The organism is Janthinobacterium psychrotolerans (assembly GCF_001677885.1).
Classification (GTDB): Bacteria; Pseudomonadota; Gammaproteobacteria; order Burkholderiales; family Burkholderiaceae_D; genus Janthinobacterium; species Janthinobacterium psychrotolerans.
The window spans coordinates 1-56988 of record NZ_LOCQ01000053.1 but is presented as its reverse complement, the minus strand read 5'-3'; the positions used below and the strand labels follow the sequence as shown (position 1 = coordinate 56988).

Annotated in this window: 52 protein-coding genes, 1 tRNA gene and 2 pseudogenes (1 of these 55 only partly in view); 33 read left to right on the top strand and 22 right to left on the bottom strand. The window is 62.9% G+C overall.

The window, feature by feature from the left end; genetic code table 11:
- The 10 genes from ASR47_RS10960 to ASR47_RS10915 form a co-directional block, all read left to right on the top strand.
- Positions 1-39, top strand: partial view of a Crp/Fnr family transcriptional regulator gene (locus ASR47_RS10960; protein ID WP_065307813.1) — the 3' end only. The gene continues 660 nt to the left of window position 1, outside the view; 39 of the gene's 699 nt are visible here — the last part of the coding sequence; its start codon lies off the left edge, out of view; it ends in the stop codon at positions 37-39.
- Complete coding sequence (locus ASR47_RS10955) at positions 26-2110, top strand: DUF4132 domain-containing protein (protein WP_082988866.1); 2085 nt, start codon at positions 26-28, stop codon at positions 2108-2110. Before ASR47_RS10960 ends, ASR47_RS10955 begins: the two co-directional genes overlap by 14 nt.
- Position 2111: 1 nt before the next feature.
- Positions 2112-3362: a glycosyltransferase gene (locus tag ASR47_RS10950; RefSeq protein WP_065307812.1), complete on the top strand. Its 1251-nt coding sequence runs from the start codon at positions 2112-2114 to the stop codon at positions 3360-3362.
- A 63-nt stretch (positions 3363-3425) separates the two neighbouring features.
- Entirely contained in the window at positions 3426-5255 is a 1830-nt protein-coding gene (locus tag ASR47_RS10945) for an aminopeptidase P family protein (protein ID WP_065307811.1), read from the top strand.
- Entirely contained in the window at positions 5255-5503 is a 249-nt protein-coding gene (locus tag ASR47_RS10940) for a hypothetical protein (protein WP_065307810.1), read from the top strand. Before ASR47_RS10945 ends, ASR47_RS10940 begins: the two co-directional genes overlap by 1 nt.
- A 3-nt stretch (positions 5504-5506) precedes the next feature.
- Entirely contained in the window at positions 5507-6247 is a 741-nt protein-coding gene (locus ASR47_RS10935; RefSeq protein WP_065307809.1) for an MgtC/SapB family protein, read from the top strand.
- A 15-nt stretch (positions 6248-6262) separates the two neighbouring features.
- A complete protein-coding gene (locus ASR47_RS10930) occupies positions 6263-6850 on the top strand; it encodes a DUF924 family protein (RefSeq protein ID WP_065307808.1) in 588 nt (195 codons plus the stop codon).
- A gap of 6 nt (positions 6851-6856) precedes the next feature.
- The gene (locus ASR47_RS10925; protein WP_065307807.1) at positions 6857-7690 is read left to right on the top strand and encodes a Rossmann-like and DUF2520 domain-containing protein; all 834 of its coding nucleotides are present in this window, start codon (positions 6857-6859) and stop codon (positions 7688-7690) included.
- A gap of 329 nt (positions 7691-8019) precedes the next feature.
- Entirely contained in the window at positions 8020-8382 is a 363-nt protein-coding gene (locus tag ASR47_RS10920) for a hypothetical protein (protein ID WP_065307806.1), read from the top strand.
- 202 nt (positions 8383-8584) lie between these two features.
- The gene (locus ASR47_RS10915) at positions 8585-9166 is read left to right on the top strand and encodes an outer membrane beta-barrel protein (RefSeq protein WP_245714326.1); all 582 of its coding nucleotides are present in this window, start codon (positions 8585-8587) and stop codon (positions 9164-9166) included.
- Between the two features lie 76 nt (positions 9167-9242).
- Here ASR47_RS10915 and ettA read toward each other — a convergent pair whose 3' ends face one another.
- Together ettA and rarD are read right to left on the bottom strand one after the other, a co-directional pair.
- Complete coding sequence (gene ettA, locus ASR47_RS10910; RefSeq protein WP_065307805.1) at positions 9243-10913, bottom strand: energy-dependent translational throttle protein EttA; 1671 nt, start codon at positions 10911-10913, stop codon at positions 9243-9245.
- A 75-nt stretch (positions 10914-10988) separates the two neighbouring features.
- Positions 10989-11873 (bottom strand): EamA family transporter RarD, encoded by an 885-nt coding sequence (gene rarD / locus ASR47_RS10905; protein ID WP_065307804.1) that lies wholly within the window; start codon positions 11871-11873, stop codon positions 10989-10991.
- Between the two features lie 239 nt (positions 11874-12112).
- Here rarD and ASR47_RS10900 point away from each other — a divergent pair, with 239 nt between their 5' ends.
- Positions 12113-14002 carry a potassium transporter Kup gene (locus tag ASR47_RS10900; RefSeq protein WP_065307803.1) on the top strand — a complete coding sequence of 630 codons (1890 nt, stop codon included), beginning with the start codon at positions 12113-12115 and terminating at the stop codon, positions 14000-14002.
- A gap of 164 nt (positions 14003-14166) precedes the next feature.
- Entirely contained in the window at positions 14167-14628 is a 462-nt protein-coding gene (locus tag ASR47_RS10895; RefSeq protein WP_065307802.1) for an FKBP-type peptidyl-prolyl cis-trans isomerase, read from the top strand.
- A 68-nt stretch (positions 14629-14696) separates the two neighbouring features.
- Here the strand turns inward: ASR47_RS10895 and ASR47_RS10890 are convergent, their stop codons facing one another.
- The 3 genes from ASR47_RS10890 to ASR47_RS10880 all read right to left on the bottom strand — a co-directional run bounded on the left by ASR47_RS10890 (position 14697) and on the right by ASR47_RS10880 (position 16380).
- On the bottom strand, positions 14697-15368 hold the full coding sequence (locus ASR47_RS10890; protein ID WP_065307801.1) for a Dph6-related ATP pyrophosphatase: 672 nt from the start codon (positions 15366-15368) through the stop codon (positions 14697-14699).
- Entirely contained in the window at positions 15365-15838 is a 474-nt protein-coding gene (locus ASR47_RS10885) for a GNAT family N-acetyltransferase (RefSeq protein WP_065307800.1), read from the bottom strand. The genes ASR47_RS10890 and ASR47_RS10885 overlap by 4 nt, the downstream gene beginning before the upstream one ends.
- Before the next feature lie 116 nt (positions 15839-15954).
- Positions 15955-16380 (bottom strand): organic hydroperoxide resistance protein, encoded by a 426-nt coding sequence (locus tag ASR47_RS10880; RefSeq protein ID WP_065307799.1) that lies wholly within the window; start codon positions 16378-16380, stop codon positions 15955-15957.
- A gap of 276 nt (positions 16381-16656) precedes the next feature.
- Between ASR47_RS10880 and ASR47_RS10875 the strand changes: the two genes are divergently transcribed.
- Together ASR47_RS10875 and ASR47_RS10870 are read left to right on the top strand one after the other, a co-directional pair.
- Positions 16657-17913: a sensor histidine kinase gene (locus ASR47_RS10875; RefSeq protein ID WP_065307798.1), complete on the top strand. Its 1257-nt coding sequence runs from the start codon at positions 16657-16659 to the stop codon at positions 17911-17913.
- A complete protein-coding gene (locus tag ASR47_RS10870) occupies positions 17906-18685 on the top strand; it encodes a LytR/AlgR family response regulator transcription factor (RefSeq protein ID WP_065307797.1) in 780 nt (259 codons plus the stop codon). The genes ASR47_RS10875 and ASR47_RS10870 overlap by 8 nt, the downstream gene beginning before the upstream one ends.
- Before the next feature lie 106 nt (positions 18686-18791).
- Here ASR47_RS10870 and ASR47_RS10865 read toward each other — a convergent pair whose 3' ends face one another.
- The 7 genes from ASR47_RS10865 to ASR47_RS10835 all read right to left on the bottom strand — a co-directional run bounded on the left by ASR47_RS10865 (position 18792) and on the right by ASR47_RS10835 (position 26278).
- Positions 18792-19835, bottom strand: a complete 1044-nt coding sequence (locus ASR47_RS10865; RefSeq protein ID WP_065307796.1) for a histone deacetylase family protein — start codon at positions 19833-19835, stop codon at positions 18792-18794.
- A 26-nt stretch (positions 19836-19861) separates the two neighbouring features.
- Positions 19862-21445, bottom strand: coding sequence for a glutamate--cysteine ligase (gene gshA, locus ASR47_RS10860; protein WP_065307795.1), 1584 nt, complete (start codon positions 21443-21445; stop codon positions 19862-19864).
- Between the two features lie 218 nt (positions 21446-21663).
- A complete protein-coding gene (prmC, locus tag ASR47_RS10855; protein WP_065307794.1) occupies positions 21664-22494 on the bottom strand; it encodes a peptide chain release factor N(5)-glutamine methyltransferase in 831 nt (276 codons plus the stop codon).
- An 11-nt stretch (positions 22495-22505) separates the two neighbouring features.
- Positions 22506-22976 carry a disulfide bond formation protein B gene (locus ASR47_RS10850; protein WP_065307793.1) on the bottom strand — a complete coding sequence of 157 codons (471 nt, stop codon included), beginning with the start codon at positions 22974-22976 and terminating at the stop codon, positions 22506-22508.
- Positions 22977-23067: 91 nt separating this feature from the next.
- Positions 23068-24144, bottom strand: coding sequence for a peptide chain release factor 1 (gene prfA / locus ASR47_RS10845; protein WP_065307792.1), 1077 nt, complete (start codon positions 24142-24144; stop codon positions 23068-23070).
- An 81-nt stretch (positions 24145-24225) separates the two neighbouring features.
- Complete coding sequence (gene hemA / locus ASR47_RS10840) at positions 24226-25500, bottom strand: glutamyl-tRNA reductase (RefSeq protein ID WP_065307791.1); 1275 nt, start codon at positions 25498-25500, stop codon at positions 24226-24228.
- Between the two features lie 73 nt (positions 25501-25573).
- The gene (locus ASR47_RS10835) at positions 25574-26278 is read right to left on the bottom strand and encodes a response regulator transcription factor (RefSeq protein ID WP_065307790.1); all 705 of its coding nucleotides are present in this window, start codon (positions 26276-26278) and stop codon (positions 25574-25576) included.
- 166 nt (positions 26279-26444) lie between these two features.
- On the opposite strand from ASR47_RS10835, the gene ASR47_RS10830 reads away from it, so the two are divergent.
- Positions 26445-26948: a hypothetical protein gene (locus ASR47_RS10830; RefSeq protein WP_065307789.1), complete on the top strand. Its 504-nt coding sequence runs from the start codon at positions 26445-26447 to the stop codon at positions 26946-26948.
- A gap of 8 nt (positions 26949-26956) precedes the next feature.
- Here ASR47_RS10830 and minE read toward each other — a convergent pair whose 3' ends face one another.
- The 4 genes and pseudogenes from minE to ASR47_RS26460 form a co-directional block, all read right to left on the bottom strand.
- Positions 26957-27208: a cell division topological specificity factor MinE gene (minE, locus tag ASR47_RS10825; RefSeq protein WP_065307788.1), complete on the bottom strand. Its 252-nt coding sequence runs from the start codon at positions 27206-27208 to the stop codon at positions 26957-26959.
- Position 27209: 1 nt separating this feature from the next.
- Complete coding sequence (gene minD, locus ASR47_RS10820) at positions 27210-28025, bottom strand: septum site-determining protein MinD (RefSeq protein ID WP_065307787.1); 816 nt, start codon at positions 28023-28025, stop codon at positions 27210-27212.
- A gap of 38 nt (positions 28026-28063) precedes the next feature.
- A complete protein-coding gene (gene minC / locus ASR47_RS10815; protein WP_065307786.1) occupies positions 28064-28801 on the bottom strand; it encodes a septum site-determining protein MinC in 738 nt (245 codons plus the stop codon).
- A 227-nt stretch (positions 28802-29028) separates the two neighbouring features.
- Positions 29029-29491 (bottom strand): annotated as a pseudogene (locus tag ASR47_RS26460) (hypothetical protein); the annotation flags it as partial.
- A 150-nt stretch (positions 29492-29641) separates the two neighbouring features.
- Here ASR47_RS26460 and ASR47_RS10805 point away from each other — a divergent pair.
- From ASR47_RS10805 to phbB, 4 genes are all read left to right on the top strand, one after another.
- Entirely contained in the window at positions 29642-30550 is a 909-nt protein-coding gene (locus tag ASR47_RS10805) for a LysR family transcriptional regulator (protein WP_065307784.1), read from the top strand.
- A gap of 126 nt (positions 30551-30676) precedes the next feature.
- Positions 30677-31150, top strand: a complete 474-nt coding sequence (gene phaP, locus ASR47_RS10800; protein ID WP_065307783.1) for a TIGR01841 family phasin — start codon at positions 30677-30679, stop codon at positions 31148-31150.
- A 194-nt stretch (positions 31151-31344) separates the two neighbouring features.
- Positions 31345-32523: an acetyl-CoA C-acetyltransferase gene (locus tag ASR47_RS10795; protein ID WP_065307782.1), complete on the top strand. Its 1179-nt coding sequence runs from the start codon at positions 31345-31347 to the stop codon at positions 32521-32523.
- 84 nt (positions 32524-32607) lie between these two features.
- Positions 32608-33348, top strand: coding sequence for an acetoacetyl-CoA reductase (gene phbB / locus ASR47_RS10790; RefSeq protein ID WP_065307949.1), 741 nt, complete (start codon positions 32608-32610; stop codon positions 33346-33348).
- Positions 33349-33486: 138 nt separating this feature from the next.
- On the opposite strand, the gene ASR47_RS10785 is transcribed toward phbB, so the two are convergent.
- A complete protein-coding gene (locus ASR47_RS10785; protein WP_245714325.1) occupies positions 33487-34110 on the bottom strand; it encodes a LysE family translocator in 624 nt (207 codons plus the stop codon).
- Between the two features lie 153 nt (positions 34111-34263).
- Here ASR47_RS10785 and ASR47_RS10780 point away from each other — a divergent pair, with 153 nt between their 5' ends.
- The 4 genes from ASR47_RS10780 to ASR47_RS10765 all read left to right on the top strand — a co-directional run bounded on the left by ASR47_RS10780 (position 34264) and on the right by ASR47_RS10765 (position 36780).
- On the top strand, positions 34264-34746 hold the full coding sequence (locus tag ASR47_RS10780; protein ID WP_065307781.1) for an Lrp/AsnC family transcriptional regulator: 483 nt from the start codon (positions 34264-34266) through the stop codon (positions 34744-34746).
- A gap of 27 nt (positions 34747-34773) precedes the next feature.
- Positions 34774-35730, top strand: a complete 957-nt coding sequence (gene pip / locus ASR47_RS10775) for a prolyl aminopeptidase (RefSeq protein ID WP_065307947.1) — start codon at positions 34774-34776, stop codon at positions 35728-35730.
- A gap of 103 nt (positions 35731-35833) precedes the next feature.
- A complete protein-coding gene (locus ASR47_RS10770; protein WP_065307780.1) occupies positions 35834-36274 on the top strand; it encodes a DUF2721 domain-containing protein in 441 nt (146 codons plus the stop codon).
- A gap of 50 nt (positions 36275-36324) precedes the next feature.
- Positions 36325-36780 carry a hypothetical protein gene (locus ASR47_RS10765; protein WP_065307779.1) on the top strand — a complete coding sequence of 152 codons (456 nt, stop codon included), beginning with the start codon at positions 36325-36327 and terminating at the stop codon, positions 36778-36780.
- Here the strand turns inward: ASR47_RS10765 and ASR47_RS10760 are convergent, their stop codons facing one another.
- Positions 36781-37377, bottom strand: coding sequence for an SRPBCC family protein (locus tag ASR47_RS10760; RefSeq protein WP_245714324.1), 597 nt, complete (start codon positions 37375-37377; stop codon positions 36781-36783). It abuts the gene before it with no gap.
- Between the two features lie 174 nt (positions 37378-37551).
- On the opposite strand from ASR47_RS10760, the gene ASR47_RS10755 reads away from it, so the two are divergent.
- Positions 37552-39579: an NADPH-dependent 2,4-dienoyl-CoA reductase gene (locus tag ASR47_RS10755; RefSeq protein WP_065307778.1), complete on the top strand. Its 2028-nt coding sequence runs from the start codon at positions 37552-37554 to the stop codon at positions 39577-39579.
- Positions 39580-39604: 25 nt separating this feature from the next.
- On the opposite strand, the gene ASR47_RS10750 is transcribed toward ASR47_RS10755, so the two are convergent.
- The 3 genes from ASR47_RS10750 to ASR47_RS10740 form a co-directional block, all read right to left on the bottom strand.
- Positions 39605-41314: a cation:proton antiporter domain-containing protein gene (locus ASR47_RS10750; RefSeq protein ID WP_065307777.1), complete on the bottom strand. Its 1710-nt coding sequence runs from the start codon at positions 41312-41314 to the stop codon at positions 39605-39607.
- Between the two features lie 209 nt (positions 41315-41523).
- Entirely contained in the window at positions 41524-42645 is a 1122-nt protein-coding gene (locus ASR47_RS10745; RefSeq protein ID WP_065307776.1) for a beta-ketoacyl-ACP synthase III, read from the bottom strand.
- A 164-nt stretch (positions 42646-42809) separates the two neighbouring features.
- Positions 42810-44249: a S41 family peptidase gene (locus ASR47_RS10740; protein WP_065307775.1), complete on the bottom strand. Its 1440-nt coding sequence runs from the start codon at positions 44247-44249 to the stop codon at positions 42810-42812.
- Positions 44250-44566: 317 nt separating this feature from the next.
- Here ASR47_RS10740 and ASR47_RS10735 point away from each other — a divergent pair, with 317 nt between their 5' ends.
- From ASR47_RS10735 to ASR47_RS10720, 4 genes are all read left to right on the top strand, one after another.
- Positions 44567-45151: a hypothetical protein gene (locus ASR47_RS10735; protein ID WP_245714323.1), complete on the top strand. Its 585-nt coding sequence runs from the start codon at positions 44567-44569 to the stop codon at positions 45149-45151.
- A 134-nt stretch (positions 45152-45285) separates the two neighbouring features.
- Positions 45286-47310 (top strand): M13 family metallopeptidase, encoded by a 2025-nt coding sequence (locus tag ASR47_RS10730; RefSeq protein WP_065307773.1) that lies wholly within the window; start codon positions 45286-45288, stop codon positions 47308-47310.
- A 284-nt stretch (positions 47311-47594) separates the two neighbouring features.
- Positions 47595-49667, top strand: a complete 2073-nt coding sequence (locus tag ASR47_RS10725; protein WP_065307772.1) for a M13 family metallopeptidase — start codon at positions 47595-47597, stop codon at positions 49665-49667.
- A 219-nt stretch (positions 49668-49886) separates the two neighbouring features.
- Positions 49887-51791 carry a methyl-accepting chemotaxis protein gene (locus ASR47_RS10720; RefSeq protein ID WP_065307945.1) on the top strand — a complete coding sequence of 635 codons (1905 nt, stop codon included), beginning with the start codon at positions 49887-49889 and terminating at the stop codon, positions 51789-51791.
- A gap of 51 nt (positions 51792-51842) precedes the next feature.
- Here the strand turns inward: ASR47_RS10720 and ASR47_RS10715 are convergent, their stop codons facing one another.
- Positions 51843-52421, bottom strand: a complete 579-nt coding sequence (locus ASR47_RS10715; protein ID WP_065307771.1) for a c-type cytochrome — start codon at positions 52419-52421, stop codon at positions 51843-51845.
- A 199-nt stretch (positions 52422-52620) separates the two neighbouring features.
- Here ASR47_RS10715 and ASR47_RS10710 point away from each other — a divergent pair.
- The 5 genes and pseudogenes from ASR47_RS10710 to ASR47_RS10700 all read left to right on the top strand — a co-directional run bounded on the left by ASR47_RS10710 (position 52621) and on the right by ASR47_RS10700 (position 56476).
- Positions 52621-52696: transfer RNA gene (locus ASR47_RS10710), tRNA-Arg, on the top strand.
- Between the two features lie 163 nt (positions 52697-52859).
- Positions 52860-54131, top strand: coding sequence for a site-specific integrase (locus tag ASR47_RS10705; protein WP_065307770.1), 1272 nt, complete (start codon positions 52860-52862; stop codon positions 54129-54131).
- Positions 54132-54181: 50 nt separating this feature from the next.
- Positions 54182-54403: a helix-turn-helix transcriptional regulator gene (locus ASR47_RS26990; protein ID WP_150127759.1), complete on the top strand. Its 222-nt coding sequence runs from the start codon at positions 54182-54184 to the stop codon at positions 54401-54403.
- Between the two features lie 295 nt (positions 54404-54698).
- Positions 54699-54886 (top strand): annotated as a pseudogene (locus tag ASR47_RS28340) (IS66 family transposase); the annotation flags it as partial.
- 330 nt (positions 54887-55216) lie between these two features.
- Positions 55217-56476, top strand: a complete 1260-nt coding sequence (locus ASR47_RS10700; protein WP_065307769.1) for a DNA primase family protein — start codon at positions 55217-55219, stop codon at positions 56474-56476.
- Positions 56477-56988: the final 512 nt, after the last annotated feature.

The window sequence follows — 56988 nt, the reverse complement described above, 5'->3', positions numbered from 1 at the left end:
GACGGTTTGCGACGCTACGAGGCCGATGATGCCACTTGACTCCACCCGCGCCGCGGCGCTGCGCGCACGTCTTGAGGGCGCCCCGGTCGACCATGCGCGCTTTACGGGGCCGCCCGTCGATGTCACCGGCTGGACGCCGCAGGAGCTGGGCGTGGTCTGGGGCGCGCTGCACCGCGCCGCCGGCTTTGGCCATGGCGATCCCGAACGCCGGGCGCTGGCGATGACGCTGCTCGAACAGGTGGCCAGCCTGGACCTGGCGCCGGCCCTGGAAGGCGAGGTATTTCTCGACGCGCTAGCCGCGGCCCATGTGCGCGACTGGGACTATGCGGTCGGCTGCCTGGCCTGCCTGCATGGCGCCCCGCCCGCAGGCAGTGCGCCGCTGGCGCTGCGCATCCTGGGCGAGTCGAAGCACTGGCGCGAGCAGCACTTTGCCGCCTGGCTGCTGGCGCGCCTGGCCGGCGGCGACGCCCCGGCGCGATTCGCGCAGGAGATGGAGAAGGACCATGCGCAATCGCCGATGCCCTTGAGCTTGCAGGAACTGATGGTGCTGCCGCAACTGGCGCAGGCCTCCCTGCTGGCGCTGGCCGGCTCGCGCTACAGCGGCCACTGGAACCGCGACAGCATCGGCAAGCCTGACCCGGCCGAAGTGCTGGCCGATGACGCGCCGTATATCGAGTTTGCGCGCACCATACTGGAGTCGGCGGCGCGCCATATCGCGGCGATCCATGAAGGCAGCGTGCCGTATGCGGCCGACGCGGCGTTTTCCAGGCATGACTCGCCGGTGCTGGCGCGCGCCGCGCGGCTGGCGTCCTACCGCGACGAGGCCTGGTTCGGCCCGGTGATCGCCACCTTGCTGCCGTTGGTGTGCGTGGCGCCCGGCAAGGCCAACAGCGCGCCATCGCAGTCGCTGGCGATGGCGCTGGGCCATGCGGTGGAAACCATCCCCACGCCGGAAAGCCTGCTGGCCTTGCGCACGGCGCTGGAACAGGTGCGCCATGCGGGTATCCGGAAAAAACTGGAACGCAACCTGAAGCCGGCCGAACGGGCGCTGGCCGAGCGGCCCGATATCGCCTGGCGGGTCGGCATGCCGGGCCCGATGGGCAAGCGGCGCCAGGCCATGCTGGCGCGCCGCCTGGAAGCGGGCTACGCCAGCGATGTCTGGCTGCCGCTGGCGCAGTGGCGCGCGCTGCTCGGCGACGCCGATATCGACGCGGTGGCGCGCGCCTTGATCTGGCGCGGCAGCGATGGTGTCGATGGCGTCGCCTTCATGCTCGACGGGCAGGGCGCCATCGATGCGCGGGGCCAGCCGCTGGCCTTGCCTGAACAGGGCGGGATCGGCCTGTGGCATCCCTTGCATGGCGGCGCTGAAGAGCGCGCAGCCTGGCAGGCGCTGGTCACGCGGCGGCGCCTGCGCCAACCCGTGCGCCAGACCTACCGCGAAGTGTATCTGCCGCCCGACGATGGCAGTGAACCGTTTGCCGGCCATTGGCTGTCGGTGCGCACCTTGCTGGGCCTGGCGCGCCGCGAGGGCTGGCGCCTCGATGACGAGGAGGGACTGTCACGCCAGTTCGGCGCCTGGCGCGTGACCTTGCTGCTCGAGGGACGCATTTACCCCGGTGCCGAAGGTGCTTGCACCTCGGGCGCACTGGTGGCGCAGGAGCGGGTCGCCAGCCGCTGGCAGCCGGTGGCGCCGGGCCAGATGGCGCCGGTGGCGTATTCCGAAGCGTGCCGCGCGGTGGATTTGCTGGTGAGCGCCAGCGCATTTGCGCTGGTCGAGGAAGAAGCGTGCGCGCAGCGCCAACAGCGCCTGGCTTACCTGTCCAGCCTGGAAACGGGGCCGATGGTGGGCATGCGGCGCGCCGTGCTGGCGCAGGTGTTTGCGCAGCAGATCGGCGCGGGCCGCATGGCGCTCGAAGCGCGTCATCTGATGGTGGGCCGGCACGCGATTCACCTGGCCACCGGCAGGGTCACCCTGGACGGCGCCGCAGTGGCGGTGGACGTGCCGGGGCCGGCCAAAGCCGGCAAACTGGGCGCCGTGCCCTGGCTGCCGCACGACGAGGCGCTGCTGGAAAAAATCGCCGGCCTGGCCGGCCAGCTGCTCAAGGGCTGAGATGGCGCATATGCTGATCCTGGCGGCCGGCAGCGCCGGCGATGTCTATCCATTCATCGTCATCGGCCAGGCGCTGCGCGCGCGCGGCCATGCGGTCACGCTGGTGGCCACCGCCAATTTCCAGGAACGGGCCGAGCGCGCCGGCCTGCGCTTTGTCTCGGGCCTGAGCCAGCAGGAACTCGACGCCAGCGTGCAGGACCCCGAGCTGTGGCATCCGGTCAAGGGCTTTGCCACCATCTGGAAGCATATGGCGCGCCATTTGCCCGCCGCCTATGCGCAGCAGCTGGCGCTGGTGCAGGCAAGCACCGAGCGCACCATCATAGTCGCCAGCACGCTGGGCCTGACGGGGCGCCTGCTGCAGGAAGCCCACGGCCTGCCGTTGACCACCGTGCACCTGGCGCCATCGTGCTTCCTGACGGCCGGCGATACGTCCGTGCGGCGCGGCCTGAACTGGCCGCGCTCCTTGCCGCGCCCGGTGGTGCGCCTGATATTGAATCTGGTCGAGCGGCTGATGCTCGATCCTGTCGTGCGGCCCGCCATCAACGGCCTGCGCGCCAGCCTGGGCCTGGCGCCTGTGCGGCGCGTGATGAGCCGCTGGCTGCATTCGCCGCAGCAGGTGGTGTGCGCCTTTCCCGCCTGGTTTGCCGCGCCGCAGGCCGACTGGCCGCCGCATACGGTGTGCACCGGTTTTCCGCGCATGCCGGCCAGCGCAGGCCAGCTTGATCCGGCCCTGCAGCGCTTTATCGACGCGGGCGACGCGCCCATCGTGGTCACGCCCGGTTCGGCCATGGCCCATGGCGCGGGCTTTATCGGCCGCGCGCTGGAAGCCGCCGCTGCGTTGAATCTGCGCGTGGTGGTGGTCACGCCATATCGCGAACAACTGCCGGCTACCTTGCCAGCGACCGTGCACCATGCGGCGTACGCGCCGTTCGACCTGCTGGCGCCGCAGACGGCGGCGTTCGTGCACCACGGCGGCATCGGCACCAGCGCCACCGTGCTGGCGGCCGGCAAGCCGCAGCTGGTGGTGCCGTTTGCCTTCGACCAGCCCGACAACGCCGCGCGCCTGCGGCGCCTGGGCGTGTCGTTGACTGTGTTGCCCAAGGCGCCGCTGCGCGCCTGGAGCGCCGCCCTGGGCCGCCTGCTGGGCGACCCCGCCATCGCGGCGGCCTGCGCCACGGTGGCGGCCGCCATGGCCGCTGAAGTGCCTGCGGCCGAACAGATTGCCGACCTGATCGCGCGGCAGGCGGTGTGAGTACAGCATCGCCGGCAATCGGAGTATCATGAACGCTTCCCAGCACAGCACCTTTTCGCCGCCATGCAGACACCCGCAGCCAGCCACTCTCACAGCAACCCCGCCTCCCGTTTGACCCTGCTGCGCGCCGCCATGCGCGCGCAACAGATCGATGCGCTGGTCGTGCCTTCGGCCGATCCGCACCTGTCCGAATACCTGCCGGCCCACTGGCAGGGCCGTCAATGGCTGTCCGGTTTCACGGGCTCGGTTGGCACTTTGGTCGTCATGCAGGACTTTGCCGGCTTGTGGACCGACGGCCGCTACTGGGAACAGGCGGAAACAGAGCTGGCCGGCAGCGGCATCGTTCTGAAAAAAATCCCCTCCGGCGCCAGCGTGCTGTTTATCGACTGGCTGGGCAGCACCATGCAGGCCGGCCAGACGGTGGCCGTCGACGGCGCTGTGCTGGGCCTGGCCAATGCGCGCCTGCTGCGGCAGGCGCTGGCGGCGGACGTGACCCTGCGCACCGATATCGATCTGCTGGACGCCGTGTGGGCCGAGCGTCCAAGCATGCCGGCAGCGGCCATCTTCGAGCATGGCGCGCCCTATCCGGCCTTGCCGCGGGTGGAAAAACTGGCGGCCTTGCGCGCGTCCATGGCGGCGCATGGCGCGAGCCACCATGTGGTTTCCACGCTCGACGATATCGCCTGGCTGTTCAACCTGCGCGGCGCCGACGTCAGTTACAACCCCGTGTTCCTGGCCCATGCGCTGGTGGGGCCGCAGCGCGCCACCCTGTTTGTCGCCGACGGCAAGCTGCCCGCCGACCTGCGCGCGGCCCTGGAAGAGCAGGGCGTCGACGTGGCGCCGTATGCGCTGGCCGCAAGCGCGCTGGCCGCCTTGCCGGCCGGCGCCAGCTTGCTGCTCGATCCGCGCCGCGTCACTTACGGCACGCGCCAGGCGGTGGCCGATGGCGTGCGCGTGATCGAGGCGATCAACCCCACCACCCTGGCCAAGTCGCGCAAGACCGACAGCGAAGCGGCCCATGTGCGCGCGGCGATGGAGCAGGATGGCGCGGCGCTGTGCGAGTTTTTCAGCTGGCTCGACGCCACCCTGGCCGACCCGCAGCGCACGCCATTGACGGAGATCGGCGTCGATGAACGCCTGAGCGCCTGCCGCGCGCGCCGCGCCGGTTTTGTCAGCCCCAGCTTCGGCACCATCGCCGGCTTCAATGCCCACGGCGCCATCATGCATTACCACGCGCAGGCGGGCAGCGAAGCGACCATCGAGGGCGATGGCCTGCTGCTGATCGACTCTGGCGGCCAGTACCTGGGCGGCACCACCGATATCACGCGCGTGGTGCCGGTGGGCGCCATCACGGCGCAGCACAAGCGCGATTTCACGCTGGTGCTGCGCAGCATGATCGCGCTGTCGCGCGCGCAGTTCCCGCGCGGCGTGAAGTCGCCCATGCTGGACGCCATCGCGCGCGCGCCGCTGTGGGCCGAGGGCATCGATTTCGGCCACGGCACCGGCCACGGCGTGGGCTTTTTCCTGAATGTTCACGAAGGGCCGCAGTCGATCTCGCAATCGGCCATGCCCGAGCCGCAGACGGCGATGGAGGCCGGCATGATCACCTCGGTCGAGCCGGGCATTTACCGCCCGGGGCAGTGGGGCATCCGCATCGAAAACCTGGTGCTGAACGTGGCCGCGCCATCCTCGCAGTTCGGCGAATTTTTGACATTCGAGACCCTGACCCTGTGCCCGATCGATACGCGCTGCGTCGAACGCAGCCTGCTGCGCGACGACGAGGCGGCCTGGCTGAACGCCTATCACGCCACCGTGCGTGCGCGCCTGGCGCCGCACCTGGCCACCGATGCGCCTGCGCTGGCGTGGCTGGAACAGCGCACGGGAGCCATCTGATGCGATCGACACGCGCCACCTCCGCCATCGAGCGGCTCAAGGAACGCACCGGCAACCGCCTCTACACCATGGCGCGCACCGGCGACGAACTGTTTTTCCTGACCGAAGGTCCGGGTTTGCCGCCCTTGTGCGCGCCGCTGGAACTCGATGCCTTTGTCGCCTTTGTCAATGGCCTCGGGCCGCAAAAGGCGCGCCGGGTCAGCAAGCTCGATGTGGCGTTTGAAAAGCAGTTGACCAAGAAGCCGTAGGCGATGCCGACCATCGACTTCCTGCGCGCTTACTGGTCGCCGGCCGAGCTGGCGACCAATGGCGTGATCCTGCTGAACCTGCTTGGCGCGCTGGCGCTGGGCCTGCTGGTCGGCTACGAGCGCTCGTATCACGGGCGCGCGGCCGGCATGCGCACCTACGGCCTGGTCTGCATGGCCTCGGCCGCGCTGACGGTGCTGGGCGGCTATCCGGAATTCTGGTACGGCGGCCATGGCAGCATCGTCGGCAGCGACCCCACGCGCGTGATCCAGGGCATCGTCACCGGCGTGGGTTTTTTGGGCGCCGGCGTGATCATGCGCGAAGGCTTCAATATCAGCGGCCTGACGACGGCCGCCTCGATCTGGGCTTCTTCGGTGATCGGCATCATGGTGGGCATCGGTTTTTACCTGTCGGCCATGGGCCTGGCCTTCCTGTGCGCGATGGCGATGATTTTTCTGTCAAAATTGGAGAACTGGCTGCCCTCGCGCCATGCCGTGGCCATCACCATGCGCTTCAAGCGCGACTTCGTGCCACGCGAAGATGCGCTGCGGCGCATGGCCGCCAAGCGCGGCTACGACATCGCGGGCGGCTCGCTGACCATCGGCAGCACCGACGGCATGCAGGAATGGCGCTTTGTCGCCATCGCCCACGGCAAGAACACGGGCGCCAGCCTGTCCGCCATGTCGGCCGAGCTGGCCGCTTTCGACGGCATCGCCGGCTTCCAGCTGTCGCATGCCCGCAACTAAGACATAGGTAATCACATGATCATGGATGCTCAGGCAAAGGATGTACTCGATTTCTGGTTTCTCGCTCCCGACAACCCGGCCCACGGCCAGTCGCGCGCCGAATGGTTCAGCAAGGATGACGCCTTCGACGCGCAGATCCGCGAGCGCTTCGGCGCACTGATCGACACCGCCATCGATGGCGGCCTGCGCGACTGCGCCGCCACGCCGCGCGGCGCACTGGCGCAGATCTTGCTGCTCGACCAGTTCACGCGCAATGTATATCGCGGCACGCCGCGCGCGTTTGCCGGCGATGCGCAGGCTTTGGCGCTGGCCAGCGCGCTGGTGCAAAGTGGCCAGGACCAGGAACTGGAGCCGACCCTGCGCGCCTTCGTCTACATGCCGTTCGAACATGCCGAAGACCTGGCCATGCAGGCGAGGGCGGTGGAACTGTTCCAGCTGCTGACGCAGTCGCGCGACGGCTTCGAGAGCATGCTCGACTATGCCCAGCGCCACCAGGAAGTGATTGCCCGCTTCGGCCGCTTCCCCCACCGTAACGCCATCCTGGGCCGCGACTCCACCCCCGAGGAGGCCGCTTTCCTGCTCCAGCCGGGCTCCAGCTTTTAAGCCATCATGAATGTCACCTTGAACATTATCGGCGCCGGCCATGTGGGCCGGGTGCTGGGTCGCCTGTTCGCCGGCGTGGAAGGCATCGCGGTGCAGGACGTGCTGACGCGCTCGATAAGTACGGCGCGCGAGGCGGTCGGCTTTATCGGCGCGGGCACGCCCGTCGACAGCTACGCCGCCTTGCGCCGCGCCGACGTCACCATGCTGGCCGTCTCGGACGACCAGATCGTGCCGGCCTGCGCGGCGCTGGTGGCCGAGGGGGGGCAAAGCGGCGCCATCGTGTTTCACTGCAGCGGCGCGCTGGCGTCGAACCTGCTGCTGGTGGCAAGCCAGGCTGGCGCCTCGGTCGCCAGCGTGCATCCGATCCGCAGCTTTGCCGACCCCGGCCAGGTGGCCGGCAGTTTCGACGGCACGTATTGCGGCGTCGAAGGCGACGCGCTGGCGATGGCGTTTCTGACGCCGGCCTTGATCGCTATCGGCGCGCGCCCGGTGCCGATCGATCCGGCCGCCAAGACCCTGTATCACGCCGCCGCCGTGTTCGCCAGCAATTACCTGGTGACCGTGCTCGATGCATCCTTGCGCGCCTACCAGGCGGCCGGCATACCGGAAGCGGTGGCGCGCGAGCTGGCCGGCCCCTTGGTGACGGAAACGGTGGCCAATGTGCTGCGCCTGGGTGCGGCGCCGGCGTTAAGTGGTCCGATCGCGCGCGGCGACATGGCCACCGTGGCGCGCCAGCGGCAGGCGGTGGCGCACTGGGATGGCGCTACCGGCGCCTTGTACGAAGCGCTGGTGGCGCCGACGCTGGCGCTGGCGGCGCGCAAGCGCGCACTGCAGTCGTAGCTGGCTCAGGCCGTCTGTATGCGGTTGCGGCATGTTTCCTTGTGACCGTCACCGGCAATGGCGGCTCCGGCAGGCCGAAGTGGTGGCCGGCGACGGTCGCGCGCAAGGCGAAAGTATGCAGCAGCGCTTGTCTTGGTGCAATGTTAACAGCTGATCTGGCGCGTAACAGCAGGCGGTCAGCGACCAGATAACCACAACTTGCCAAATAAAGATGCCGAGTTGTCGACAAAGATGCCGATTGGAAATAACATTTCATGCTGGGAATCAAGCGCACCGCCCCAGTCATGGCGCCGCCTCAGGCGCGAGACAGCACGCGCAGGGAGTGTTCCATGTTATTTTTAAAGACGACTTCAAGCAGCAAGGCACCGGGCGTCTATGACGTCGATATCGCCGCCAAGCCACCCGGCAAGACTTTCGGCGTATTTCTCGCTACCAACCCCGAGCAGGCGCCGCAAGCCTTGCTGGACCAGTTGAAGGCGCTCGGTTTCGAGAATACCTACAGTTCCGCCTATCTGCACAAGGATGGCTGCAAGGTGCTGGACCTGCATTTCCAGAAAGACGGCACCGATATCTTCAAGGGCTGGAAAAGCGAGGAATGCACGCAGAACCTGGCCGCCATTACCGAGCTGTTCGCGCAGCATGGCATCGTGATCGCCCCCCGCATCATGACCATGGCCGAAGCCTATGCATAAAGGTTATTTCTCTTAAGTTTCGCTTAAGTTAGTCTATCTTTGCTCATTTCTACCTTATTTTCAGTTTGACTGCCTGGCTTACATCTCGTCACATTTCTTACGCAATGGAGACGGACGTGTGTTTTTCACAGTGATATCGTGACCACATCGCATTTCGCTGGAACTGCGAATCCAGGCAATTCAACTTATTTAAGAGAGAAACATGATGAAAAAGATCCTGTTTGCAATGATCGCTTCTGTCACCGCCATGTCCGCCATGAGCGCCGCCCATGCGGAAGGCCCGTATGTGGGCGTCGGTGTCACCGCCAACCGGTATGACTTCAAGGTGCCTGGCGCCACCAGCGCCGACAACCACAGCGGCGCCAAGGCCGGCGGCAAGTTTTTTGCCGGTTACGACCTGAACCAGACCTGGGCGGTGGAAGGCGGTTATGCCGACTTCGGCAGCAAGGACTACAGCTACGTCAATGGCGCCGGTGGCAGCGGCCAGGTGAAAAGCGATTCGCACGGCTATTACCTGGCTGGCAAGGCCACCATGCCCGTGACGGACAAAGTCGGCGTGTTCGGCAAGCTGGGTGTCGCCCGCGTTGACAACAGCCTGAGCGGCTCGGGCCTGTCGACCGGCATCCGCGGCGAGAACAAGACCGGCGTCTATGCCTCGCTGGGCGCCCAGTATGCGGTCAACGAGAAAGTCTCGCTGACGGCGGAAGTGGAACACTTCGGCAAGAGCGCCGAGCAGGGCCACAAGGCCACCGGTCTGGCCTTGGGCGCCCGCTACAACTTCTAAGTTGCCAGCTGCGTGCTGAAAAAAAAGGCAGTCACCGCGAGGTGACTGCCTTTTTGCATTGCTGAGTATAAAAAACTTACACGGTCAGCGGCTTGTAGCGGATGCGTTTCGGCTTGGCGCCTTCTTCGCCGAGGCGTTTTTTCTTGTCGGCTTCATATTCCTGGTAGTTGCCATCAAAGAATTTGACTTGCGAGTCGCCTTCGAAGGCCAGGATATGGGTGGCGATACGGTCGAGGAACCAGCGATCGTGGGAAATGACCATCACGCTGCCGGCAAATTCCAGCAGCGCGTCTTCCAGCGCGCGCAGGGTTTCCACGTCCAGATCGTTCGACGGTTCATCGAGCAGCAGGACGTTGCCGCCCATCAGCAGCGTTTTCGCCAGGTGCAGGCGGCCGCGTTCACCGCCGGACAAGTTGCCAACGATTTTTTGCTGGTCGCCACCTTTGAAGTTGAAGCGGCCCAGATAGGCGCGCGACGGCATTTCGAAGCGGCCGACGGTCAGCATGTCGGCGCCGCCGCACACGTCCTGGAACACGGTCTTGTTGTCCGACAGCGAGTCGCCGCGATTCTGGTCGACAATCGACACACGCGCCGTCTGGCCGATGGCCACTTCGCCGCTGTCCGGCTGTTCCGTGCCGGTGATCATCTTGAACAGGGTCGACTTACCGGCGCCGTTGGGGCCGATGATGCCGACGATGGCACCGGCCGGAATCGTGAAGCTCAGGTCGTCGATCAGCAGGCGGTCGCCGAAGGCTTTCGACACGTTCTTGAATTCGATCACTTCATTGCCCAGGCGTTCGGCCACGGGAATGAAGATCTCCTGGGTTTCGTTGCGCTTCTGGTATTCGTGCTCTGACAGCTCGTTGAAGCGGGCCAGGCGGGCTTTGGACTTGGCCTGGCGCGCTTTCGGGTTCTGGCGCGACCATTCAAGTTCCTTCTGCAGCGCTTTCTGGCGAGCGGACTCCGTTGCCTCTTCCTGCTTCAGGCGCGCCTGCTTCTGCTCCAGCCAGGTCGAGTAATTGCCTTTCCATGGAATGCCGTGGCCGCGGTCCAGCTCCAGGATCCACTCGGCCGCGTTGTCGAGGAAGTAGCGATCGTGGGTAATCGCCACCACGGTGCCCGGGAAGCGCAGCAGGAATTGTTCCAGCCAGTCGACCGATTCCGCATCGAGGTGGTTGGTCGGCTCGTCGAGCAGCAGCATGTCGGGTTTCGACAGCAGCAGCTTGCACAGCGCCACGCGGCGCTTTTCACCGCCTGACAGCACGCCGATTTTCGCATCCCATGGCGGCAGACGCAGCGCGTCGGCGGCCATTTCCAGCTGCAGATTCAGGTTGCCGCCGTCGGAGGTCGAGATGATCGCTTCCAGGCGCGCCTGTTCATTGGCCAGGGCGTCGAAATCGGCGTCTTCCTCGGCATAGGCGGCGTACACGGCTTCGAGCTTGGCTTGCGCTTCGAACACTTCGCCCAGGCCCGACTCCACTTCCTGGCGCACGGTTTTTTCCGGATCGAGCTGCGGTTCCTGCGGCAGGTAGCCGATATTGAGGCCCGGCATCGGCACGGCTTCGCCCTGGATGTCGGTATCGATGCCGGCCATGATTTTGAGCAGGGTCGATTTACCGGAACCGTTCAGGCCCAGCACGCCGATCTTGGCGCCCGGGAAAAAGGACAGGGAAATATCTTTCAGGATCTGGCGCTTGGGCGGGACGATTTTGCCCACGCGATTCATGGTGTAGACGTAATTAGCCATTGGAAATCTCGGGTGTTATACAAAGACGAACAGGATACGGTAAACGCCTGCTTCCGGCCAGCGCTGGATCGTGCGTCAGGCTGACAGGCGGGCCCGGCGGGTCACCCACAGCCCTTCGCAGGCATACAGCGCCAGCGCGGCCCAGATCACCATGAAGCCCAGCATGCGTTCCTGGGTAAACGATTCATGGAAGACCCATACGCCGATCAGGAGCTGGCCGGTGGGGGCGATATATTGCAGCAGGCCCAGCACGGCCAGCGGCAGGCGCCGCGCACCGGCCGCGAACAGCAGCAGCGGGATGGCCGTGATCGGCCCCGAGGCCAGCAGCAGCGCGCGCGTGGCGCCGGACTCGGTATTGACGAAGCCGCTCTGGCCATGCCAGGTCAGCCACAGCATGTACGCCAGCGCCAGCGGAAACAGAATCATGGTTTCGAACGACAGGCCTTCCAGCGCGCCCAGCGCGGCCGTCTTGCGCAGCAGGCCGTAGCCGCCGAAGGTGGCGGCCAGCAGCAGCGCGATCCATGGCACTTGCCCGGCCTGCCAGGTCAGCCAGGCCACGCCGCAGGCGGCCAGCGCGATGGCCAGCCATTGCGCACGGCGCAGGCGCTCGTGCAGCAGCAGAAAGCCCAGCATGACGTTGAGCAAGGGGGTAATGAAGTAGCCGAGGCTGGCGTCGACCACATGGCCGTTGTTGACGGCCCAGATATAGATGAACCAGTTGGCCGACAGCAGGAACGCGCTGGCCACGAAACCGGCCACCACCTTCGGCTGGCTGGTCAGGGTGCGCAGCCAGCCCCACTGGCGGCGGATGGTCAGAACGATGCCGAGGAACAGCAGCGACCAGACCATGCGGTGCGCCAGGATTTCCTGCGGTGCGACTTCTTCCAGGGCATGGAAGTACAGTGGAAACAGGCCCCAGCACAAAAAAGCGAGGGAGGCGTACAACATGCCTGGATTCATGATGGGCTTCACAAAGAGAGTAGACAGTCTGTCATTATCGCTGAAATCAATATGGCCTGCCGGGCGGCACCGGGGCAGCGTAGAATGGCAACACATCAAGGGCCGCGACGCCGCGCACAAGTGCGCCGGGGCCAACAACAACGACCTTGGGGCAGCTGCGGAATCATGCAAAAATACTCTTGCTATTTGCTAATACCTATCATATTGTGCGATGCAACAAAACAAAAACGGGTGCAACCTTGACGTCGGAACATAAAAAAAGCGGCCTGGCCGGCATGACGCTGGCGGCCGTGGGCATCGTTTACGGCGATATCGGCACCAGTCCGCTGTACACCCTGAAAACCGTGTTCGACCCGGCCCACGGCCTGGCGCTGACCCACCACAACCTGCTGGGCATCGTCTCGTTGATCTTCTGGGGCCTGACCCTGATCGTCTCGCTCAAGTATGTGACCCTGGTGCTGCGCGCCGACAACCGCGGCGAGGGCGGCATCATGGCGCTGATGGCGCTGGTGCTGTCGTCGGTCAGCAAGCTGTCGCGCTGGCACTTTCCGCTGATGGTGATCGGCGTCTTCGGCGCCACCCTGTTCTATGGCGACAGCGTGATCACGCCAGCCATCTCCGTGCTGTCGGCGATCGAGGGCCTGGAAGTGGCCACGCCCGCCTTCAGCCCCTATGTGGTGCCGCTGACGATGGTGGTGCTGGTGGCCCTGTACTCGGTGCAGTCGCACGGCACGGCCGGCATCGGCCGCTATTTCGCGCCCATCATGGTGCTGTGGTTTGCCGCGCTGGCCATTATGGGCGTGCTCAACATCATCAAGTCGCCGCATATCCTGGCCGCCCTGAACCCGATGCATGCGGCCACCTTCCTGATGAATAACGGCTTCGTCGCGTTTGTCGCGCTCGGTGCGGTGGTGCTGGCGCTGACGGGCGCCGAGGCGCTGTACGCCGACATGGGCCACTTCGGCAAGCAGCCGATCCGCCTGGCCTGGTTCCTGATCGCCTTTCCGGCGCTGGCGCTGAACTACCTGGGCCAGGGTGGCTTGCTGCTGGCGCATCCGGAAGCGGTATCGAATCCGTTCTACCAGCAGCTGGGCTCCTGGAGCGTGTACCCGCTGGTGATCCTGTCGACCATGGCCACCGTGATCGCCTCGCAGGCGACCATTTCCGGCACCTTCTCGATGACCAAGCAGGCCATCGCGCTGGGCTTTTTGCCGCGCATGCGCGTGCGCCATACTTCGGAAAGCGAGATCGGCCAGATCTACATCCCGGCCGTCAACTGGCTGCAGCTGTTCGTGGTGCTGCTGGCCGTGGTCGGTTTCGGTTCCTCGGAAAACCTGGCCGCCGCGTATGGCATCGCGGTCACCGCCACCATGCTGTGCACCACCATCTTGACGTTCTTCGTGATCCGCTACCGCTGGAAGATGAACCTGGCGCTGTGCTGGGCCGCGACCGGCTTTTTCCTGGTGATCGACGTCAGCCTTGTATCGGCCAGTGCCTTGAAACTGTTTCATGGCGGCTGGTTCCCGCTGCTGCTGGGCTCGATCCTGTTCATCGTCATGCTGACCTGGAAGCGCGGCCGCCAGCTGGTGTTCGACAACTTGGAAAAACATGCGATTCCGCTCGACGATTTCCTCGCCTCGCTGTTCATCGCGCCGCCGCTGCGGGTGCCGGGCACGGCGATCTTCCTGCGCGGCGAAAGCGACGGCGTGCCGCATGCGCTGCTGCACAACCTGCTGCACAACAAGGTGCTGCACGAGCGCGTGATCTTCTTGACGGTCTTCATGCACGAGGAGCCGTGGGTGCCGCGCAACGAGCAGGTCAATGTGCTCGACCTGGGCCACCAGTGCTACCAGGTCAATGTGCATTACGGCTTCAAGGATGAACCGGACATTCCCGCCGCGCTGGCGCTGGCGCAGGGCGCAGGCGACGGCGGCGAGTTCGCCTTTGAAATGATGGAAACATCGTTCTTCATCGCCCGCCAGACCATTATCTCGACGCCGGGCTCGGGCATGATGCCATGGCGCGAACACCTGTTCGTCACCATGTCGCGCAATGCACGCACGGCGGCCGACTACTACCAGATCCCCAGCAACCGGGTGATCGAGCTGGGCACGCAAGTGGAAATCTGAGACGGCGGGCCGCTGTGGTGATCCTGCCAGTGTTGCAGGAACCACGCATCGGCCTGCCTGCTTACGTCTGCTTACAAGTTGCTCCTGTTACTCCTGTTAAACTGCAGCCCGCACGGTCCGCATCGCACGGGCTTGCGTCACACTCCAATCTGTAAAGGGAAACCATGAAATCGGTATTTCAGTTGATCGCCTCTGTCGCTTGTGCTTTTGCCCTGACCGCTTGCGGCAGCGCCGCGAACGAAAAAAAGGATGTCGTCATCGATCCGGCCACGCAGGTGAAGGAATTGGTCGTCACCGACCTGACGGTGGGCACGGGCGCGACGGCGGCCTCCGGCGACACCCTGATCGTCACCTACACGGGCTGGCTGTACAACTCGGGCAAGACCGACAACAAGGGCACCCAGTTCGACGCGACCAAGCCCGGCGCCGGCTTCCAGGTGGTGCTCGGCAAGGGCACGGTCATTCCAGGCTGGGACCGGGGTCTGGTCGGCATGAAGGTCGGCGGCACGCGCCGCCTGACGATTCCATACGATCTCGGCTATGGTCCGAACGGCAGCTTGCCGGCCATCCCCGCCTATGCCGGCCTGGTGTTCGATATCAGCCTGGTGACCGTCACCAAGCCTTGATGCCGCCACTGGCGTAGAGACAACAACGGGCGGCCTGCGGGCCGCCCGTTTTGCATGGCGCCGGCGCCTCAGGCGGGCGCCAGTTCCTGGAAGTAATAGGTGGCGCCACCCAGATCGGCTGGCGCGTCATAGCGCAGCACCTGCGTGCGCCTGAGCGCCACCGGCGCGCCGAAGGCCGGACCGTCATAGACAAAGGTGTGGAACTCGCCGTTTTCGCCGCAGGCATCCACGCCGGGCGGCAGGTCGGCCAGGAAGGCGGCGTCGAATTCGCGCCCGCAAAACTCCGGCGCCAGATGCGTGCCGTTGATGCACACGACGATCGCCTTGAAGCCGGCCGCCAGGAATTCCCCGACCAGCGCCAGGCGGTCCTCGCCCCACAGCGGCAGGTGCGCCTGCAGGCCGGCGCTGGCACAGACTTTTTCTTCCCAGTCGCGGTGCGGCTGCAGGTCGATATCGCCAAACAGCGCGTGATCGATACCGTCGGCCTTGGCCGCGCGCAGCATGGCGACGAATTGTTCCTCGTAGCTGGCCCAGCTGGCGTGATAGCGCTGCAGGCGCGCGCCCAGGCTGGCCGCCTGCGCTTCGAGCAGCTCGGGCGGCACGCCGTGCGAACGCGACTTGCGCCCGTCCTCATCCATGGCCGTAATCAGCAGCGGCACACTGATGCCGGCGGTGCGCGCGCGCCACAGTGCCAGGCAGGAATCCTTGCCGCCGCTCCAGGAAATCAGGGCGGTCGTCATACGGTTTGCGCCGCGCGCAGCATGTCGATGTGCTCGATGCCGTCTTCATCGTAGGGCGCGCTGACGGTGACGAAACCGAACGACTGATAAAAGCGCTCCAGGTACTGCTGGGCACCGATGCGGATCGCATGGCCGGCATGCAGGCGCACGGCGCGCGCGATGCCTTCCGCCAGCAGCTGCTTGCCGGCGCCGGTGGTGCGCGCCTCGGGCGCCGTCAGCACGCGGCCCAGCGACATCTCCCCATATTTGGCGCCCGGCGCCAGCACGCGCAGGTACGCCGCCAGTTGCCGCTGGCCATCGCCATCACCCTCGTGCCAGCCCAGCAGATGCATGGCGGCCTGGTCATGGCCGTCCAGGTCCTGGTACAGGCATTGCTGTTCCAGCACGAACACGCGCTGGCGCAGCGCCAGCACCGCATACAGGCCGTGGGGGCCGAGTTCGTCAAAGGTTTGCCATTGCCAGGTGATCATCGCGCGTCCAGATTGTCAGGGAAAGAGCGTCATTTTAAAGGCTCCGACGCAAAAAAGCCGCGCTGCCTCTGAGGCAGCGCGGCTTTTGATTAATCATCCTCTGGCTTGCCGTGCTCTCACACGATGGTCAGGGTGACGTCGATATTGCCGCGGGTGGCGTTCGAGTACGGGCAGACGATATGCGCGGCGGCGACCAGTGCTTCGGCGGCGGCGCGGTCCATGCCTGGCAGCGAGATTTTCAGTTCCACTTCGATGCCGAAGCCCGTTTCGATGGCGCCGATACCGACCGTGCCGGTGATCGACAGGTCTGCCGGCAGCGCGATCTTGTCGCGGCCGCCGACAAATTTCATCGCGCCGATAAAGCAGGCCGAGTAGCCGGCCGCGAACAGCTGTTCCGGGTTGGTGCCGGCGGCGCCATTGCCACCGAGTTCTTTCGGCGTGGTCAGTTTCACGTCGAGCACGTTATCGGACGAAACGGCGCGGCCTTCGCGGCCTCCGGTGGCGGTAGCTACGGCGCGGTACAGGACTTGTTGGATCGACATGGTAGTGCTCCTTGAGTTAAATAGTTAACGACTAAATAGTGTGCTACTTGTGGGCGATGACCCGGGAAGCCCATCTGAAACATCTGCAATGCGGCGTCCATGTACACAATATATATCGCGCGCTATTTAATTGCAAGCGATTTTTATAAAATCGTGCGGCTCCCAGGCTTTATTTCCTGCTTCCGTCGCCCGTTCATGCCTTCCGTCGCATAATGACTCCCGCTGCGCGCGCCAGCCGCTATTCTTGGCTCACTTCAACGCCATCAGGACCCCATCATGACCAGTTTCTTCTTCATTTTCCGCCTGGCGCTGGCCAGCCTCGCCGCGTATGCGCTGATCGCGGCGATCGCGCTCAATGCCGTGCTGCCGGAAGGTGTCCACTTCGAAGGCTTCATCGTCGCCAGCGCCAGCCTGCTGGGCGCCTTTGCCGCCCTGAATGCGTTTTCGCATGTGCGCCGCGTGCGCCTGATCGCCGGCCAGGTCAATGGCGCCACCCTGTCCTGCCGCCAGCGGCGCCAGATCGAAGTGCCGTTCGAGGCCGGCGAAACGTTCGACCTGATCGACGCGGCGATTCGCGAACTGCCGGGCAGCGAGATGCAGGAAAGCGCGCGCGACAGCCTGCAGGTGCAGGCCCGCGTGCGCCGTCCGGCGCCGTATACGCAAGCGGGTGCGCCGCGCTGGCATCTGCTCAATTTTTTCGAGCCGCGGCCGAACCAGATCCTGGCCACGGTCACGCCGAACGGTGAAGCGGGCAGCGTGACCCTGATCTGCGAGCCGGCGCGCACCGCCTGGACCGACTGGTTCCTGGTCGACCATGGCACCAACCTGGAAAACGCGGAAGCGGTGACGCGGGCCATTACGCGCCGGGTGGCGCAGCGCCGCCGTGGCGAGCAAGCCGAGGCGCGCCAGACGGTGACGGAAAAAGAACTGACGGTGGCCAAACTGAGCCTGCTGCACGCCCAGGTCGAGCCGCATTTTCTGTACAACACCCTGGCCAGCGCCCAGCTGCTGACGCGCAGCGATCCGGCGCGCGCCGACGAGATGCTGGGCAATCTGATCGAATACCTGCGCCACTCCCTGCCGCGCACCGAGAACGCCATGTCGACCCTGGGCGTGGAGCTGGAACGGGCCCGCGCCTATCTCGATATTTTGAAAATTCGCATGGGCAGCCGCCTCCAGCTGCAGATCGAAGTGCCGCAATATCTGAGGCAGGTGGAGCTGCCACCGATGATGCTGCAGACCCTGGTGGAAAACGCCATCAAGCACGGGCTGGAGCCGAAAAGCGGCGGCGGCACGATCTGGATCCTGGCGCGCGCCGGCGAGGGCACGGTCGCCATCACGGTGGCCGACGATGGCCAGGGCTTCAGCGACCATGGCGGCGGCACCGGCATCGGCCTGCGCAATGTGCGCGAACGGCTGCGCCTGACCTATGGCGACGCGGCGCTGTTTGGCATCGTGTCGAATTTCCCCGGCGGCGTGGCCGCCACCATCACCGTGCCGGACAGCTCGGCCAGGGGAGCGGCATATGGCTAGGTCTTTAACGTGTGTGGTGGCAGAAGACGAAACCCTGCTGCGCGAAGCGCTGCTGACGTTATTGTCGCAAGTGTGGCCCGAGCTGCGCGTGGTGGCCGCCTGCGACGACGGCGGCGCGGCGCTGGAGGCGATCGCCACCTTCCAGCCCGATGTGGCACTGCTCGATATCCGCATGCCGGGCCTGAACGGCCTGGAGGTGGCGGCCGGCGCGCTGGACGCCAGCCCCGGCACGCAAGTGGTGTTCATCACCGCCTACGACCAGTATGCGATCGCCGCCTTCGACAAGGGCGCCGTCGACTACCTGTTGAAACCGGTGGCGCTGCCGCGCCTGCAAGCCTGCCGCGAGCGCATCGAGGCGCGCGCCGCAAAAGGAGCGGCGCCCGATGCGGCTCTGGCGGCGCTGCTGCAGCAGCTGACGGGGGCACTGCCGTCGGTAGCCAAGGCGCCGCCGCTGGTGTGGCTGACCGCCAGCAGCGGCAAGGACACCAGATTGATCATGGTCGACGATATCGCCTATTTTCAGTCCGACACCAAGTACACGGCGGTGATGACGGCGGACGGCGAATCGCTGTTGCGCAAACCGATACGCGAGCTGCTCGACGCGCTTGATCCGGCCGTCTTCAAGCAGATCCACCGCTCGACCATCGTCAACATGAAGGCGGTGGCATCGGTCACGCGCGACGAGATGGGCCGCGGCCTGCTGCGCCTGAAAACGCGGCCGGAGACGCTGACGGTGAGCCAGCCGTTCATGAACTTGTTCAGAAATATGTAATAAGCTAACCATGGTGTCGGATTACGGCCTGCGGCCTAATCCGACCTACGCTGCGATACGTAGGTCGGGTTAGCGCGCAGCGCGTAACCCGACACACCACCACAGTCTATTCCGCCGTCTCGAACCCTTCGAGCACATTGACCACATTGATGCCCAGCTCCTTGACCGCATAGCCGCCTTCGAGGATAAAGGCGGTTGGCAAATTCAGGTAGGCCAGTCGTTCGCCCAGGCGCAGGTAGTCGCCGCTTTGCAGGGCGAAGTGCGACAGCGGGTCGCCGGCATAGGTGTCCACGCCCAGGGACACCACCAGCGCGTCGGGGGCGTACATGGTGATGCGCAGGCAGGCCGTTTCCAGCGCCGTGAACCACTGGGTGGTCGGGCAGCCGGCCGGCAGCGGCAGGTTGACGTTGTAGCCGAGGCCAGCATCGATTCCGGTCTCGTCGGCGTGGCCGAGATAAAACGGATATTCCTGGCGCGGGTCGGCGTGCAGGGAGACGAACAGCACGTCGTTGCGCGCGTAGAAAATGCTCTGGGTGCCGTTGCCGTGGTGGTAATCGAGGTCGAGGATGGCGACCCGGCGCGCGCCGTCGTCAAGCAAATGCTGGGCCGCCAGCGCCGCGTTATTGAGAAAGCAGTAGCCGCCGAAAAAATCGGCGCCCGCATGGTGGCCTGGCGGGCGCGTCAGGGCAAACGTGGCCCGTTCGCCCAGGCGCAGCGCGTGGGCCGCGTTGACGGCGCAGTCGGCGCCGGTCTTGGCGGCGGTCCAGGTGCCGGCCGTCAAGGGCGTGCCGTTGTCCATCGAGTACAGGCCCAGCCTGGCCGTGAAATTGTCCGGTTCGATATCGCTGCGCAAGGTGCGCACCGGCCAGACGGACGGCACGGCGTCGCGGTTGGCGTTGTCGGGATCGAGCGCCAGCCAGTCGTGCCAGGCGTGGCGCAAGAAGTGCAGGTAGCGCGGCGTGTGGATGCGTTCGAGCGACGTCAGCGGCACGCCGTGCGGCGTGACGATGCGGCCCAGGTTGCGCCGCCCCAGCTCGGCCACCACCATGTCGGCCCGTTCCGGGACTTCGAAGCAGGGCACGAGTTCGCCACGGAACATTTCGTAGCGGGCCCGATGCTGGCTGTGCAGTTCGTTATAGAAGGTCAGCATCGGGCGCTTTACGGAAGGTTATCGAGTCAGGTGTGGGAGCACAGGGTGCTGGCGCGGTAGGAGGCGACGTAGTCGTCGAAGCTGCCTTGCGGCGCCGCTTCCATGGCGCGCTGTTCGGCCAGCGAATCAAACGCCAGCTGGTCGAAGTATGCGCTCTGTTCGGCCGTCGGTGGCTGGGCGCGGAAAAACGCCGCATGGCGCTCGCTTTGCCGCAGGCCGAAGGCGGCAAACGAGCCGCCGCTGGCGCGCAGTTCGCGCAGCACGCGCGCCGATGGCGTCGCGTCCGGGTCCGCCAGCTTCGCCGCTTGCGCGGCCAGGCTGTCGGCGTGTTCGGTGCCGCCATGGCGTGCGTCGAGCAAGGCCGCCACCGGCGCGATGCGCGCCAGCAGTTCTTCGCCCCAGGCTTGCAGGCTGATCTCTTCGCCGTCGCGGCGCAGGGTCAGGCCTGGCTTGCGGCCTTCCTTGACGGTGCGCGCGAAGTTGGCCGTATGGCAGGCGCTCTGTTCGTTTGAGATCGGTGCGCTCTCGTCGAGGGCGCAGAACAGCAAGAAGGCGTCGAGGAAGCGGCCGGTCGGCAGGCTGATGCCGACCGGCTCGAACGGGTCGACATCCATGCAGCGCACTTCGATATATTGCACGCCGCGCAGGCACAGCGCCTGGATCGGGCGCTCGCCGGTGCGGATCACGCGCTTGGGGCGGATGGTCGAATAGTATTCGTTCTCGATCTGCAGCACATTGGTCGACAGCTGACGCCATTCGCCGTCTTTCCTGGTGCCCAGTGCTTCATAGGGCGCGTACGGGTCGTTGACGGCGTGGGTCAGCGCATTGACGTAGTCGTCGAGGCTGTTTTCATGCGGACGCAGGCCGGACTGGGCGTCGTTCTGGTAACCGAGGTCGCTCATGCGCAGGCTGGTGGCGTACGGCAGATACAGGGTGTCATCGGACAAGGTGTCGAGCTTGTGCGCGCGACCGCCCAGGAAGCCGGACGCCAGCGCCGGCGAGGCGCCAAACAAGTACATCAGCAGCCAGCTGTAGCGGCGGAAGTTGCGGATGGCGGCCAGGTAGCTGGCCGACTGCACATCCCTGGCCGACGCGGCACTGGCCGATTCATGGCTGGCCAGCAGCGGCCACAGGCCTTCGTCGAGCGAGTAGTTGTAATGGATGCCGGCGATGCATTGCATGGCCTTGCCATAGCGCAGCGCCAGGCCGCGGCGATACACATGCTTGAGCATGCCCATGTTCGAGCTGCCGTAGTTGGCGATCTCGATATCTTGTTCGGCCGGCAACTGGCCCGGCATCGACTGGCTCCACAGCAGCTCGTCGCCGAGGCGGCTGTAGGCATGGCGGTGCACGGTGTCGAGTTGTTGGATCGTGACGGCGATGTCGGCTTCGGCCGGGGTGATGAATTCGAGCAGCGCTTCGGCGTAGTCGGTGGTGATTTCGGGGTGGGTCAGCGCCGAGCCGAGCGCAATCGGATGCGGCGTGGAAGCCAGATGGCCGGCGTGGTCGACGCGCAGGGTTTCACGCTCGATGCCGCGCAATCCGCCCAGCAGCGCGCGGTTGGCATCTTCGGTCAGCAATGCCAGGCGGCGTGTCAACAGGTTGGGCAATTTGAGCTTCCTTTCTTGTACAGCAAATAAATGTGGTGCTGAGATTAACCGAAAATGCGCAAATGCGTCGGCGGCCTCCCAAAAAGCGCCGTGCCGCCCGCTTGTCGCCCGGGGAAGCGCGGCGCAGGTGGCGGTCAGGAATCGCTTTATATTTTAACAAACTGAGCGCTCAACGGCGCGTCGCGCGGTCAAGCCGATGGGATGCGATGGAAAATATGTCAGCCGTGGCGGGCGCCACTCACGCGTTCGATATCGGCCAGGTCGCGCCAGCTTTGCGACTGGTTGAAGTTGGCCTCGGCCAGCAACTGGCGTACCGCGGCGGCCTGGTCGTAGCCGTGTTCCATCAGCAGCCAGGCTTTCGGCGCCAGATGGCGCGCGGCGCCGGCGACGATGCTGCGCAGCGCCGACAGGCCGTCGGCATGGTCGGTCAGGGCGCTGCTGGGTTCAAACCGCAGATCGCCTTCGGCCAGGTGGCGGTCGCCGCTGGCGATATATGGCGGGTTCGAGACGATCAGATCAAACTTTTCCGTGCCCAGCGCGCTGAACCAGTCGCTGGCCATGAAGGTGATATTGACGCCGTTGGCGCTGGCGTTGCGGCGCGCCACGGCCAGCGCCGCGCTGCTGACGTCGAGCGCCGTCACTACCGCGTCGGGCCGGGTGTGGGCCAGGGCGACGGCGATGGCGCCGCTGCCGGTGCCCATGTCGAGCACGCGCCCACCGGGCGGCAAGCGTTCCAGCGCCAGTTCCACCAGCACTTCGGTATCGGGGCGTGGTATCAGCACGGCGTCGCTGACGGCGAACGGCAGGCCGAAAAATTCGCGCTGGCCGACGATATAGGCCACCGGCTCGCCGCGCAGCCGGCGTTCCAGCAGGCAGGACAGACGCTGCGCCTCGTCGCCGGTCAGCACGCGTTCCGATTGCGTGATCAGGCCCACGCGCGACAGGCCCAGCGCATGGCCGAGCAAGATGCGGTTATCGACCGCGTCGAGCAGCGGTCGCTGTTGCAGGGCGCCGACGGTGCTGCCGGCGGGAATCAAGGTTGCTGTCATGGTGCTTTCGTTTATTTTTTGCGGCGCAGCAGCGTATACAAAAGGCCGAGCGCAAAGAGGGCAAACCAGACAAACGCCCATTGCGGTATCGACAGGCCGACGAAGGCCTCGCCCGCGTTTTCGCAGGCGCCGTACGATTCGAACATGAAGGGCATGGTTTGCGCCGTGAAGATCTTGTTCAGCGCCGTTTCCACCGGATCGATGCCGCAGGAATAGCCGGGATGGGCCAGCACATACAAATGCTTGCCGGCCACGCCCAGGCCGCCCAGCGCGGCCAGCAGGCCGATACCGGCGCCGATCGTCGGGGTTTTCGAGGCCGCGCCGATCAGGCAGCCGATGGCAATCGCGATAAACAGATAGCGCTGGATCACGCACAGCGGACACGGCGCCATGTTCATCACATGCTGCAGATACATGGCCACGCCCAGCATGACGAAGCACAGGAAAGCGATCAGGAGTAGGACGGTGCGTGAATTTTTCATGGGCGACACGGTGAGGTGGATGGAATTTTAGCCATGCATTTTCGCACAGGCGGAAAATGTTGCTGCTTAACCTCTACTTAAACCGGGTGGTTCAATCGCCGAGAGCAGCCAGTAATTCAGCCTGATGTTCAGCGGCGAGAGCATTGGTCAGCTCGGTCAAATCCCCATCCATGATGAAGTCCAGTTTATACAAGGTCAGGTTGATGCGGTGATCCGTCATGCGCCCTTGCGGGAAGTTGTAGGTACGGATGCGTTCGCTGCGGTCGCCCGAACCGATCAGACTCTTGCGGGTGGCCGCTTCTTTCGACTGCTGCTCGCGCAGCTGCACGTCCTTGATGCGCGCCGCCAGCACTTTCATGGCCTGCGCCTTGTTCTTGTGCTGGCTGCGGTCGTCCTGGCATTCGACCACGATACCGGTCGGCAAGTGCGTAATCCGTACGGCCGAGTCGGTCTTGTTGATGTGCTGGCCGCCGGCGCCCGAGGCGCGGTAGGTATCGATGCGCAAGTCGGCCGGATTGATATTGACGTCCTCGACCTCGTCCGCTTCCGGCATCACGGCCACGGTGCAGGCCGAGGTGTGGATGCGGCCTTGCGTTTCGGTGGCCGGCACGCGCTGCACGCGGTGGCCGCCGGACTCGAATTTCAATTTGGAATAGGCGCCATTGCCGACCAGGCGCACGATCACTTCGCGGTAGCCGCCCAGGTCGGAGTCCGAGGCCGACACCAGTTCCACCTGCCAGCGGTTGCGCTCGGCAAAGCGCGTGTACATGCGCAGCAGGTCGCCGGCGAACAGGGCCGACTCGTCGCCGCCGGTGCCGGCGCGAATTTCCAGGAAAATATTGCGCTCGTCGTTCGCGTCCTTCGGCAGCAGCATGGTCTGCAATTCGCGCTCGAGCTGCGTCATGGTGGTTTTCGCCGCCTCGATTTCTTCCTGGGCGAATTCCTTCATGTCGGGGTCGGCCAGCATTTCCTGCGCCGTGACGATGTCGTTGCCCGCTTCCTGGTAGGAATGGTAGAGCGCCACCAGCGGACCGAGCTCGGCATGCTCGCGCGTCATCTTGCGGTAGCTGTCCATATTCGACGTGGCGTCCTGGTGCATCAACAGTTCGTCGAGTTCAACCAGGCGGTTCGCCAGTTGATCGAGCTTGGACAGCATGGATGGTTTCATAGCGCTTCGAAGTAAAAGTGAAGGAGGGCGCAGCGTGGGCGCGCGGGACAGCGATGGCCGCGTGACGGCCAGCGGGCTGCGCTAACGGCGCGGACGGAACAGTTTTGGCAGCAGGGTGGCCAGTTGCTTGCGCTCGTCGCCTTGCGCGCGGTGCAGGGCCTGTTGCGGGCCATGCATGAACTTGGCCGTCAGGCCTTTCGACAGCGCTTCCAGCACGGCGTCGATATCGGCGCCCTTGGCCAGCATCTTGCGCGCGCGTTCGACTTCCATCTGGCGCAGGGTTTCGCTGCTTTCATGCAGATCCTGGATCACCGGCACCATGGCGCGGTCGTCGACCCAGCTCATGAACGACTGCACGCGCGTCTCGATAATGGCTTCGGCTTGCGCCACGGCCGCCTGGCGGCTTTCCAGGCCGGTCTGCACCACCTTGCCCAGGTCGTCAACGGTATACAGGAACACGTCGTTCAGGCGGCCCACTTCCGTTTCGATATCGCGCGGCACGGCCAGGTCGACCATGAACATGGGTTTGTGGCGGCGCGCCTTGATGGCGCGCTCGACCAGGCCCAGGCCCAGCAGCGGCAACGAGGACGCCGTGCAGGAGATGACGATGTCGAACTGGTGCAGTTTTTCCGGCAGGTCGGCCAGGCGGATCGCGCGGCCGTTGAAGCGGTGGGCCAGCGCCTCGCCGCGTTCCATGGTGCGGTTGGCAATGGTGATGCTGTTCGGGTTTTGCGCCGCAAAGTGCGTGGCGCACAGCTCGATCATTTCGCCGGCGCCGATAAACAGCACGTTCTGCTCGGCGATCTTGTCGAAGATGCGCTGCGACAGGCGCACCGCGGCGGCCGCCATCGACACGCTGTGGGCGCCGATCTCGGTGGTGCTGCGCACTTCCTTGGCGACTGAAAAACTGCGCTGGAACAGCTGGTGCAGATAGGTGCCCAGGCCGCCGACTTCATCGGCCGTGCGGATGGCGTCCTTGATCTGGCCCAGGATCTGCGTTTCGCCCAGCACCATCGAATCGAGTCCGGAGGCGACGCGGAAAGTGTGGCGCACGGCGTCGTGCTGCGGCAGCATGTACAGGTGCGGGCGCAGCTCGCTGTAGCTGAGCTTGTGATAATCGGCCAGGAAATGGGCGCCGGCGTCGAGCGGATTGGGCACCCGGCTGGCCGCATACAGTTCGGTGCGGTTACAGGTCGACAAGATGGCCGCTTCGTCATTGTCGCGCAGGTCGATGCGCTGGAACCAGGTGCGCGCCGCCACCACCGCCTGGCCCAGATGCTCAGGCGAAAACGCCAGCTGTTCGCGGAGCGACACTGGTGCGGTGGTGTGATTGAGGCCGACGGCTAGCAGTTGCATTTCAGGACGTGGGGATGGCGTGTGCCGACATTATAACGCTTTGTGCCCGTTGCTTGAGCAGGTCCGCCGCGGCTCAGGCATTTGCCGGCTGGCTGCTCAGCTTTTCCAGGCGGTAACCGTAGCTGTAGACGGGCACCAGCCGGTAGCCGTGCTCGGGTTTCAATTGCAGCTTGTTGCGCACGCGCGAAACGTGGGTGTCCATGGTGCGAGACGGCAGGGCTGTTTCGCGCTGCCACACGGCTTCATGGATATAGGCACGCGACAAGGGCCGGCCCAGGTTGCGGAAAAACAGCAGCGCCAGGGCAAATTCCTTGTGCGTCACGTCCAGCGGTTCGCCATCCATCAGCAGGCGGCCGGCGCGCGTTTCAAAGGTGTAGTTGCCAAACTGCAGTTGCTCGGCGCTGTTCTGGGTCGGATAGGCAATGCGCAGCAGGGCCTGCGCGCGCAGCGCCAGTTCATTGCGCCGCAGCGGCTTGACCAGGTAGTCGTCGGCGCCGGCCTTGATGCCGGCGACAATATCGTCCTCGCCCGCGCTGTTGGTCATAAACAACACCGGCGCCTTGGGCGCCAGTTTTTCGCGTGCACGGCGCAGCACTTCGGCGCCATCGAGATCGCTGCCCTGCCAGTCGAGGATCAGCATGTCGCAACTGTCCTTGCGCAATTGCCCCAGCATCTCCCTGGCGCTGCGGAAATCATGGCAAGCATGCCCTGCCGCAGTGAGCACCTGGCAGATCAGTTCTGCCTGGCTAGGGTCGCTATCGAGTACGGCAATTCGCATAATTGACTGGAATGTGTAACAACAAACAGACGGGCCGCGCTGCTTATCGTAATGTTAAGGAATGCTCTCATGAAATATAACAGAGATTGCAACTGTGTCCAGTGAAATCGAAAAGCCCGGGCTTTCCGCTACACTTGGGTTTGCCCTTACCGCGTGGAGAAACCGTATGCCAGACAATACCGATACCGATTGGAACCTGATCCCGGGCAGCCTGGCCGAAATCGAGCAGGCGCGCGAGCGCTGCCGCCGCCTGGTGGGCCGCCGCGCCATCATGTCGGCCGGCACCTCGGCGATTCCGATTCCGGGTATCGACCTGATGTCGGACGTGGGTCTGCTGTCGATGCTGATCAACGATATCAACCATGAATTCGGCCTGACGCCGGAGCAGATTGAAAAACTGAACCCGCAGTTCAAGCTGATGGCCTATCGCGTGGCGATCGGCATGGGCGGCATGCTGGTAGGGAAACTGGTGACGCGCGAACTGATCATTCACCTGCTCAAGCGCAGCGGCGTCAAGCTGGCCAGCAAGCAGGTAGCGCGCTTCGTGCCGTTCGCCGGCCAGGCCGTGGCGGCCGCGCTCGGCTACGCCGTGTTCCGCCAGATCGGCAACCAGCACGTCAGCGCCTGCGCGGCGGTGGCGCAGGAGTTGATCACGATACGGCCCAGCTGAGGAAAACCTCAGGCGTCCGGCAGCACCACATTCACGTCGAGCACTTCCAGGTTGCCCTGGCGGTCGAGCGAGATCTTGATGTCTTCGGCGTTGACCTTGGTGTACTTGGAAATGACTTCGATCAGTTCCTTGTGCAGCGCCGGCAGGAAGTCGGGGCCGTCACGGCCGCTGCGTTCGCGCGCGATGATGATCTGCAGGCGTTCCTTGGCCGCGCTGGCCGTTTTCGGTTTGGGGGGAAACAGGAAAGAAAGCAAGGCCATATCACTTCGTCCCAAAGATGCGCTGGAGGAAACCAGGCTTTTCATAGTTGGTGAAGCGCAGCGGCACTTCTTCGCCGAGGAAGCGCGAGACCACGTCTTCGTAGGCTTGCGCCACGTCGGTGCCCTTGAAGTGGATTGCCGGGTTGCCCTGGTTCGAGGCGGCCAGCACCTGTTCCGATTCCGGAATGATGCCCACCAGCGGGATACGCAGGATTTCCTGCACGTCCTGGTAGGACAGCATTTCTTCCGATTCCACGCGTTTCGGCGCGTAGCGGGTAATGAGCAGGTGTTCCTTGACCGGTTCGCCGCCAGTCTGCGCGCGGCGCGACTTCGCTTGCAGGATGCCCAGGATGCGGTCCGAATCGCGCACCGACGACACTTCCGGGTTGGTGACGATGATCGCTTCGTCGGCAAAGGTGAGCGCCATCAATGCGCCATGCTCGATGCCGGCTGGCGAATCACAGATGATGAATTCGAAGCCCATGTTGATCAGGTCGTTCAACACGCGTTCCACGCCCTCCTCGGTCAGCGCGTCCTTGTCGCGCGTTTGCGAGGCCGGCAGGATGAACAGGTTGTCGCAGTGCTTGTCCTTGATCAGCGCCTGGTTCAGGGTCGCTTCTTTATTGATCACATTGATCAGGTCATAGACCACGCGGCGTTCGCAACCCATGATCAGGTCGAGATTGCGCAGGCCCACGTCGAAGTCGAGCACGGCTGTCTTGTGGCCGCGCAGGGCCAGGCCAGTGGAAAAACTGGCGCTGGAGGTGGTTTTACCGACACCGCCCTTGCCGGACGTCACAACAATAATTCTTGCCACAAATAATCCTTTTCAGATATCTCTCAGAGTTGTGCAGCTTAAGAGCGGTTTACGGGGGTGACCGGTTTCACAGAGTGTATCTCGATTCTGTCGCCAGCCAAGCGAATTTGCGCCGGACCCGCTTTCATCTCCGGCGTAAAACCGTCCTCGAAAGTGCGGTATACACCGGCGATCGACACCAGTTCCGGCTCCATTGCCAGCGCGAAGATGCGCGCCTGCGGATTGCCCGAGGCGCCGGCCAGCGCGCGGCCATACAGCGAGGAATACACGTGGATGCTGCCGTCGGCGATGATTTCGGCGCCGTTGTTGACGACCGCCGTGATGATCAGATCGCAGCCGCGTGCATAAATGCGCTGGCCGGCGCGCACCGGCGTATCGATCACCATCACCTGTGCTTCGGCGCCGGACTCGGCCGCCAGGGTCGGGCCGTCCTTGGCCGGCGCATCGTCGCGCGTCTTGCCGCTATCGAGGCTCAGGCCCTGCGCCAGGATGGCGTCATGCATCCCGGGCGTGGCATTGCGCACGGCGACGGCGTTCAAGCGGTATTTTTTCAGCAGGGCCACCAGCGCGGCCCAGTCGACCGGCGTGTCGCCAGGCGCCAGGTCGGCCACGTCGAGCACCGCCAGGTCGTCCTCGAAAAAGTCGGCCACGCCGCCTGTCATGTCGCGCAGCGCGCCATCGAGCGCCTGCGGATCGGCGCCATGCACGATGGCCGAGACGGCAACGACAGTGGAAATCTTGATTTCGATGGGCTTCTGCGGCAGGCTTTTGGACATAAACGTTGTTCAGAGTGAAACTGCGGAAGGCCCGGTGACCGATAGGTGCACATGGAAAGCAGTAAATTTCTTGCATTCTACTGCAAAAAAAACGCTCTCAGGGGCCGCACGGATGCTATTCCGTGGGGCAACATGTGCTTCATATCAAAAAACCAGGGCGCCGCCCCGGCAAACCGGTGCGCCGCCCTGAAAGCCGCCGTGCATGCGGCCTGAAGGCCGTTCGTCTTTTACGCCGCTGCCGGCCTGCCGCGCATCTGCCTGGCCGCCTGCACCATATTGGCCAATGCCGCTTCGGTTTCCTGCCATCGCCGCGTTTTCAGGCCGCAGTCGGGATTGACCCACAAGTGAACCGGCGCAATCACCAGGCAGGCGTCCCACTGGCTGCGGCGCAGCGGCAGGGTCGTCGCGCACGAACCATCATTGCAGCATGGTGAGCGGCCCCGTCAGCATGCCTTTTATCGGTTTGCTGGTCAGGCTTTGCGACTACACCGTCCAGGCCACCGTCATGCATGCGGGGCGCTGCACGTCGCCGTAGATGACAGGCGGCTTGACGCAGCGCGCGCCGTACGATTGCACCCAGCCCAGGCGGGTAAACAGGAAACCGTCGAGCTGCTCGCCGCAGTATTCCACCATGTCGTTGCACTCGGCTTCGCCATGCACCAGCACGTCCAGGCCCAGCGCTTCCCACCGATACGGGGAAAACCAAGAATGTGGGAGTGGATGGTCATGATGTCATCGAGATTTAATGTGGATGGGCTAGAGTGTGCGGCAATCTGATTTATAATAAAAACGAAACATTTTAACGATTTACATGAAAAAAATTCACGATAACAAGGGCCCATGCTGGAAATTCGTCACCTGCGCACGCTGAGCGCCTTGCGCTCGTCCGGCAGCCTGGTGCGCGCCGCGCAACTGCTCAACCTGACGCAGTCGGCGCTGTCGCACCAGATCCGCCTGCTGGAAGACCGCTACCAGGCGCCGCTGTTCGAGCGCAAGTCGATGCCGATCGCGTTCACCGCCACCGGCAGCCGCCTCCTGGCCCTGGCCGACAAACTGCTGCCCGAAATTGAACTGGCCGAACGCGACGTGGCGCGCCTGTCGCAAGGCGACACGGGCCAGTTGCGCGTGGCGCTCGAATGCCATACCTGTTTCGACTGGCTGATGCCGGTGATGGATGCGTTTCGCCAGCGCTGGCCGGAAGTGGAGATCGACCTGGTGTCGGGCTTTCACAGCGAACCGGCCGAGCTGCTGCGTTCGGGCGAGGCCGACCTGGTGATCGGCTCGCCGTATGGTCCCGATTTCACGCAGTTTCCACTGTTCCGTTTTGAAATACTGGTGGTCATGGCGCAAAAGCACCGCTTGCAGGCGCAGCGCCGCCTGGCGCCGTCGGACTTCACGGGCGAGACCCTGATTACCTATCCGGTGCCGGAAGAGCGCATCGACCTGATCCGCGAAGTGCTGCGCCCGCACGGCATCGCCTTCGAGCGCCGCACGGCCGAACTGACGGTGGCGATATTGCAACTGGTGGCCAGCCGGCGCGGCATCGCCGCTTTGCCGAACTGGGCCATCAAGAATTACGTCGAGTACGATTATGTGGTGGCGCGGCCGGTGGGCGAGCATGGCCTGTGGAGCGACCTCTTCGTTTCCGTGCCGCCGGCGCTGGCAGACAAGGCCTATGTGCGCGACTTTGTCAGCGTGATACGTGAACAGTGCGCCGCCTCGCTGGACGGTATCAAGTTGTTGTCTTGACGATCGTTCATTTGGAAACAATCCAACAGCGAGCTTGAGTTAGGTCAAGGGATTGCAAGGGCCCGCCGCTTAAAGTGGAGCACTGTGCGGCGCAACATGCACCGCTGTCATTCGAGGAGGTATGCAATGTTTTCATTTTCCGAGCAGCTGTCCCAGGCCGGCAAGGCCGTCTACGCCGCCCAGCTGAGCAGCGCCCAGGCCCTGGCCGAAGCGGCGTTTCAAGGCGGCGCCAGGCTGATCGGCCTGCAGTTCGATGCAGCCCGCTCTTCCCTTGCCGCCAGCACGGTGGCGGCGCAGCAATTGCTGTCGGCGCCGAACCCGCAAACGCTGTTGCAGCTGTCGCGCACGCAGTCGCAACTGGCCATGGAACGCATCGGTTCCTATGGACGCCAGGCAAAAGAAGTTGTCCACGAAAACCAGGAAAATCTCACTGACGTGACAAAGGGTGAGTTTGCTGCATCGCGTCAAAAATTTGGTGAACTCATGCAAGCGGTGAAGGAGACACCGTTCCCTCTGATAAACCCGTTCAATAATTTTTTAAAAAGCCCTTTCGGCACTGCCGATGAAGGGTATGATAAAAACACGCGTCCCGGTCATTGACAGGGATCGCGCGGCCCGGCAGCGGCTATCCGCCGCGCCAGGCCGCCTGCCACCACCGCCAGGCCGGCCGCCATCGTTGCCGGCCACGCCAGTGGGGCGACTGAAGCAAAGGCGCATGCAATGATGCAGCTTGTTGCGCCTTCCCGGATTTCATCAACACCTTGGCTGTCATGGCCAGCATATCGGAGAATTAAATGGATGATGTCGTAATCGTGGCCGCTGGCCGTACCGCAGTGGGCAAATTCGGTGGCAGCCTGGCCAAGATTCCTGCGTCCGAACTGGGCGCACATGTAATCAAGGGCTTGCTGGCCAAAACCGGCATCGACCCCAACCTGATCGGCGAAGCGATCCTGGGCCAGGTACTGACGGCCGGCGTCGGCCAGAACGCCGCGCGCCAGGCCGTCATCAAGGCTGGCCTGCCGAGCGCCATTCCGGCCTTCACCATCAACAAAGTGTGCGGCAGCGGCCTGAAAGCCACCCACCTGGCGGCGCAGGCCATCAAGTGCGGCGACGCCAACATCATCATCGCCGGCGGCCAGGAAAACATGAGCGCTTCGCCGCACGTGATGAACGGCTCGCGCGACGGTTTCCGCATGGGCGACTTCAAGATGACCGACACCATGATCGTCGATGGCCTGTGGGACGTCTACAACCAGTACCACATGGGCATCACGGCGGAAAACGTCGCCAAGAAATACGAAGTGTCGCGCGCCGAGCAGGACGAATTCGCGCTGCAGTCGCAACTGAAAGCGGAAGCGGCGCAAAAAGCGGGCAAGTTCAAGGATGAAATCCTGCCGCTGGAAATCGCCAACAAAAAAGGTACGGTCGTGTTCGACAGCGACGAATACATCAAGCCAGGTTCGACCCTGGAATCGCTGGCCGGCTTGCGCCCTGCATTCTCGAAGGAAGGCAGCGTCACCGCCGGTAACGCCTCGGGCCTGAACGACGGCGCCGCCGCCGTCATCATGATGTCGGCATCAAGCGCCAAGGAACTGGGCCTGAAGCCGCTGGCGCGCATCAAGGCCTACGCCTCGTCGGGCCTGGACCCTGCCGTCATGGGCATGGGTCCGGTATCGGCTTCGCGCCTGTGCCTGAAAAAAGCCGGCTGGACGCATGAGGAGCTGGACCTGATGGAAATCAACGAAGCGTTTGCCGCGCAGGCGATTGCCGTCAACAAGGAAATGGGCTGGGATACCAGCAAGATCAACGTGAACGGCGGCGCGATCGCCATCGGCCACCCGATCGGCGCTTCGGGCGCCCGCATCCTGGTCACCCTGATCCACGAAATGATACGCCGCGACGCGAAAAAAGGCCTGGCGGCCTTGTGCATCGGCGGCGGCATGGGTGTAGCACTCGCCATTGAGCGGGATTAATCGCGGCGAACCAGCTCCGGCAGGCGGCGCCTGCCGGTAGCGATGACAGAATCTAAATAGCAGCACGACACTGAGGGGATGAAAATGGCAAGAGTTGCATTGGTAACCGGCGGCATGGGCGGTTTGGGCGAAGCGGTGTGCTTCAAGTTGGCGGCGCTGGGCTATCGCGTGGTGACCACGTATTCGCCAGGCAACACCAAGGTCGATGCATGGCTGGCGAGCACCAAGGATCAGGGCTATGACTTCAAGGCCTATCCTTGCGATGTGTCCGACTACGATTCGGCCGCCGCCTGCGTGGCGACGGTGGAAAAGGAAGTCGGCCCGGTCGACGTGCTGGTCAATAACGCCGGCATCACGCGCGACATGACCTTCAAGAAGATGGACAAGCCGAACTGGGACGCCGTGATGGGCACCAACCTGGACTCCGTGTTCAACATGACGAAACCGGTCTGCGACGGCATGGTCGAGCGCGGCTGGGGCCGCATCATCAATATCTCGTCCGTGAACGGCCAGAAAGGCGCTTTCGGCCAGACCAATTATTCGGCCGCCAAGGCCGGCATGCATGGTTTCACCAAGTCGCTGGCGCTGGAAGTGGCGCGCAAGAACGTCACCGTCAACACCATTTCGCCAGGCTATATCGGCACCAAGATGGTGATGGCGATTCCACAGGAAGTGCTGGACAGCAAAATCATCCCGCAAATCCCGATGGCGCGCCTGGGCAAACCGGAAGAAGTGGCCGGCCTGGTGGCCTACCTGGCATCCGATGAGGCAGCTTTCGTCACTGGCGCCAATATCTCGATCAACGGCGGCCAGCACATGTCCTAAGCCGTATCGCAGCACCATCGAAAGGCAGCCTCGGCTGCCTTTTTTGTTTTCAGGTAGGTCGGATTAGCGGCGAAGCCGCGTAATCCGACAACATTGTTGGCCTGTATGCTCACCAGGAGACCTGGTTGGCGCATGCGCTCAACCCGTCACCAGCCGCCCCGCCAGCAGCACAAACACGGTCGGCAGCACGAACTTGCCATAGGGCGAAGGCTTGCCGCGCATGCGCCGCGCCAGGCGCGCGGCCAGCACGGCATACACGGCGTCGAACAGCAGGCCGACCAGCACCAGGGCGGCGCCCAGGCGCAGGTATTGCAAGCCCATGCGCTCGCCATTGGCGACCACGAACTGCGGCAGGAACATGCTGCAAAACAGCAGCGCCTTGGGATTGAGCAAATTGGTGAGAAAACCGCGCACCAAACTGGCGCGCGCGCTGTGCGCGGTGGCCGGCGCCGCCGTTTCCTCGGCATCACGCCTGGACAGCGCCGCTTGCAGCAGCCGCGCCGCCAGGTAGAACAGATAGGCGGCGCCGGCCCATTTGACCCACTGCAAGGCTTCCGGATGGGTGACCATCAATGCCGCCAGGCCCGCGCCGGACAGGGCCACATGCATGGCGCGCGCGCCGGCAATGCCCAGCGCGGTGACCAGGGCCGTGGCCACGCCGCGCGCCGCACCCGTCGCCAGCACCAGCGCCATGTCGGGGCCTGGCAACAAAAACGCGCCGGCCAGTGCCAGCAGGTACATCAAAAAGGTAGAATCGGACATGGCGGCGGCAAGCATTCAATGAGATAGAGCGGCACCGGCAGCGGTGCGCGCAGCGTGTCATTATCTTCTTGCCCGCTTGAAATGTGCTTGCTATTCCTGCCTGCCATGTTCTAGTATCTGGGTGGATTCCACCCGTAATAAAACAATAAATAGATGAAAATTTCAGAAGTAAGCCTGGATGCCACTGATTTGCATATACTCAGGCTGTTGCAGGAAGAAGGGCGATTGTCCAATGCGCGCCTGGCCGATCGCCTCAAGCTCAGTGAAACGCCGGTCTGGCGCCGCTTGCGCCGGCTGGAAGAAGAAGGTTTTATTACCGGCTACCAGGCGCTGATCAACCGCAAGAAGCTGGGCATCGGCCTGGTTGCTTTTGTGCGTATCGTGTTTGCCAACCATGGCAATGAACAGCCGTCGCAGTTCGAGCAGGCCATCATGTCGATTCCTGAAATTTTGTCGTGCCACAATGTGGCGGGGGAAGCCGATTATTTCTTGCAAGTGGTGGCGCGCGACCTGGAAGCGTATGGCGAGTTTGTCTCCAACGTCTTGCGCCGTTTGCCCGGCGTGGCGGAAATCCAGTCCAGCCTGTCGATGCGCGAAATCAAGTCGTCGAACCGCCTGCCCCTGCCGCTGGCCTGAACCCTGTCCATCCTGATGAGTACCGCCATGTCCGAATCCCTGTCCCCTCTTTTTCCCGCCTTGTTGCCGAACCGGCATGGCATGCTGGCCGTCGATGACTTGCACACCATTTATTGGGAAGAGTGCGGCAACCCGGACGGCATTCCGGTGCTGTTTCTGCATGGCGGGCCCGGCGCCGGCCTGTCGCCGCAGCATCGCCGCTTCTTCGATCCGCAGCGCTACCGCGTGATCCTGTTCGACCAGCGCGGCGCCGGCAAGTCCACGCCGCTGGGCGAATGGCGCAACAACACCACGCAACTGCTGATCGACGACATCGAACAGCTGCGCGCCCAGTTCGGCATTGAGCAGTGGCTGGTGTTCGGCGGCTCTTGGGGCTCGACCCTGGCGCTGGCCTATGGCGAAGCCCATCCGGAAGCCTGCCTCGGTTTTGTGCTGCGCGGCATTTTCTTGTGTACCCAGGCCGAGATCGACTGGTTTATCGAAGGCGTGCGCTGGTTTTATCCGGAATTGTACGACGAATTTGCCGCCCTGATTCCCGAAGGCGAGCGCGGCGACCTGCTGGCCGCCTACGTTAAACGCATCCTCAGCGGCGACCCCGAGGTGTACTGGCCTGCCGCGCGCGCCTGGAGCCGCTTCGAAGGGCGCCGCGTCTACCTGATGCCGCAGCCGGAGGATAGCCCCAACGATGCGCTGGACCTGGGCGTGGGCCGGCTCGAATCGCACTATATGGCCAACCTGGGCTTTCTCGAGGAAGACCAGCTGATCCGGCAGTTGCAGCGCATCGCGCATCTGCCGGCCGTGATCGTGCAGGGCCGCTACGACGCCATCTGCCCGCCGCTGTCGGCGTACCGTTTGCACCAGGCCTGGCCCGGTTCGCAGCTCGAGATGATCCCGGACGCCGGTCACGGCGCGCTGGAACGCGGCATCGCCTCGGCGCTGGTGAACGCCACGCAACGTTTCCAGCCGGGCCGCGGCTTCGTATAGCCGGCACGGGCGCGGCCCCCTACCTTGGCACCGCCCGCGCCTGCTACACTAGCACCTGTACCGGCGCCGGTGTCGGCGCCAGCGTGAACCAACCCCTTTATCCATGAACATACAGATCGGCGACATTGGCCACATTATCCAGCTGGCGATTGCGCCTGTATTCCTGCTGACCGGCATCGGCACCATGCTGGTGGTGCTGACCAACCGCCTGGGCCGCATCATCGACCGCACGCGCGTGCTGGAAGACCGGCTCGATATCGGCTATAACGACTTTTACATGGACGAGCTCGATACTCTGTACCGGCGCACCCATCTGATCAATTACTCGATTTCCCTCAGCACGGCATGCGGTTTCTTCGTCTGCATCATTATCGCCATGCTGTTTTTGGGCGATATTCTGAACCTGACGCTCGATAAATACATCGCCGTGTTTTTTGTGCTGGCCGTGATCTGCCTGATCGGCTGTTTCACTTACCTGCTGCGCGAGATTTATCTTGCCGCTACCGCCCAGCGCATCCGGCGCCATATCCGTCCGCCGCGCTGAGTGCCGCGCGCCGGTCCTGCCATTCCCCTATTTGAAGATTGAGTCTCAGCATGCACGATTACCAACGCCCCCCCACCTTGCACCGCTACGGCCAGCGCAGCGAACTCGAACTGGCGCTGAGCCTGGGCCAGTTTCGCCTGACCCCGGCCGGCAACTGCCTTACCCTGAGTTTTTCACAAGTGTGGGACAAAAAACTGTTCGACCTGTTCGCGCCGGCCGACAGCTGCCTGATCATCCATAACACCGAAGAATTCGGCGAGCGCCTGCACCGCGCCGTGCAGCGCACCCTGCCCAGCTGGGCAGGCATCGACGGCCTGGTCGAATACGGCCAGCGCGCCGCCCTGGGCGCGGCATTCACCAAGACGCGCGAAGAGGCGGTGGAGCAGGAGTGGCTGTTCGCCTGGCGCTCGATGCAGCCGCAGGCCAGCCTGAACCCGGTCACGGTAAAGCTGGGCAACCTGGAAAACTACGCCGAGATCCGCGACAAGGATACTTACCTGGCCTGATTATTTTGCTGGTGGCGGCGCCGGCTGGCTGTCGATGCGTGCCATCACCGCGCCCATCATGCGCTCGATATCGCCGCGTATCATGGTCGTGCCCAGCATGCCGGGCACATAGAAGCCCGGCATCAGCCGGCTGGAAAAGACGATGCGCGTGCCGCCCGTCTCGGGCATGGGCGTCAAGGCCCAGCGCGATTCATAGTGGCGCATGTCGCCTGAAATCAAATCGATGTCGATCGCCGTCATCGGCGTTTCCGTGGCCCGCACCACCAGGTGGATCGGGTGGTTCATGAACAGGAAGCGGGCCGTGCCCTGCTGCTCGATCACCACGTCATTGCCGTTGCGCGACAGCACCCGGCAGGAACTGAGGTCGGGCACGAATTCGCTCATGCGCTCGTAGCCGGTCAGGGTTTTCCAGACCACCGCCGGCGCCGCCTGCACCACGGCAGTGGCGTTGACTTCATACATGCGCTCGGCGTCGACCTCGACCCGCCTGACCTCCACTTTCAGGCGCGCCGTGTCCAGGCGCGGCGCCTGTGCCAGCGCTGGCGCCGACCAGGGCGCGGTGCACAGCAGCAGCAGGCAAAAATAAAGTCGCATCATCAGGCTAGCCTACGGGAAACTGTCGTCCGGCACAAGCTGCGCGCGGCGCCAAGGTGCGCTTGCGTACATATTTAGAATCCCCGGTCTACAGAAAAGCGCTGCGCGCGTCCGCAATGCTTGCTACCGTACGCCTGCTGGACGTCGCCGCCGCACGTCCCTTTCACCGGGCCTGACATGAGCACCTATCCCCACCTGCTGGCCCCGCTCGACCTGGGCTTTACCACCTTGCGCAACCGCGTCATCATGGGTTCCATGCACACGGGCCTGGAAGACCGTTTTTATCATTATGGCAAGCTGGCCGCCTTTTACCGCGAGCGGGCCAGGGGCGGGGTGGGGCTGATCGTCACGGGCGGCATTTCGCCGAACCGGCAAGGCTGGCTGCTGCCGTTTGGCGGCACCCTGAATTTTATCGGCGACGTGTTCAACCACCGCAAGGTCACGCGTGCCGTGCACGAAGAAGGCGGCAAGATCGTCATGCAGATCCTGCACGCGGGCCGCTACGGCTACCAGCCCTTCGTGGTGTCGGCGTCCAGCAAGAAATCGCCGATATCGCCGTTTCGTCCGCGCGCACTGACCGAGCGCGGCATCGAATGCACCATTAGCGCCTATGTGCGCTGCGCGCGCCTGGCACAGCAGGCCGGCTACGACGGCGTCGAAGTGATGGGCAGCGAAGGCTATCTGCTGAACCAGTTCTTGTGCGCGCGCACCAATCTGCGCACCGACAGGTGGGGCGGCGAGATCGCCAACCGCATGCGCCTGGCCGTCGAGATCGTGCGCCGCATCCGCGCCGCCGTCGGGCGCGACTTCATCATCATGTACCGCCATTCGCTGCTCGACCTGGTCGAAGGCGGCAATACCTGGGACGAGGTGGTGACGGTGGCCAAGGCGCTGGAACAGGCTGGCGTGACCATCCTCAACAGCGGCTACGGCTGGCACGAGGCGCGCGTGCCGACCATCGTCACCTCGGTGCCGCGCGCCGCCTTTGCCAGCGTGGCCGGGCGCCTGCGCCGCGAGGTGGGCATCCCCGTGGTGGCCTCGAACCGCATCAACATGCCGCAGGAGGCGGACGCCATCCTGGCGCGCGGCGACTGCGACCTGGTGTCGATGGCGCGCCCCTTCCTGGCCGATCCGGATTTCGTGGCCAAAGCGGCCGCTGGCCGCAGCGACGAAATCAATACCTGCATAGCCTGCAACCAGGCCTGCCTGGACCATACGTTTGCGAATAAACGCGCCAGCTGCCTGGTCAATCCGCGCGCCTGCCATGAAACGGAGCTGGTGTACGCCAAAAAAGCGGTACCGAAAAAAGTGGCGGTGGTGGGCGCCGGCCCGGCCGGCCTGTCGGCCGCCACCGTGGCTGCCGAATGCGGCCACCAGGTGACCCTGTTCGACGCCGCGCCCAGGGTCGGCGGCCAGTTCAGGGTCGCCATGCAGATTCCCGGCAAGGAAGAATTCGCCGAAACCATCCGCTACTTTGAACGCCGGCTGGCGCTGCTGAACGTCGACGTGCGCCTGGGCCAGCGCCTCACGCGCGAGCAATTGCTGGCCGGCGGCTTTGACGAGGTGATTGTCGCCACCGGCATCAAGGTGCGCCTGCCAGCCATTCCCGGCATCAGCCACCCCAGCGTGCTCACCTACCTGGACGTGCTGCGGGACAAGGCCCCTGTCGGCCAGCGCGTGGCGGTGATCGGCGCCGGCGGCATCGGCTTTGACGTCAGCGAATACCTGCTGCACGACCCGGCGCACCCGCTGCCGCAGCCCATTGCCGCCTGGGCCGGGGAGTGGGGCGTGGACCTGAATGCGGCCACCGGCGGCAGCCTGGCGCCGGCGCAGCCGGCCGAGCCGGTACGGCAACTATTCCTGTTGCAGCGCAAGGCCAGCAAGGTCGGCGCAGGCCTGGGCAAGACCTCCGGCTGGGTGCACCGCGCCGCGCTGGCCAGGAACGGCGTGTGCATGCTGGCCGGCGTGACGTATGACAAGATTGACGAGCAGGGCTTGCATATCACCATCGGTGGCGTGCCGCGCCTGCTGGCGGTCGACAACGTGATCATCTGCGCGGGGCAGGACAGCCTGGTGGAACTGATGCCGGCGCCGGGTGCGCAGGGCGGCCCGCGCTTTCATGTGATCGGCGGCGCCGCGCTGGCGGCCGAGCTCGACGCGAAGCGGGCGATACGGGAAGGGGCGGCATTGGCGGCGCGGTTGTAAGAACGTCAAACCGCGCCGGGCCATCTCAATGGCCGTGGCCTTTGTTTTCCCCATCAAAACTGTGCAGCACATGGTCGATCATGCCGTTGGCCAGTTCGTGTTCGCCGATAAACACCTTGCCGGCGTTTTCCGCGCGCAGCAGTTCGGCTTCTTCCTCGCTGTGGGTACGCACCACGGTCAAAATACCCGGATTCAGCGCGCGCGCCGTTTCGATCATGGCGCGCACGTGGAAGGTGTCCGGCGTGGCGATCACCAGCATGGTGGCGTGCGTGATATGGGCCTGGATCAGCACGGCCGGCTCGCCCGCGTTGCCGGCCACGGCGGGAATGCCGTCCTTGCGCAGCTGGTCGACGATGTCGCGGTTTTCCTCGGCCACCACGAAGTGGATGCCGCGCTCCATCAGCGCGGCCGCGATGCGGCGGCCCACGCGGCCGTAGCCCACCAGCACGATCTGGCCATGCAGTTTTTCCTGTGGCACCGTCATCGGCAGCTCGGCCAGCGGGTCATTGGTGCGTTCGAACTTGCGCGCAAAATCGCTGTTGCCGATCACGCGCAGCAGCGGCTTGGCCATGCTGAACACCACCGGGTTGAGCGCGATCGACAAAATCGCGCCGGCCAGGATCAGGCTCTGGCCTTCCTGCGGCATCAGGCCCAGCGACAGGCCCAGCGCGGCCAGGATAAACGAGAACTCGCCTATCTGCGCCAGGCTGGCCGAGACGATAATGGCCGTCTTCGGCGGATAACGCAGCGCCATCACCAGCAAAAAGGCGGCAATCGACTTGCCGAAGATAATGATGGCGCACACGGCCAGCACCTGCAGCGGCTTTTCGATCAGGATATTGGGCTCGAACAGCATGCCGACCGACACAAAGAACAGCACGGCGAACGCATCGCGCAGCGGCAACGATTCTTCGGCGGCGCGGTGGCTCAGTTCCGACTCGCGCAACACCATGCCGGCAAAGAAGGCGCCCAGCGCAAACGACACGCCGAACAGCTTGGTCGACGCATAGGCGATGCCGACGGCGGCGGCGATCACGCACAGGGTGAACAGTTCGCGCGAGCCGGTGCGCGCCACCTGCCACAAGATCCACGGGAACAATTTGCGGCCGACCACCAGCATGAAGATGATGAAACCGGCCACCTGGCCCAGGGTAATGGCCAGCGTGCGCCACAGGCTGACTTCTTCCGAACCGGGCGCGACCGTACCGCCCAACGCGCCCGCAAACGCCGGCAGCAGCACCAGCACCAGCACCGTCACCAGGTCTTCCACCACCAGCCAGCCGACGGCGATGCGGCCATTCAGGGAGTCGAGGATGCCGCGCTCCTCGAGCGCGCGCAGCAGCACCACGGTACTGGCCACGGACAAGGCCAGGCCAAAGATCAGGCCGCCACCAAGGCTCCAACCCCACCAGTGGGCCAGGCCCATGCCCATCGCCGTGGCGACGGCGATCTGCAAGACGGCGCCGGGCAGGGCGATTTTGCGCACATCCCATAAATCCTCGATGGAAAAATGCAGGCCGACCCCGAACATCATCAGCATCACACCGATCTCCGCCAGTTGCCCGGCAATCTGCGCATCGGCCACGAAACCGGGCGTGGCCGGTCCGATGACGATGCCGGCGGCCAGGTAGCCGACCAGGGCCGGCAGCTTCATGCGGGCGGCAATGAAGCCAAAAACGAGGCCAACCCCGAGGGCGGCGGCAATGGTGGTGATCAGACTGATGTCGTGGGGCATGCGTTTGGGGTTCCTTATGAGGGCGGACAGAAGAAGATGTTGCTCAGCGACCAAGTATAAACGCTGGAAAGCCCGCTCCGGAGCATTTCCTGCGGCTTTATCGCAAAAAACTTGCGCTTTATCTTCGTCCAGGTGGCCGCGAACGCATGCCTATCCACCTGGAACTGCACCCAATTGCAGTGATCGGGTGTTTTTCAAGCCACGCTGGTTCAGACCTTGCGCACCACCACGCAGCCGATCGAGTAGCCGGCGCCGAACGAGCAGATCACGCCCAGGGCGCCTGTTTCCAGATCGTCTTGATGTTTATGGAAGGCAATAATGGAGCCGGCTGACGAGGTATTGGCATAGGTGTCGAGGATCACCGGCGCCTCGCCCGGTTCGGCGTCGCGGCCCAGGACCAGGCGCGCGATCAGCAAATTCATGTTCAGGTTGGCCTGGTGCAGCCAGTAGCGGCGCACCTGCGGCACTTCCACGCCGGCCTTGGCCAGGGTCGCCTTGATCATTTCGGCGGCCATCGGGCACACTTCCTTGAATACCTTGCGTCCTTGCTGGCGGAACAGCTTGTCGGCCTGGCCCACGCCGGACTCGTCAAAACGGTTCAGGAAGCCGAAGTTGTTGCGAATGGCGTTAGAGAAGCGGGTTTTCAGTTCCGTGCCGATGATGTCGAACTGGTGTTCGGAGACGGCCGTTTCCTTCGCTTCGACCACGATGGCGGTGCAGGCGTCGCCAAAAATGAAGTGGCTGTCGCGGTCGCGCCAGTTCAGGTGGCCGCTGGTAATTTCAGGATTGAGCACCAGCACGGCGCGCGCCTGGCCGCTTTGCACGGCCGCTACCGCCTGCTGGATGCCGAAGGTGGCCGACGAGCACGCCACGTTCATGTCGAAACCATAACCGTCGATGCCCAGCGCATCCTGTACTTCGACCGCCAGCGCCGGGTAGGCGCGCTGCATATTGCTGCAGGCCACCAGCACCATGTCGATATCGGCGGCGGTGCGCCCGGCGCGCGCCAGGGCGTCGCGTGCGGCGGCGACCGCCATTTCCGCCTGGATCGAGATCTCGTCGTCAGCGCGCTCGGCAATGCGCGAGACCATGCGCGCCGGATCGAGGATGCCTTCCTTTTCCATCACATGGCGCGACTTGATGCCGGACGCCTTTTCGATGAACGCCACGCTCGACAATTCCAGCGCCGTCGCGGTGCCGGCGGCGATCGCCTCGGCGTTATCGGCATTGGCTTGTTCCGCATAGGCATTGAAGCAGGCGACCAGCTCTTCGTTGGAGATCGAAAATGGCGGCGTGTACAGGCCGGTACCGCTGATGACGACTTGTTTCATGGATTCGCTTTCAAATTGGCAATCGGCGCGATGCCGACAAGTGAAGCAAATTTTACACAAACAGGGTCTGCTTGAGACAGTTTCGTTGCGGGGAAGGGCGGGATAGTTTGCGCGAGGCGGCGCGAAGGGAATAAAGGCAGGGGCAAGCCCTGCCTTGCAGGTCATTATTTCTTTGAGTCTTTTTTCACATCCGCCTGCACCACCACCGGCTCCGCCTTGGCCAGCTTGACCGGCAAGCCCTTCAGATGGTTCAGCGCCTGGAGCAGCTGGAAGTCATCCTTGCTGCCAAATTCGAGCGGCTTGCTGTTTTTTTCCAGCGCCATGATGCGCAGTTGCTCTTCCATTTCGTCGTTGACGGGCGCAGCCTTCGCGCTTTCCTTGTCGCGGTCGTTGCTCAGGTGCTTCTGCAAGTCCGCTTCGCGCATGCGCAGACTGTTCAGGCCGTCGCCTTCGGCCGTTTCGTCGACCAGCAGGTCGGGCACGATGCCCCGCGCCTGGATCGAGCGCCCTTTCGGCGTGTAATAGCGGGCCGTGGTCAGTTTGACGGCGGTGTCGGCCGTCAGCTGGCGGATGGTCTGCACCGAGCCCTTGCCGAAAGTCTGCGTGCCGATGATGGTGGCGCGCTTGTAGTCTTGCAGGGCGCCGGCGACGATTTCCGAGGCCGAGGCCGATCCTGTGTTGACCAGCACCACCAGCGGCACGTTTTTCACCGCCGCCGGCAGTTTCGCCAGCGCATCGCCCTCGGAGCGGAAACTGTAGTATTCGGGGCTGCCATAAAACACCTGTTTTGACTCGGCCACCTGGCCATTGGTCGAGACGATGGCCGCGTCCTTGGGCAGGAATGCCGCCGATACGCCGATCGCGCCTTGCAGCACGCCGCCCGGATCATTGCGCAGGTCCAGCACCATGCCCTTGATGTGCGGATCTTGCTGGTACAGCGCCGTGATCTGTGCCGCCAGGTCGTCCACTGTCGGCTCCTGGAACTGCGACACGCGCAGCCAGGCGTAGCCCGGTTCCACCATTTTCGACTTGACGCTCTTCTGGTGGATTTCCTCGCGCGTGATGGTGAATGACAGCGGCTGCGGTTCATCCTGGCGCGCGATGGTCAGCGTGACCTTGGTGCCGGGCTCGCCGCGCATGCGCTTGACGCTGTCTTCCAGGCTGACGCCCTTCACGGGCTGGCCATCGAGGCGCGTGATCAGGTCGCCGGCCTTGATGCCGGCGCGGTAGGCCGGCGAATCCTCGATCGGCGAGACGATCTTGATATAGCCGTCGTCGCTGACGCCGATTTCAATGCCCAGGCCAACGAACTTGCCTTCCGAGCCTTCACGCAGCTCGGCGTAGGCTTTTTTGTCCAGGTAGGCCGAATGCGGGTCGAGCGAGGCGACCATGCCGGAAATGGCCTCCGTCAGCAGTTTCTTGTCTTCCACAGGTTCCACGTAGTCGGACTTGATCAGGCCAAACACGTCGGCCAGCTGGCGCAACTCCTCGAGCGGCAAGGCCGGCTCGACGCTTTTTTGCGCCATCGCCGAAAACTGCAGCGACACGGCGATGCCCGCCACCACGCCCAGGCCGATCAAGCCGGTATTTTTGAGTTTGCCCATGAATTCTGCCTTCGTCTTGTGTGCTGCCGCGGCGCCAGTCCCCATGGAGCGGCGCCATTCTGAAAGTATAGTCCTGAATCACCGCTGGCGCTGCAGGCGCGCAGGTCATGGCAGTGTAGGCGCAAAAAGGGCCGCGCAAGCTTGCCAAATGTAGCGCTTGTGTACAGCCGTGTAGCGATACTCTTGAGGGGAGTAAGCATTTGTAAGAGTCGAAATAAAGGGTAGCCGGCCGCCCTATAGTCAATCCGCATTCTCGACACGAAGTGGTTTTGCCTGCGTCTTCGGACGCAGGTTTTTTTTTATCCGGAGCATTCAAAGTGAGCACCCTGACAAGCTTGATGAATCTGCCTGCCCTGCGCCTGTGCGCCGCCCTGGTGCTGGGCATGGCGGGCGCCAGCGCCTCGGCCGTGCCGATCGCCGAGATGCGGCTGCAGGACCTGCTGCCGATGGCGCCCGACTTCAAGGCCGAACTGAAGCTCAATGCCAATCAGCAAATCCTGTGGCAGCAGGTGGAGAGCAAAACGCGCCAGCTGCTGCGCGAGCGGCAGTCGCGCCGCGAACGGCTGCAGGCCGGCGTGCGGCAGGCGCTTGCCGCCCCCAGTGTCGAGCTGCGCGAGCTCGTTGCCGGCATGGACAATGAAAGCACCGTCAGCCTGGCCGAAGAAAAGCAGCTGCGCGACTGGTGGCTGAGCGTCAATGATGCGCTCGACGAACGCCAGCGCCAGGCGGTGGCCGTGTTTATCGCCGGCCAGATGGCGCGCGTGATGGATGCTGCAGCGCCGCATGCCGAGCCGCGCGCACGCGAAGGCGGCGAGCCGGGCGGACGCAAGGGTGGTGGCAAAGGCGGCATGGGCGCCAGCGTGGGCAGCGGTGGCGCGAACCTGAATGTTTTGGGGATGTGAGGTTCACAGGGGCATAAAAACACATCGGAGTGGTCAAGCCGGGGAGCGCGTGCTACATTCTTTGACGCGCCCGGCGCGGCGGGCTATCCGCCCGTTCTTTCTGACCAGCCCCAACCAGCCCCATAAGGACTTTCGTGAAACGATATCTCTTGAGCAGCCTGACCCTGACCCTGTTGGCTGCGTTTGCCCACGCCGCCCCCACCCACAACCCTGTCTCCGGCATCGACGTGCAATACATCGACCCGGCCGTGCGCGTGCAGGACGACTTCTTTACCCATTTGAACGGCAAGTGGCTGGCCACGACCGAGATTCCGGCCGACAAGTCCAGCTGGGGCTCGTTTGCCAAGCTGCGCGACGACACCACGCCGCAGCTGCGCGGCATTATCGAAGCGACGCAGCAGGACAAGAACAAGAAGGCCGGTTCCGAAGCGCAGAAGATCGGCGACCTGTACACCAGCTACATGGATGAGGCCCGCCTCGACGCGCTGGGCGTGAGACCGCTGGCAGGCGAGCTGAACCGCATCCGTTCGCTGCGCGACAAGAAAGGCGTGCCGGGCCTGATCGCCCACCTGAGCAAGAATGGCATCGCTACCCCCTACGCCATCTATGTGGGCCAGGACGCGCGCGAATCGACCAAGTATGCCGCCTACGTGAGCCAGAGCGGCCTGGGCATGCCCGACCGCGACTATTACCTGGAAGCCAAGCAGGCAGGCGTGAAGGAAAAATACCAGGCGCACGTGGAAAAGATGCTGGCCATGGCTGGCGACAAGCATGCTGCCGCGCACGCCAAGGCCGTGGTGGCCCTGGAAACGTCGCTGGCCGAAGTGCAATGGACCAAGGTCGACAACCGCGACCCCGTCAAGCGCTACAACAAGACGCCGATCGCCCAAGTCAATGAGCTCACGCCAGGCTACGACCTGAAAGGCGGCCTGGCCGCCGCCGGCATCGCCAACAAGGTCGATTACGTGATCGTCAACCAGCCGAGCTACCTGGCCGGCTACAGCAAGGTACTGGCTGGCGCCGACCTCGATACCGTGAAAGCGTATTTCGAGTGGCAGTTGCTGCGCAGCTATGCCGCCTATCTGTCGAAGAACTTCGTCGACGAGAGCTTTGGCTTCTATGGCACCGTGCTGAGCGGCGTGACGCAGAACCAGCCGCGCTGGAAGCGTGGCGTGGCCGCCGTCGACAATGTGCTGGGCGAAGCCGTCGGCAAGCTGTACGTGGCGCAATACTTCCCGGCCGAGCGCAAGGAACACATGCAGGAACTGGTAAAAAACGTGCTGGCCGCCTACAAGGAAAGCATCGACACCCTGGACTGGATGAGCCCGGAGACCAAGAAGGAAGCGCAAGCCAAGCTGGCCAAGTTCACGCCCAAGATCGCCTACCCGAACAAATGGCGCGATTATGCGAAGCTGCAGATCGCTTCCAACGACCTGGCCGGCAACATGATGCGCGCGGCAAACTTTGCCACGGCACGCAATGTGGCCAAGCTGGGCAAACCGATCGACCGCGAAGAGTGGGGCATGACGCCGCAAACCGTGAACGCCTATTACAGCTCGACCATGAACGAAATCGTGTTCCCGGCATCCATTTTGCAGCCGCCGTTCTTTGACGCCAACGCCGATGACGCCGTCAACTATGGCGCGATTGGCGCCGTGATCGGCCATGAAATCAGCCACGGTTTTGACGACAAGGGCAGCCAGTCCGATGGCGATGGCAACCTGCGCGACTGGTGGACGCCGGCCGACCGCAAGAACTTCGCCGCCAAGGCCGATGCGCTGACCAAACAGTACGATGGCTACAGCCCATTGCCGGGCTACAACGTCAACGGCGCGCTGACCCTGGGCGAAAACATCGCCGATAATTCCGGCGTGGCGATCGCCTACAAGGCCTATAAAATTTCGCTCGGCGGCAAACCTGCGCCGGTGATCGACGGCCTGACGGGCGACCAGCGCTTCTACATGGGCTTTGGCCAGGTCTGGCGCAGCAAGATGCGCGAAGCGCAACAGATCGTGCAGATCAAGACCGACCCGCATTCGCCGGGCCAGTACCGCGCCAACGGCACCATGGTCAACCAGCCGGGCTTCTATGAAGCGTTTGACGTGAAGCCGGGCGACAAGATGTATGTGGCGCCTGAAAACCGCGTCATCATCTGGTAGGCGTCATTTTGTCGGGTTACGCCCTACGGGCTAACCCGACCTACGTACCTGACGTGTGAATTGTGGAGCATCGTAGGCCGGATTGGCGCTTGCGCGTAATCCGACATTCACCGCCAACAATATCGCGCGTTATGTTGTAACAACAGAAAAGACCACCCCGCGTGGTCTTTTTGCATTCCCTGCAAAGTTTTTTATACCGTTTCCACCGGTATGCTACAGTCGAAAACCGGGCCAGAAGCCTAGGGCGTTCTGACCCTTCTATTCCACCCAATACAAGGACTACCGTGAATCGACATTTGTTAAGTGCATTGACCTTGAGTTTGCTGGCCGGCGTCGCGGGCATGGCCAACGCTGCCGATACCAGCAAGAAAGCCGCGCCTGCCACCGCCGCCACCGCGCCTGCGGGCCTGGCCTCCGGCATTGCCATCGAATATATCGACCCGGCCGTGCGCGTCCAGGATGACCTGTTCCAGCACCTGAACGGCAAATGGCTGGCCGAGACCGTGATTCCCGCCGACAAGTCGAGCTGGGGCAGTTTCGCCAAGCTGGCCGATGACACGCAAACGCAATTGCGCGGCATCGTTGAAGGCGCGGCCGCCGACAAGGCCCGCGCTCCGGGTTCCAATGCACAAAAAATCGGCGACTTTTATGCCAGCTTCATGGACGAAGCCAAGCTGGAAAGCCTGGGCCTGAGCCCCTTGAACGCCGAAATGGCAAAGATCGCCGCGCTGCAGGACAAAAAAGAACTGCCGGCCGTGATCGCCCACTTCAGCAAACTGGGCGTGACGTCGCCGTACGATTTCGCCATCCACCAGGACGCCAAGGATTCGACCAAGTATGTGGCCGACATCGTGCAAAGCGGCCTGGGCCTGCCGGACCGCGACTACTACCTGGAAGCGGCCAAGGCCGACACCCTGGCCAAGTACACGGCCCACGTGGAAAAAATGCTGGGCCTGGCCGGCGACAAGAACGCCGCCGCCAACGCCAAGGCCATCGTGGCGCTGGAAACGGAACTGGCGCGCGTGCAATGGAGCAATGTCGAAAACCGCGACCCCGTCAAAGCCTACAACAAGGTGGAACTGGCGAAACTGTCGGAAGTGGCGCCCGGCTACGACTGGAACCGCTACCTGGCAGACACCGGCATTGCCGGCAAGGTCGGTTATGTGATCGTCAGCCAGCCCAGCTATCTGAAAGGTTTCACGGCGATTGCCGACAAAACCCCGCTCGACACCTGGAAAGCGTATTTCCAGTGGCACTTGCTGCACGCTAACGCGGCCTACCTGCCGAAAGCCTATGTCGATGAAAACTTCGCGTTTTACGGCACCACCCTGACGGGCGTGACGGAAATGCGTCCGCGCTGGAAGCGTGGCGTGGGCGCCGTCGAAGGCGCGCTGGGCGAAGCCGTCGGCCAGCTGTACGTGGCACAATATTTCCCGGCCGACCGCAAGGTGCGCATGGAAGCGCTGGTGAAAAACCTGATGACGGCCTACAAGCAGAGCATCGACAAGCTTGATTGGATGAGCCCGGTCACCAAGAAGCAGGCACAGATCAAGCTGTCCAAGTTCACCACCAAGATCGGCTACCCGAACAAATGGCGCGATTATTCGAACCTGACGGTGGCGCCGGACGATTTGATCGGCAATATCCAGCGCTCGCACCTGGTCAACTACAACCGCGAACTGAACAAGCTGGGCCAGCCGATCGACCGCGACGAGTGGGGCATGACGCCGCAAACCGTGAACGCCTATTACAACCCGGAAATGAACGAAATCGTCTTCCCGGCCGCCATCCTGCAAGCGCCGTTCTTTGACGCCAAGGCCGACGACGCTGTCAACTACGGCGCCATCGGCGGCGTGATCGGCCATGAAATCAGCCACGGCTTCGACGACCAGGGCGCCCAGTACGACGGCGACGGCAATCTGCGCGACTGGTGGACCAAGGCCGACCACAAGAACTTCGCGGCCAAGACCGCGCAACTGGTCAAGCAGTACAACGGCTTCAGCCCGGTCAAGGGCCACCATGTGAATGGCGAGCTGACCCTGGGCGAAAACATCGCCGACAACTCGGGCGTGGCGATTGCTTACAAGGCCTATAAATTGTCGCTGAACGGCAAGAAAGCCCCTGTCATCGACGGCTTCACGGGCGAGCAGCGCTTCTACGCGGGCTTTGCCCAGGTATGGCGCATGAAGATGCGTGAAGCGCAGCAACTGGTGCTGCTGAAAACCGACCCGCATTCGCCGGGCGAATTCCGCGCCAACGGCACCATGCGCAACCAGCCGGGCTTCTACCAGGCCTTCGGCGTGAAACCGGGCGACAAGATGTATCTGCCACCGAAAGAGCGCGTCATCATGTGGTAATGCCTGAACGGTAATCTTCGAAGCCGCCCCGCTGTCTGCAGCCGGGCGGCTTTTTTCATGTTGTAAATCGGTCGGAAACGAATATTTTTTTGCCAAGCTTGATTTTTCGCGGATTGACTTTGCTTGTTGGAAAGTCTATACCTCGCTCAAGCATGGCGCCGCATCGGGTGGCGCCGGCGTCTTTTTATCCATACGCTCAAGGGGCCTATCTTGAACAATCTGTTCCGTACCAGCCAGGCGCGTTTTACCGCCTTGTTCAGCCTGATTTTCCTGCTGCTGCTGGGACTGACCCTGGCGGTGATTCATTTCTTTGTCACGCCGGATTTGAAGCGCACCGAGTCGCTGGTGGTCGCTTCCAGCGTGAATGCGATCGCCACCCGTATCGGCGAGCAATTGCGCCAGGTCGAGGCCCAGTCGCGCAGCATCACCCAGACCATCCCGCTGGTCGACAGCGCCACCATCGACGTCGTGCTGCCCGGCCTGGTCGACCAGTATTCGGACCCGAACGTGTTTGGCGGCGGCATCTGGCCCTTGCCGAACCAGCGCGAACCGGGGCGCGAAAAATTTTCCACCTTTGTCGCGCGTGATGGCGCCAACAAGCTGGTGTTCAACACGCACTGGAATTCGCCCGAGTCGCTGAAATATTTCGAGCAAAGCTGGTTCCTGGGCGGCCTCAAATCGCCGCGCGGCCATTGCACCTGGGCCAATGCCTACCAGGACGACGCCAGCCCGCAGCCGCGCACCAATTGCGCCATGCCGATCTACAAGGGCGACCAGCTGTTCGGCGTGTCGACCATCGACGTCACCTTGGGCTTTTTCAACCGCCTGGTGGCCGACATGGAGAAAAAACTCGATGGCCAGATCCTGATCGTCGAACGCGACGGCAAGATCGTCAGCAACAGCACCTATATCAAAAGCGATATCGTACTGAAAAAAGTGGCGGACCTGGCCGGCTCCTCGCCGATGGCGGCCGAACTGGCGCGCCTGCTGCCGACCCTGGACAAACAGACCAGCATTGAATCGGATTACGACAGCGCCGGCGAAGCGCGCACCATGCTGGTCACGGCCATTCCCGGCAGCCCGTGGCTGCTGGCTACCTCCTTGCCGACCAGCACGCTGACCCAGCAAAGCCGCCGCATCCTGGGCAAGCTGGGCGCGGTGCAGATCCCGGTCGCCATCCTGCTGTTCGTGATGTGTGTCGGCGGCATCCGCGTTTTCATGGGGCGCTTGAGCGGCCTGAAGGACAATATCGATGCCTTGTCCGCTGGCGACGCGGATCTGAGCCGGCGCCTGCCGGCCGGCGGCGGCAGCGAGTTCGACGCCGTCGCCACCAGCTTCAACGGCTTTATCGGGCGGCTGCAAACCATGATCGGTGAAATCGGCCGCAGCACCGGCTCGATCGCGCTGGCCTCGCGCGAGATCGCCAACGGCAACCAGGATTTGTCGAGCCGCACCGAAAGCCAGGCCAGCGCGCTGGAAGAAACCGCCTCGTCGATGGAGCAGCTGACCAGCACCGTCAAGCAGAACGTCAGCAGCGGCACCCAGGCCAACCGGCTGGCGCTGGACGCCTCCAAGGTGGCCGCGCAAGGCGGCGCGGTGGTGACGCAAGTGGTGCAGACCATGGGCGCGATCGAAGCGTCGTCGAAGAAAATCGTCGACATCATCAGCGTCATCGACGGCATCGCCTTCCAGACCAATATCCTGGCCCTGAACGCGGCGGTCGAAGCGGCGCGTGCCGGTGAACAGGGCCGGGGCTTTGCGGTGGTCGCCTCCGAAGTGCGCAACCTGGCGCAGAGGTCAAGCCAGGCGGCCAAGGAAATCGGCGCCCTGATCGCCGAATCGGTGCACAACGTCGACGCCGGCAGCAAACTGGTCAGCCAGGCCGGCGCCACCATGAGCGAGATCGTCGCCGGCACCGACAAAGTGGCCGCCATCCTCGGCGAAATCATGCTGGCCAGCCAGGAGCAGGATATCGGCATCGGCCAGGTCAACCAGGCCATCGCCCAGCTCGACGACGCCACCCAGCAGAACGCCGCGCTGGTCGAACAGGCCGCCGCTGCCGCCCACTCGATGCAGGAACAGGCCGGCAAGCTGGAGCAGATCGTTTCCGCCTTCAAGGTGTAGGGACGAAAAAAAACCACCGGCAAGCGTCGGTGGTTTTTTCATGCAGCGGTATTACTTGGCTGGCGCTGGCGCTGATGCGGGTTCGGCTGCCGGTGCCGCGCCATCGGCGGCTGCGGCCGGCGCCGGCACTTCCGGCTCCTTGAACTTGCCGCCCGAGGCATTGGCCATGTAGACCACCGCGCGCGCCACTTCGACGTCGTCCAGGTCCGGATTGCCGCCCTTGGCCGGCATCGCGCGCAAGCCTTCGAGCGCGTGTTTCAGCACCGTGTCATAGCCTTGCGCCAGGCGCGCCGTCCAGGCGCCCGCATCGCCAAACTTCGGCGCACCGGCCACGCCGGCGCCATGGCAGGCCACGCAGGTCGAGGTGTACACCGCTTCGGCGCTTTGCAGCACTTTCGGGCCGCTGGCGTCCTTGAAGGTAAAGCCGGTATTGGCCACCGGACTCAATCGTTCGGCAATCGCCTCGGCCGACTGGCTGTCCGAGCCTTCGCCGGTCAGCTTCTGGGCCGTGACAAACTGCACCAGCAGGATGATGCCGATGACGGTAATCAGAAAGAAGCCGGCGACGGCGGCCAGCAGTTGTTTAGGCGTTTTAATCGCTGATTGTTGTTCGTTATGTGCGTCGCTCATGATGTCCTTAGTCCAGATTCAAAGCCGTGGGCCATGTATGTTGGCATTTTTACATGCCGCAATGTAAACCTTTATACAACCCCCGATTATAGGCACAAAAATTGAGCAGTGACATGCATTTGCCAGCGATACGACAGTTTCCGTAGACGCAGGTAAAGAAAAACGGTATCCTTCGCTTCACTTCAGAAATTCCCCCTACGCGGCTGTAGCTCAGTGGATAGAGTATTGGCCTCCGAAGCCAAGGGTCGTGGGTTCGATCCCCGCCAGCCGCACCAGCATTCATGCGCCTTTCAAGCAGATTAGCGTAATGGAACTTAGCTTCAAATCGTTTTTGGGAAAAGTTTTGGGAAAAATCCCGTAGAAACCTTCCTGATTTTGCGTACGCGGAGACAGCCAATTTTTTCCTATACGTAACTCCTACAACTCTGGAGTTACGTCATGTCAAAAAAACAAAACGGTCGCCTGGAAAAGCATATCTACGTGGAAGAGCGGAGCGGCTCGCTCCGCTTCAAGGTGGTTGTCCCTCCGTTCCAAGATTCTGCAACCTTCTCAACAATGGATGAGGGCGCGCGTTGGGCTCGTCGCCGACGAGTAGAACTCTTGGAAAGTAGAGCCTCCAACAAGGAACTGGCCTCGCCAGAACGGGTCCATGTTGTGTCGGCATCTTCCGGTTTCCCACATGCCCCCAAGGCCCCGCTTCCCATCAAACTGTCGGACGTGTTCGACTCGTATCAACAGAATGACCTTCCAAAGCTTACAGGCAAGGATGCAGAGGCATCGCGTCTGGAAAGGCTGCGCAAATGGTTTGGCGAGCGAACTGTCGATCAATTGGATGAGACCCTCATCGACAAATGGAAGGCGAGCCGCCTTGCCGGCAAATTGGGCTCCGGACGCGATCCAAATCGTGCGGCTACCATGTCCACTTCCGACGGTGCAAAGCCGCTTACAAAGCATCAGCGTTACGCGCGCAAAAAGGCGGGGAAGGAAGTGCCAAGCCTGCCGATCTATCCTGTCAGCACCCAAACCGCCCGGCATGAGCTGAACCTGCTACGTCGGTCGGTGACGAAATACTTAAATAAAGAAAACCGTTGGCCTATCTATGGGGCTTGGTGGCAAGCCCATTCCTTGATGCGGATGCAGCTTCCAGACTCGGCAGAACCCCGTAATCGGCGCGTATCGGATGATGAATTGCTGAAAGTGTTTAACAGTATCGAGGACATGACCTTGAAGTCGGCCATTCTGTTTTCGATACTGACGTCATTGCGTCGTGGTGAAATCGTATCGTTGCAATGGGAAGATGTCGACTTCCAGAGGATGGTGGTACGCCTGAGAAAGCCTGGATTCCTTACCAAGACGAAGGTTCATGCGAGAGAGGTTCCGCTACTGCCTGGTGCTGTAAAGCTTCTGCAAGACCTGATCCCCCAAAAAAGTGGTCGTATCTTTCCCATGCCTGCAACTGACCTTAGTCATGGTTGGCGCGATGCAGCTGACAGGGCCGAAATTTATGATGCCCGGCTCCATGATTGCCGGCGCGAAGCGATTAGTCGGCTTGTAGAGACTTGCCAGCTGAGGATGCATGAAGTCGTTTTGTTTTCCGGACATTCTGATATGCGTACCCTGGAAAAGCATTACCTGCGTTTGGACTCAGGCCGTATGGCGGCACGGCTGGCAGAGAACCCGGATGCGATCAACATGGCGCCTTCCCTGTAACGTACGTACATCACGAATTTTCTTCCTATACTCCAATTTGGGGAGAAAATATGTACCTGACCAAGAAGGAAGTCGCCGAAGTGCTGCGTGTTTCCGTTCGTACCATCACTACCTATATGCAACAAGGCGCGATTCCCAATCCGAAAAAGATCGGGGGGATTTTGCTCTGGGAGGAGGTGGAATTGCATCGCCGTATCAAGCATGCTTCGCCCAGTGCAGTCGAGCCAGAGCGCGTCAAGCGCGGTCGCCCAAGAAAAGTGCGGTTTGCATAATACTGGTAGTAGTTGGCAAGTATCTCCTGCGCCGCCGATGGCGGTCGCGATTGACCTGCGTAACGAGCGCGACTGGACGTTGAGTTTGGCAGCGCCGTGCCGGCCTGCTAGCTAAACTGATACGTGCCCTATGATGCAATTGTCGGCCGATGCGATCTGGTTGGCGGCGGCGGTGAACTTCGGTGAAGAACCACGCAAGCAGGCACTGAGCAAGCCGCCACGCCCTTAGTCGGCCGCTGCTGGCTGAATTGCCGCGCATCGAGCACTGCCATGAGCTAACAAAGGTGGTGCTGTATTGGTTAAGATTGGCGAAGACGTTAGTAAACAGCTCAATGTCGAGCCGGCACGTTTCCTCGGCCATTACCACGTTCGTCCGCAGTAGCCTACCGTCCCTGTGAGATGGCAACGGCAGCGCCGATCCTAGTCGCCGTCATCAATGGCGGCATGGTCGCCGTGGGCCTGCTGGCCTGGATTGACGCCAGCTAGTACCTCGCCTACCTGCCGCTGTAACGGATCGAGCAGATCCCGGCGTGCCAATGGGGGGCGCTGGCCGCATACATAAATCGGCCTTGATCATTTTGTGAGCATTTTATTTAACTCCCTTATTTAACAGGAGTTTTCGCAAACTTTGGATTCTCGTCTCTTTTTATCTTCGATCCTGGCTGTATACCTCCTCAGAGCACTGCAACACTACCTCATGTCGAGGCAGTGGTAGTAGCCTACCAGGAGCTAAAGAATGAAGAAAATTGAAGCCTGTCTTGTCGATGCCTGCTGGAATCACCCTGGCGTTAGTGCCAGTGAAAGTGACTTCGCATGAGCCGCCGTCCTCCTTTTGAACCCATCCGCTATGCGTTGCAGTTGTCGCGTTCTGGTAAATTCGCTACCTCAGACAACCTTTTTCTCAAGTGGAACGACAAACATTGGGAAATCGTCAGCTACGATGACGCCTTGCGGAAGGCGTTGAGTTGGATTATTGAGGACGGCGATATTAGTAACGCCAGCGCAGCCAACGCCAAGGCGGCACATCAAACGGCACTGATCCAGCTTCCTGCCCTCCAAGAACCCACTCACATTAGCGTCATCCCCGTGGGTAATGGCTATCTGCATCTCGATGGCAGTCCGGTGCTGAAGTCACATGACAAGGAGCTTGGACTCCGACACACTCTCGGTTGTGATTACTTGCCCAGTGCGCCAACACCAAAAATGTTTGAGAATTTGCTGACGCGCATCTTACCCGACCCAGCAGTACGGAACAGGGTTCAGGAATACATTGGTTACACTTTACTTCCCGATGCACGCTTCCAACTCGCCCAGATTTGGATTGGCAGTGGGGCGAATGGCAAGGGTACGCTGGCGAACATTGTGCAGGCCCTCCACGGCCGGGCTGTCGCAGCCTCTCCCAGTAAGCTAGATGGATTCCAAGCATCAGTCACACTTGGTGCGTCACTCATTTATTGCGACGAGGCCCCTCCGCAGAACTGGTGCGAACAAACTATCAAATCAATGATTGCTGGTGAAACAGTGCAGATCGACCGTAAGTACCAGAGCCCCATTACGACACGTATTATCGGGAAGTGGCTCATTCTTGCGAACCATGTACCATCGGTGAAAGATCAATCAAATGGATTCTGGCGACGGTTCGACATAGTCCCATTCGGCGTGGAGATTCCAGCCAGCGAACGCGACCCAAAGCTGGCCGATCGCATCATCATGTACGAGCTGACGGGGGTGTTGAACTGGGCGCTGGAGGGCCTTCAACGCCTGCTGGAGCGTGGCCGATTCGAAGCTGCACTACCGTCTGCGATGACCGCTGCAACTCAGGCTGCTCGAACAGAGACAAATTCAGTGCACGCTTGGGTAAGCGAAGCATCGATTGAACGCACGACGACTACGGCTACATCCAAGTCAACGGTTTATACGGCTTATGCTAGCTGGTGTAAGGAAAACGGCATGTTGTCTGTTGCATCGCCGAAGTTCTGGAAACGTTTGCCCGACTCGTTAGGAGAGATTGTCGAAAGCCGGGCGACCACGGGAGCCGGGCGTATTCGGACCTGTAATATTCTTTTACCTTGACCACTTGGTCAACCATGCTGGTCTGAAAAGCGGCCGTTAAAACCGGCTGCTTTTCTTCGTGACCAGATTGACCAGATTCTGCTCCAAAATCATAGCATCAACGCCACATCACTTCTGCTTTACGTCCGTGTGGGCTGAGTGAGGTTGAAAGAAAGTTGTATCTGAAACCCGGTCATCGTGGTCACTTGAAAAGTTCTGGACCAGCAAAGCGGATTTTGTGACCAGGTTGACTCCCAAAGCTAGTCGCTAAGCTCTGGTGGTCAACCAACTCATAGACGATCCTCATGCATTGTCAACGGAGTTATTCTGAAAGTTGGACCACCTATGCATAAGCCAGCTTGCAGCGACTAGCACAGCGTCAAAACAGCTTTTGGAAGTGATATAGTGCGTATTTCGGTGAACGCGCCCACCCATTCCGGTCTATCGTGCCCACTTGCGCATGAGATGGTGTTACGCGGTTAAATTGTAGTCGGTGCGGTCACGATGGGTCGATATTTCTCTCCTTTTTGGCT

Excerpts from the sequence above, each read along its gene's own strand:
- ASR47_RS10955 (WP_082988866.1), top strand. The coding sequence starts at position 26 with ATGATGCCACTTGACTCCACCCGCGCCGCGGCGCTGCGCGCACGTCTT.
- ASR47_RS10950 (WP_065307812.1), top strand. The coding sequence starts at position 2,112 with ATGGCGCATATGCTGATCCTGGCGGCCGGCAGCGCCGGCGATGTCTAT.
- ASR47_RS10945 (WP_065307811.1), top strand. The coding sequence starts at position 3,426 with ATGCAGACACCCGCAGCCAGCCACTCTCACAGCAACCCCGCCTCCCGT.
- ASR47_RS10940 (WP_065307810.1), top strand. The coding sequence starts at position 5,255 with ATGCGATCGACACGCGCCACCTCCGCCATCGAGCGGCTCAAGGAACGC.
- ASR47_RS10935 (WP_065307809.1), top strand. The coding sequence starts at position 5,507 with ATGCCGACCATCGACTTCCTGCGCGCTTACTGGTCGCCGGCCGAGCTG.
- ASR47_RS10930 (WP_065307808.1), top strand. The coding sequence starts at position 6,263 with ATGATCATGGATGCTCAGGCAAAGGATGTACTCGATTTCTGGTTTCTC.
- ASR47_RS10925 (WP_065307807.1), top strand. The coding sequence starts at position 6,857 with ATGAATGTCACCTTGAACATTATCGGCGCCGGCCATGTGGGCCGGGTG.
- ASR47_RS10920 (WP_065307806.1), top strand. The coding sequence starts at position 8,020 with ATGTTATTTTTAAAGACGACTTCAAGCAGCAAGGCACCGGGCGTCTAT.
- ASR47_RS10915 (WP_245714326.1), top strand. The coding sequence starts at position 8,585 with ATGATGAAAAAGATCCTGTTTGCAATGATCGCTTCTGTCACCGCCATG.
- ettA (WP_065307805.1), bottom strand. The coding sequence starts at position 10,913 with ATGGCTAATTACGTCTACACCATGAATCGCGTGGGCAAAATCGTCCCG.
- rarD (WP_065307804.1), bottom strand. The coding sequence starts at position 11,873 with ATGAATCCAGGCATGTTGTACGCCTCCCTCGCTTTTTTGTGCTGGGGC.
- ASR47_RS10895 (WP_065307802.1), top strand. The coding sequence starts at position 14,167 with ATGAAATCGGTATTTCAGTTGATCGCCTCTGTCGCTTGTGCTTTTGCC.
- ASR47_RS10890 (WP_065307801.1), bottom strand. The coding sequence starts at position 15,368 with ATGACGACCGCCCTGATTTCCTGGAGCGGCGGCAAGGATTCCTGCCTG.
- ASR47_RS10885 (WP_065307800.1), bottom strand. The coding sequence starts at position 15,838 with ATGATCACCTGGCAATGGCAAACCTTTGACGAACTCGGCCCCCACGGC.
- ASR47_RS10880 (WP_065307799.1), bottom strand. The coding sequence starts at position 16,380 with ATGTCGATCCAACAAGTCCTGTACCGCGCCGTAGCTACCGCCACCGGA.
- ASR47_RS10875 (WP_065307798.1), top strand. The coding sequence starts at position 16,657 with ATGACCAGTTTCTTCTTCATTTTCCGCCTGGCGCTGGCCAGCCTCGCC.
- ASR47_RS10870 (WP_065307797.1), top strand. The coding sequence starts at position 17,906 with ATGGCTAGGTCTTTAACGTGTGTGGTGGCAGAAGACGAAACCCTGCTG.
- ASR47_RS10865 (WP_065307796.1), bottom strand. The coding sequence starts at position 19,835 with ATGCTGACCTTCTATAACGAACTGCACAGCCAGCATCGGGCCCGCTAC.
- prmC (WP_065307794.1), bottom strand. The coding sequence starts at position 22,494 with ATGACAGCAACCTTGATTCCCGCCGGCAGCACCGTCGGCGCCCTGCAA.
- ASR47_RS10850 (WP_065307793.1), bottom strand. The coding sequence starts at position 22,976 with ATGAAAAATTCACGCACCGTCCTACTCCTGATCGCTTTCCTGTGCTTC.
- prfA (WP_065307792.1), bottom strand. The coding sequence starts at position 24,144 with ATGAAACCATCCATGCTGTCCAAGCTCGATCAACTGGCGAACCGCCTG.
- hemA (WP_065307791.1), bottom strand. The coding sequence starts at position 25,500 with ATGCAACTGCTAGCCGTCGGCCTCAATCACACCACCGCACCAGTGTCG.
- ASR47_RS10835 (WP_065307790.1), bottom strand. The coding sequence starts at position 26,278 with ATGCGAATTGCCGTACTCGATAGCGACCCTAGCCAGGCAGAACTGATC.
- ASR47_RS10830 (WP_065307789.1), top strand. The coding sequence starts at position 26,445 with ATGCCAGACAATACCGATACCGATTGGAACCTGATCCCGGGCAGCCTG.
- minE (WP_065307788.1), bottom strand. The coding sequence starts at position 27,208 with ATGGCCTTGCTTTCTTTCCTGTTTCCCCCCAAACCGAAAACGGCCAGC.
- minC (WP_065307786.1), bottom strand. The coding sequence starts at position 28,801 with ATGTCCAAAAGCCTGCCGCAGAAGCCCATCGAAATCAAGATTTCCACT.
- ASR47_RS10805 (WP_065307784.1), top strand. The coding sequence starts at position 29,642 with ATGCTGGAAATTCGTCACCTGCGCACGCTGAGCGCCTTGCGCTCGTCC.
- phaP (WP_065307783.1), top strand. The coding sequence starts at position 30,677 with ATGTTTTCATTTTCCGAGCAGCTGTCCCAGGCCGGCAAGGCCGTCTAC.
- ASR47_RS10795 (WP_065307782.1), top strand. The coding sequence starts at position 31,345 with ATGGATGATGTCGTAATCGTGGCCGCTGGCCGTACCGCAGTGGGCAAA.
- phbB (WP_065307949.1), top strand. The coding sequence starts at position 32,608 with ATGGCAAGAGTTGCATTGGTAACCGGCGGCATGGGCGGTTTGGGCGAA.
- ASR47_RS10785 (WP_245714325.1), bottom strand. The coding sequence starts at position 34,110 with ATGTCCGATTCTACCTTTTTGATGTACCTGCTGGCACTGGCCGGCGCG.
- ASR47_RS10780 (WP_065307781.1), top strand. The coding sequence starts at position 34,264 with ATGAAAATTTCAGAAGTAAGCCTGGATGCCACTGATTTGCATATACTC.
- pip (WP_065307947.1), top strand. The coding sequence starts at position 34,774 with ATGTCCGAATCCCTGTCCCCTCTTTTTCCCGCCTTGTTGCCGAACCGG.
- ASR47_RS10770 (WP_065307780.1), top strand. The coding sequence starts at position 35,834 with ATGAACATACAGATCGGCGACATTGGCCACATTATCCAGCTGGCGATT.
- ASR47_RS10765 (WP_065307779.1), top strand. The coding sequence starts at position 36,325 with ATGCACGATTACCAACGCCCCCCCACCTTGCACCGCTACGGCCAGCGC.
- ASR47_RS10760 (WP_245714324.1), bottom strand. The coding sequence starts at position 37,377 with ATGATGCGACTTTATTTTTGCCTGCTGCTGCTGTGCACCGCGCCCTGG.
- ASR47_RS10755 (WP_065307778.1), top strand. The coding sequence starts at position 37,552 with ATGAGCACCTATCCCCACCTGCTGGCCCCGCTCGACCTGGGCTTTACC.
- ASR47_RS10750 (WP_065307777.1), bottom strand. The coding sequence starts at position 41,314 with ATGCCCCACGACATCAGTCTGATCACCACCATTGCCGCCGCCCTCGGG.
- ASR47_RS10745 (WP_065307776.1), bottom strand. The coding sequence starts at position 42,645 with ATGAAACAAGTCGTCATCAGCGGTACCGGCCTGTACACGCCGCCATTT.
- ASR47_RS10740 (WP_065307775.1), bottom strand. The coding sequence starts at position 44,249 with ATGGGCAAACTCAAAAATACCGGCTTGATCGGCCTGGGCGTGGTGGCG.
- ASR47_RS10715 (WP_065307771.1), bottom strand. The coding sequence starts at position 52,421 with ATGAGCGACGCACATAACGAACAACAATCAGCGATTAAAACGCCTAAA.
- ASR47_RS10705 (WP_065307770.1), top strand. The coding sequence starts at position 52,860 with ATGTCAAAAAAACAAAACGGTCGCCTGGAAAAGCATATCTACGTGGAA.
- ASR47_RS26990 (WP_150127759.1), top strand. The coding sequence starts at position 54,182 with ATGTACCTGACCAAGAAGGAAGTCGCCGAAGTGCTGCGTGTTTCCGTT.
- ASR47_RS10700 (WP_065307769.1), top strand. The coding sequence starts at position 55,217 with ATGAGCCGCCGTCCTCCTTTTGAACCCATCCGCTATGCGTTGCAGTTG.